General features: G+C 69.3%; 49 protein-coding genes, 2 pseudogenes and 1 riboswitch (1 of these 52 running past the window's edge). Of the genes and pseudogenes, 37 read left to right on the top strand and 14 right to left on the bottom strand.

The genetic code is table 11. From position 1 onward, the window contains the following. The 4 genes from ACFYO0_RS32255 to gcvT all read right to left on the bottom strand — a co-directional run. A partial coding sequence (locus ACFYO0_RS32255) for a serine dehydratase beta chain (RefSeq protein ID WP_388683183.1) occupies nucleotides 1-407 on the bottom strand: 407 nt, incomplete at its 3' end. 110 nt (nucleotides 408-517) lie between these two features. After that, nucleotides 518-1,780, bottom strand: coding sequence for a serine hydroxymethyltransferase (glyA, locus tag ACFYO0_RS32260; protein WP_388683186.1), 1,263 nt, complete (start codon nucleotides 1,778-1,780; stop codon nucleotides 518-520). Nucleotides 1,781-1,794: 14 nt separating this feature from the next. Beyond that, a complete protein-coding gene (gene gcvH, locus ACFYO0_RS32265) occupies nucleotides 1,795-2,184 on the bottom strand; it encodes a glycine cleavage system protein GcvH (protein ID WP_388683188.1) in 390 nt (129 codons plus the stop codon). 139 nt (nucleotides 2,185-2,323) lie between these two features. Next, entirely contained in the window at nucleotides 2,324-3,442 is a 1,119-nt protein-coding gene (gcvT, locus tag ACFYO0_RS32270) for a glycine cleavage system aminomethyltransferase GcvT (protein ID WP_388683191.1), read from the bottom strand. A 154-nt stretch (nucleotides 3,443-3,596) separates the two neighbouring features. After that, nucleotides 3,597-3,711: riboswitch (glycine riboswitch) on the bottom strand. A gap of 198 nt (nucleotides 3,712-3,909) precedes the next feature. On the opposite strand from gcvT, the gene ACFYO0_RS32275 reads away from it, so the two are divergent. From ACFYO0_RS32275 to ACFYO0_RS32315, 9 genes are all read left to right on the top strand, one after another. Further along, on the top strand, nucleotides 3,910-4,605 hold the full coding sequence (locus ACFYO0_RS32275; protein WP_388683194.1) for an AAA family ATPase: 696 nt from the start codon (nucleotides 3,910-3,912) through the stop codon (nucleotides 4,603-4,605). A 143-nt stretch (nucleotides 4,606-4,748) separates the two neighbouring features. Further along, nucleotides 4,749-5,525, top strand: a complete 777-nt coding sequence (locus ACFYO0_RS32280; protein ID WP_388683197.1) for an enhanced serine sensitivity protein SseB — start codon at nucleotides 4,749-4,751, stop codon at nucleotides 5,523-5,525. Between the two features lie 198 nt (nucleotides 5,526-5,723). Further along, entirely contained in the window at nucleotides 5,724-6,512 is a 789-nt protein-coding gene (locus ACFYO0_RS32285; RefSeq protein WP_388683200.1) for an enhanced serine sensitivity protein SseB C-terminal domain-containing protein, read from the top strand. Nucleotides 6,513-6,909: 397 nt separating this feature from the next. Next, the gene (locus tag ACFYO0_RS32290) at nucleotides 6,910-7,920 is read left to right on the top strand and encodes an ABC transporter permease (RefSeq protein WP_388683203.1); all 1,011 of its coding nucleotides are present in this window, start codon (nucleotides 6,910-6,912) and stop codon (nucleotides 7,918-7,920) included. A 61-nt stretch (nucleotides 7,921-7,981) separates the two neighbouring features. After that, nucleotides 7,982-9,766 carry an ABC transporter substrate-binding protein gene (locus tag ACFYO0_RS32295; RefSeq protein WP_388683205.1) on the top strand — a complete coding sequence of 595 codons (1,785 nt, stop codon included), beginning with the start codon at nucleotides 7,982-7,984 and terminating at the stop codon, nucleotides 9,764-9,766. A 116-nt stretch (nucleotides 9,767-9,882) separates the two neighbouring features. After that, complete coding sequence (locus tag ACFYO0_RS32300; RefSeq protein ID WP_388683207.1) at nucleotides 9,883-10,881, top strand: ABC transporter permease; 999 nt, start codon at nucleotides 9,883-9,885, stop codon at nucleotides 10,879-10,881. Further along, complete coding sequence (locus ACFYO0_RS32305) at nucleotides 10,878-11,975, top strand: ABC transporter ATP-binding protein (RefSeq protein WP_388683209.1); 1,098 nt, start codon at nucleotides 10,878-10,880, stop codon at nucleotides 11,973-11,975. The genes ACFYO0_RS32300 and ACFYO0_RS32305 overlap by 4 nt, the downstream gene beginning before the upstream one ends. A 23-nt stretch (nucleotides 11,976-11,998) precedes the next feature. After that, entirely contained in the window at nucleotides 11,999-13,198 is a 1,200-nt protein-coding gene (locus tag ACFYO0_RS32310; protein WP_388683211.1) for an ABC transporter ATP-binding protein, read from the top strand. A 126-nt stretch (nucleotides 13,199-13,324) separates the two neighbouring features. Beyond that, nucleotides 13,325-14,173: a thioesterase family protein gene (locus ACFYO0_RS32315; RefSeq protein ID WP_388683213.1), complete on the top strand. Its 849-nt coding sequence runs from the start codon at nucleotides 13,325-13,327 to the stop codon at nucleotides 14,171-14,173. A gap of 100 nt (nucleotides 14,174-14,273) precedes the next feature. Here ACFYO0_RS32315 and ACFYO0_RS32320 read toward each other — a convergent pair whose 3' ends face one another. After that, nucleotides 14,274-14,891: a TetR family transcriptional regulator gene (locus ACFYO0_RS32320; RefSeq protein ID WP_388683216.1), complete on the bottom strand. Its 618-nt coding sequence runs from the start codon at nucleotides 14,889-14,891 to the stop codon at nucleotides 14,274-14,276. A 133-nt stretch (nucleotides 14,892-15,024) separates the two neighbouring features. On the opposite strand from ACFYO0_RS32320, the gene ACFYO0_RS32325 reads away from it, so the two are divergent. The 3 genes from ACFYO0_RS32325 to ACFYO0_RS32335 are packed head-to-tail and all read left to right on the top strand — an operon-like array spanning nucleotide 15,025 to nucleotide 16,721. Next, complete coding sequence (locus ACFYO0_RS32325) at nucleotides 15,025-15,189, top strand: hypothetical protein (protein ID WP_388683219.1); 165 nt, start codon at nucleotides 15,025-15,027, stop codon at nucleotides 15,187-15,189. Nucleotides 15,190-15,220: 31 nt separating this feature from the next. Then, nucleotides 15,221-15,499, top strand: coding sequence for a DUF4190 domain-containing protein (locus ACFYO0_RS32330; protein ID WP_386357114.1), 279 nt, complete (start codon nucleotides 15,221-15,223; stop codon nucleotides 15,497-15,499). 52 nt (nucleotides 15,500-15,551) lie between these two features. Then, entirely contained in the window at nucleotides 15,552-16,721 is a 1,170-nt protein-coding gene (locus ACFYO0_RS32335; RefSeq protein ID WP_388683221.1) for a cysteine desulfurase family protein, read from the top strand. An 18-nt stretch (nucleotides 16,722-16,739) separates the two neighbouring features. Here ACFYO0_RS32335 and ACFYO0_RS32340 read toward each other — a convergent pair whose 3' ends face one another. Beyond that, nucleotides 16,740-17,426: an N-acetylmuramoyl-L-alanine amidase gene (locus ACFYO0_RS32340; RefSeq protein ID WP_388683224.1), complete on the bottom strand. Its 687-nt coding sequence runs from the start codon at nucleotides 17,424-17,426 to the stop codon at nucleotides 16,740-16,742. A gap of 60 nt (nucleotides 17,427-17,486) precedes the next feature. Here ACFYO0_RS32340 and mnmA point away from each other — a divergent pair, with 60 nt between their 5' ends. Then, complete coding sequence (gene mnmA, locus ACFYO0_RS32345; protein WP_388683227.1) at nucleotides 17,487-18,617, top strand: tRNA 2-thiouridine(34) synthase MnmA; 1,131 nt, start codon at nucleotides 17,487-17,489, stop codon at nucleotides 18,615-18,617. 15 nt (nucleotides 18,618-18,632) lie between these two features. Here mnmA and ACFYO0_RS32350 read toward each other — a convergent pair. From ACFYO0_RS32350 to ACFYO0_RS32360, 3 genes and pseudogenes are all read right to left on the bottom strand, one after another. Then, a pseudogene (locus ACFYO0_RS32350) lies at nucleotides 18,633-18,910 on the bottom strand (transposase); the annotation flags it as partial. A gap of 40 nt (nucleotides 18,911-18,950) precedes the next feature. Further along, nucleotides 18,951-19,007: pseudogene (locus tag ACFYO0_RS32355) on the bottom strand (hypothetical protein); the annotation flags it as partial. 60 nt (nucleotides 19,008-19,067) lie between these two features. Further along, nucleotides 19,068-19,391: a DUF427 domain-containing protein gene (locus tag ACFYO0_RS32360; RefSeq protein WP_388683229.1), complete on the bottom strand. Its 324-nt coding sequence runs from the start codon at nucleotides 19,389-19,391 to the stop codon at nucleotides 19,068-19,070. An 88-nt stretch (nucleotides 19,392-19,479) separates the two neighbouring features. Between ACFYO0_RS32360 and ACFYO0_RS32365 the strand changes: the two genes are divergently transcribed. From ACFYO0_RS32365 to gatB, 10 genes are all read left to right on the top strand, one after another. Beyond that, nucleotides 19,480-20,283: a class I SAM-dependent methyltransferase gene (locus ACFYO0_RS32365; protein WP_388683232.1), complete on the top strand. Its 804-nt coding sequence runs from the start codon at nucleotides 19,480-19,482 to the stop codon at nucleotides 20,281-20,283. Continuing rightward, on the top strand, nucleotides 20,280-20,819 hold the full coding sequence (locus tag ACFYO0_RS32370; RefSeq protein ID WP_388683234.1) for a TIGR00730 family Rossman fold protein: 540 nt from the start codon (nucleotides 20,280-20,282) through the stop codon (nucleotides 20,817-20,819). Before ACFYO0_RS32365 ends, ACFYO0_RS32370 begins: the two co-directional genes overlap by 4 nt. Nucleotides 20,820-20,826: 7 nt before the next feature. Next, complete coding sequence (locus ACFYO0_RS32375) at nucleotides 20,827-21,525, top strand: SDR family oxidoreductase (RefSeq protein ID WP_388683237.1); 699 nt, start codon at nucleotides 20,827-20,829, stop codon at nucleotides 21,523-21,525. Nucleotides 21,526-21,556: 31 nt separating this feature from the next. Further along, entirely contained in the window at nucleotides 21,557-22,576 is a 1,020-nt protein-coding gene (locus tag ACFYO0_RS32380) for a methionine synthase (protein ID WP_388683240.1), read from the top strand. 15 nt (nucleotides 22,577-22,591) lie between these two features. After that, entirely contained in the window at nucleotides 22,592-24,799 is a 2,208-nt protein-coding gene (gene ligA, locus ACFYO0_RS32385) for an NAD-dependent DNA ligase LigA (protein WP_388683243.1), read from the top strand. A 529-nt stretch (nucleotides 24,800-25,328) separates the two neighbouring features. Beyond that, on the top strand, nucleotides 25,329-27,509 hold the full coding sequence (locus tag ACFYO0_RS32390; RefSeq protein ID WP_388683572.1) for a putative bifunctional diguanylate cyclase/phosphodiesterase: 2,181 nt from the start codon (nucleotides 25,329-25,331) through the stop codon (nucleotides 27,507-27,509). A 111-nt stretch (nucleotides 27,510-27,620) separates the two neighbouring features. Further along, nucleotides 27,621-27,917: an Asp-tRNA(Asn)/Glu-tRNA(Gln) amidotransferase subunit GatC gene (gene gatC, locus ACFYO0_RS32395; protein WP_030258164.1), complete on the top strand. Its 297-nt coding sequence runs from the start codon at nucleotides 27,621-27,623 to the stop codon at nucleotides 27,915-27,917. A gap of 6 nt (nucleotides 27,918-27,923) precedes the next feature. Next, the gene (gatA, locus tag ACFYO0_RS32400) at nucleotides 27,924-29,429 is read left to right on the top strand and encodes an Asp-tRNA(Asn)/Glu-tRNA(Gln) amidotransferase subunit GatA (protein WP_388683244.1); all 1,506 of its coding nucleotides are present in this window, start codon (nucleotides 27,924-27,926) and stop codon (nucleotides 29,427-29,429) included. Beyond that, nucleotides 29,426-29,668 (top strand): hypothetical protein, encoded by a 243-nt coding sequence (locus ACFYO0_RS32405; RefSeq protein WP_165256369.1) that lies wholly within the window; start codon nucleotides 29,426-29,428, stop codon nucleotides 29,666-29,668. The genes gatA and ACFYO0_RS32405 overlap by 4 nt, the downstream gene beginning before the upstream one ends. Before the next feature lie 15 nt (nucleotides 29,669-29,683). Next, the gene (gene gatB, locus ACFYO0_RS32410; RefSeq protein ID WP_388683247.1) at nucleotides 29,684-31,195 is read left to right on the top strand and encodes an Asp-tRNA(Asn)/Glu-tRNA(Gln) amidotransferase subunit GatB; all 1,512 of its coding nucleotides are present in this window, start codon (nucleotides 29,684-29,686) and stop codon (nucleotides 31,193-31,195) included. Between the two features lie 86 nt (nucleotides 31,196-31,281). On the opposite strand, the gene ACFYO0_RS32415 is transcribed toward gatB, so the two are convergent. Beyond that, complete coding sequence (locus tag ACFYO0_RS32415) at nucleotides 31,282-32,667, bottom strand: DHA2 family efflux MFS transporter permease subunit (RefSeq protein WP_388683250.1); 1,386 nt, start codon at nucleotides 32,665-32,667, stop codon at nucleotides 31,282-31,284. Further along, nucleotides 32,664-33,266, bottom strand: coding sequence for an NADPH-dependent FMN reductase (locus ACFYO0_RS32420; protein ID WP_388683251.1), 603 nt, complete (start codon nucleotides 33,264-33,266; stop codon nucleotides 32,664-32,666). Before ACFYO0_RS32420 ends, ACFYO0_RS32415 begins: the two co-directional genes overlap by 4 nt. Before the next feature lie 97 nt (nucleotides 33,267-33,363). Between ACFYO0_RS32420 and ACFYO0_RS32425 the strand changes: the two genes are divergently transcribed. The 8 genes from ACFYO0_RS32425 (at nucleotide 33,364) to ACFYO0_RS32460 (ending at nucleotide 43,800) form a co-directional block, all read left to right on the top strand. Next, entirely contained in the window at nucleotides 33,364-34,008 is a 645-nt protein-coding gene (locus tag ACFYO0_RS32425) for a TetR/AcrR family transcriptional regulator (protein ID WP_388683253.1), read from the top strand. Between the two features lie 216 nt (nucleotides 34,009-34,224). Continuing rightward, nucleotides 34,225-36,276, top strand: a complete 2,052-nt coding sequence (locus ACFYO0_RS32430; RefSeq protein WP_388683574.1) for a phosphocholine-specific phospholipase C — start codon at nucleotides 34,225-34,227, stop codon at nucleotides 36,274-36,276. A 250-nt stretch (nucleotides 36,277-36,526) separates the two neighbouring features. Then, the gene (locus ACFYO0_RS32435) at nucleotides 36,527-38,785 is read left to right on the top strand and encodes an MMPL family transporter (RefSeq protein WP_388683255.1); all 2,259 of its coding nucleotides are present in this window, start codon (nucleotides 36,527-36,529) and stop codon (nucleotides 38,783-38,785) included. Next, nucleotides 38,763-39,338 (top strand): GNAT family N-acetyltransferase, encoded by a 576-nt coding sequence (locus ACFYO0_RS32440; RefSeq protein WP_388683257.1) that lies wholly within the window; start codon nucleotides 38,763-38,765, stop codon nucleotides 39,336-39,338. Before ACFYO0_RS32435 ends, ACFYO0_RS32440 begins: the two co-directional genes overlap by 23 nt. Nucleotides 39,339-39,373: 35 nt before the next feature. Next, complete coding sequence (locus tag ACFYO0_RS32445; RefSeq protein ID WP_388683261.1) at nucleotides 39,374-39,949, top strand: hypothetical protein; 576 nt, start codon at nucleotides 39,374-39,376, stop codon at nucleotides 39,947-39,949. 201 nt (nucleotides 39,950-40,150) lie between these two features. Beyond that, a complete protein-coding gene (locus tag ACFYO0_RS32450) occupies nucleotides 40,151-40,336 on the top strand; it encodes a hypothetical protein (RefSeq protein ID WP_388683262.1) in 186 nt (61 codons plus the stop codon). Between the two features lie 143 nt (nucleotides 40,337-40,479). Then, nucleotides 40,480-43,566, top strand: a complete 3,087-nt coding sequence (locus ACFYO0_RS32455) for an AAA family ATPase (RefSeq protein WP_388683264.1) — start codon at nucleotides 40,480-40,482, stop codon at nucleotides 43,564-43,566. 39 nt (nucleotides 43,567-43,605) lie between these two features. Then, nucleotides 43,606-43,800, top strand: a complete 195-nt coding sequence (locus ACFYO0_RS32460; protein WP_388683266.1) for a DUF6191 domain-containing protein — start codon at nucleotides 43,606-43,608, stop codon at nucleotides 43,798-43,800. A 19-nt stretch (nucleotides 43,801-43,819) separates the two neighbouring features. On the opposite strand, the gene ACFYO0_RS32465 is transcribed toward ACFYO0_RS32460, so the two are convergent. Together ACFYO0_RS32465 and ACFYO0_RS32470 are read right to left on the bottom strand one after the other, a co-directional pair. After that, complete coding sequence (locus ACFYO0_RS32465) at nucleotides 43,820-45,019, bottom strand: PQQ-dependent sugar dehydrogenase (protein ID WP_388683269.1); 1,200 nt, start codon at nucleotides 45,017-45,019, stop codon at nucleotides 43,820-43,822. Nucleotides 45,020-45,198: 179 nt separating this feature from the next. After that, entirely contained in the window at nucleotides 45,199-46,209 is a 1,011-nt protein-coding gene (locus ACFYO0_RS32470) for an aldo/keto reductase (RefSeq protein ID WP_388683271.1), read from the bottom strand. Nucleotides 46,210-46,283: 74 nt separating this feature from the next. Between ACFYO0_RS32470 and ACFYO0_RS32475 the strand changes: the two genes are divergently transcribed. The 6 genes from ACFYO0_RS32475 to serA all read left to right on the top strand — a co-directional run bounded on the left by ACFYO0_RS32475 (nucleotide 46,284) and on the right by serA (nucleotide 56,233). Further along, nucleotides 46,284-47,225: a 2-hydroxyacid dehydrogenase gene (locus ACFYO0_RS32475; protein WP_388683273.1), complete on the top strand. Its 942-nt coding sequence runs from the start codon at nucleotides 46,284-46,286 to the stop codon at nucleotides 47,223-47,225. Nucleotides 47,226-47,636: 411 nt separating this feature from the next. Then, a complete protein-coding gene (locus ACFYO0_RS32480; protein WP_388683275.1) occupies nucleotides 47,637-50,621 on the top strand; it encodes a putative bifunctional diguanylate cyclase/phosphodiesterase in 2,985 nt (994 codons plus the stop codon). A 228-nt stretch (nucleotides 50,622-50,849) separates the two neighbouring features. After that, nucleotides 50,850-52,706: an acetolactate synthase large subunit gene (locus ACFYO0_RS32485; RefSeq protein ID WP_388683279.1), complete on the top strand. Its 1,857-nt coding sequence runs from the start codon at nucleotides 50,850-50,852 to the stop codon at nucleotides 52,704-52,706. 20 nt (nucleotides 52,707-52,726) lie between these two features. Further along, nucleotides 52,727-53,251, top strand: coding sequence for an acetolactate synthase small subunit (gene ilvN, locus ACFYO0_RS32490; RefSeq protein WP_344392540.1), 525 nt, complete (start codon nucleotides 52,727-52,729; stop codon nucleotides 53,249-53,251). 130 nt (nucleotides 53,252-53,381) lie between these two features. Continuing rightward, nucleotides 53,382-54,383 (top strand): ketol-acid reductoisomerase, encoded by a 1,002-nt coding sequence (gene ilvC, locus ACFYO0_RS32495; RefSeq protein ID WP_388683281.1) that lies wholly within the window; start codon nucleotides 53,382-53,384, stop codon nucleotides 54,381-54,383. A 248-nt stretch (nucleotides 54,384-54,631) separates the two neighbouring features. Then, on the top strand, nucleotides 54,632-56,233 hold the full coding sequence (gene serA, locus ACFYO0_RS32500; RefSeq protein WP_388683283.1) for a phosphoglycerate dehydrogenase: 1,602 nt from the start codon (nucleotides 54,632-54,634) through the stop codon (nucleotides 56,231-56,233). A 75-nt stretch (nucleotides 56,234-56,308) separates the two neighbouring features. On the opposite strand, the gene ACFYO0_RS32505 is transcribed toward serA, so the two are convergent. Then, nucleotides 56,309-57,671, bottom strand: partial view of an MFS transporter gene (locus tag ACFYO0_RS32505; RefSeq protein ID WP_388683285.1) — the 3' portion only. The gene runs 191 nt beyond the window's last position; the window shows 1,363 of its 1,554 coding nt (coding positions 192-1,554); its start codon lies beyond the right edge, outside the window — the gene reads right to left on this strand; its stop codon occupies nucleotides 56,309-56,311.

A 57,671-nucleotide genomic window follows, 5' to 3' on the forward strand; every position in this document is an offset into this window, starting at 1 on the left:
GACGCGTCGTACGCCCAGAGCGTCATGCCGTTCGCGTGGTACGGCAGCGTCTTGCGGCGGTGCAGGATCAGGTCGTCGTCGAAGGAGAAAGGGATTCGGTGCTTGCCGAGCAGCTTCAGGGACTTTTCGGAGCGGATCGCGTCCACGCGCTCGTCCGCCGTCTCGACGTCCACGGTCCGCGGGGAGGCGCCCTCCAGGCCGAGCAGTACAGCCTTCGGGGTGCCGTGGCCGTGGCCGGTCGCGCCCAGGGAACCGTACAACTCGGCGCGAATCGAGGCCGTCGGGGCCAGCAGGCCCTCATTCTTCAGGCGGCGGGCGAACATGCGTGCCGCGCGCATCGGGCCGACCGTGTGGGAGCTGGACGGGCCGATGCCGATCGAGAAAAGGTCGAAGACCGAGATGGCCACGGTGACTCCTCAACAAGAGGTGGTACATGGGCGGGCACCGCGCACGTACGTCTCAGTGTGCGCGGTGCCCCGAAGAAAGCGTCCGAACAAGTCGTACGGAACGTACGGACCTACTTCAGGCCCGCGTACAGCGGGTGCTTGTCGGCCAGCGCGGACACCCTGGCCTTCAGCGACCCGGCGTCGTAGGCGGGCTTCAGCGCCTCGGCGATGATGTCCGCGACCTCGGCGAAGTCCTCGGCCGTGAAACCACGGGTGGCTAGGGCGGGCGTGCCGATCCTGAGCCCCGACGTCACCATCGGCGGGCGCGGGTCGTTCGGGACGGCGTTGCGGTTGACGGTGATGCCGACCTCGTGGAGGCGGTCCTCGGCCTGCTGTCCGTCGAGCTCGGAGTGGCGCAGGTCGACCAGGACGAGGTGTACGTCCGTCCCGCCGGACAGCACCGAGACGCCGGCCGAGGTGACGTCGTCCCGCATCAGGCGCTCGGCCAGGATCCGCGCGCCCTCCAGCGTGCGCCGCTGGCGCTCCTTGAACTCCTCCGAGGCCGCAACCTTGAAGGAGACGGCCTTCGCGGCGATCACATGCTCCAGGGGACCGCCCTGCTGACCGGGGAAGACAGCCGAGTTGATCTTCTTCGCGAGATCGGCCGTGGACAGGATCACGCCACCGCGCGGACCACCCAGCGTCTTGTGGGTGGTGGTCGTGACGACGTGCGCGTGCGGGACGGGGTTCGGGTGCAGTCCCGCCGCGACCAGGCCCGCGAAGTGCGCCATGTCGACCATCAAGTACGCGCCGACCTCGTCGGCGATGCGGCGGAAGGCGGCGAAGTCCAGCTGCCGCGGATACGCCGACCAGCCGGCCACGATCAGCTTCGGCCTGGACTCCTTGGCCAGCTTCTCGACCTCGGCCATGTCGACCTGTCCGGTCGCGTCGTCCACGTGGTAAGCGACGACGTTGTAGAGCTTGCCGGAGAAGTTGATCTTCATGCCGTGAGTCAGGTGCCCGCCGTGCGCGAGGTTCAGGCCCATGATCGTGTCGCCGGGCTTGAGCAGGGCGAACATCGCGGCGGCGTTGGCCTGGGCGCCCGAGTGCGGCTGGACGTTGGCGTGCTCGGCGCCGAAGAGTTCCTTGATCCGCTCGATGGCGATCCGCTCGACGACGTCGACGTGCTCACAGCCGCCGTAGTACCGGCGGCCCGGGTAGCCCTCGGCGTACTTGTTGGTGAGGACCGAGCCCTGGGCCTCCATGACCGCGACCGGAGCGAAGTTCTCCGAGGCGATCATCTCCAGGGTGGACTGCTGACGGTTCAGCTCGGCGTCGACCGCGGCGGCGACGTCCGGGTCGAGTTCGTGCAGGGGCTGGTTCAGAAGCGACATCAGTCAGGAGTCCTTCAGGAGGCGGAGTCGGAGCCGGAGAATTCGGCGTACTCGGTCGCGGAGAGCAGGTCCTTCGGCTCCTCGGCGATACGTACCTTGAACAGCCAACCGCCCTCGAACGGGGCGGTGTTCACCAGCGCCGGGTCGTCCACGACGTCCTGGTTGATCTCGGTGACCTCACCGGTGACCGGCGAGTACAGATCGCTGACCGACTTCGTCGACTCCAGCTCGCCGCAGGTCTCGCCCGCGGTCACCGCGTCGCCGACCTCGGGGAGCTGGACGTAGACGACGTCGCCGAGCGCGTTGGCCGCGTACTCGGTGATGCCGACCGTCGAGACGCCGTCCTCGGCGACCGACAGCCACTCGTGCTCCTTGCTGTAGCGCAACTGCTGGGGGTTACTCATGGCTTGGATTCTCCTGTACGCGGGGAGTGGTGATGAACGGGTTGTCGTGTGTGACAAGACCGCGGATGCCGGACGGCGGACACGAGACGGCACACGGGAACGTACGTCACGTCGGCGCGCTGCCGAACCGTCGGCGGGACTACTTCTGGCGCTTGTAGAACGGCAACGCCACGACCTCGTACGGCTCGTGGCTGCTCCGGATGTCCACTCCGACACCGGGCGTGCCGGGCGCGGAGTGCGCGGCGTCGACGTACGCCATCGCGATCGGCTTGCCGAGGGTCGGCGAGGGCGCGCCGGAGGTGACCTCGCCGATGACCTCGCCCTCGGTGACGACCGCGTACCCGGCGCGCGGGACTCGGCGGCCCTCGGCGATCAGTCCGACGAGGACGCGCGGCGGGTTCTCCTGAGCCCTGGAGGCGGCCTCGGCGAGCGCCTCGCGCCCCACGAAGTCGCCCTCCTTCTCGAACTTCACGACCCGCCCGAGCCCCGCGTCGAAGGGCGTGAGCGAGGTCGACAGTTCGTGCCCGTACAACGGCATGCCCGCCTCCAGGCGCAGCGTGTCCCGGCAGGACAGGCCGCAGGGGACGAGGCCCACCGAGGACCCCGCCTCGGTCAGCGCCTGCCACAGCTTCTCCGCGTCGGCCGGGGCGACGAACAGCTCGAAGCCGTCCTCGCCGGTGTAGCCGGTGCGCGCGATCAGGGCCGGGACGCCGGCGACCGTGCCGGGCAGGCCCGCGTAGTACTTCAGGCCGTCCAGGTCCGCGTCGGTGAGCGACTTCAGAATGCCGGGGGACTCGGGGCCCTGGACGGCGAGCAGCGCGTACGCGTCGCGGTCGTCGCGGACGTCGGCGTCAAAACCGGCGGCGCGCTCGGCCAGCGCCTCCAGGACGGTCTGTGCATTACTCGCATTCGCGACGACCATGTACTCCGTCTCTCCGAGCCGGTACACGATCAGGTCGTCGAGGATGCCGCCGTCCTCGCGGCAGATCATGGTGTAGCGGGCGCGGCCGACCTTGACGCTCCCGAGGTTCCCGACCAGCGCGTAGTCGAGCAGCGCCGCGGCCCTCGGTCCGGTGACCGTGATCTCGCCCATGTGGGAGAGGTCGAAGAGGCCCGCCTTCGTACGTACGGCGAGGTGCTCGTCGCGCTCGGATCCGTACCGCAGGGGCATGTCCCAGCCGGCGAAGTCGGTCATGGTGGCGCCGAGCGAGCGATGCAATGCATCGAGTGCGGTACGGCGTGGAATGGTACTGCTCATCGGACAGGGCTCCCAAGGCATGACGGCGAGGTCGTTCCTCCCCATCTGTCATCGGAACCTGAGAGGTTCGCCGTGACCTGTACGGTCACTGGCTTGCACCGTGGGTGGAGCCGACCCCCTGGCTGCCAGGAGACGGCCCGCTTTTCAGATGTGCCTCGCCCGCGCGGTAACGGGGCCTGAGAGATTCAAGGGAGGGACTTGCTCCTTCGGCGCCCGGACACTCGTACACGTTCGTGTACACGTGCCCGGAACTCTCCCGCGCGGATTCAAGCGGCCGGTATGCAGTTGGCGCGCACATCATCGCACGCATCGGTGCGGCACGGCAGGGGGGACTTCCACAGGGGCTCGGAGGCGTTCACGTCATTCACAGAGATCTGTGACGGGCCTGTGGCACGGCGAGAACGAAAACGACAGGGTGCACGCATTACCTTCTCTTTACACTCGACGGGGATGGGTCTCCCGACCCCATGGGGAGGACGAACAGCGTGAACAGGACCACGGCGTACGCGACGGGTGCCGCCGTCGCACTGCCCAAGCAGCCCGCTGTCCCGGCTGTCCCGGCCAGGGAGGCGTGCGGCCCGCTCCCGGCGCCCGTCGTCCGTGATCTGCGGGAGCGTGCGGGACACAGTCCGCACGGCCTGCGCTTCGGCGCGGCCGATCTCGTCGTGGTCACGGGCCTGCCGGGCAGCGGCAAGTCGACCCTGATGCGCCGCGCCGTGACGGGCGTGCGCATCGACTCACAGGACACCCGCGACCGCTGGGACCACCGCCTGTCCCGCTTTCTGCCGTACGCGGTCTACCGCCCCCTCGTACGGGCCGCGCACTACGCGGGCCTGCGCCGCGCCCTGCGCTCCGGCGAGGGCGTCGTCGTGCACGACTGCGGCACCCAGGCCTGGGTGCGCAACTGGATCGCGCGCGAAGCCAGGCGCCGCGGCGGCACTTTGCATCTGCTGCTGCTCGACGTCCCGCCGGACACGGCCCTGGACGGCCAGCGCGAGCGCGGCCGCGGGGTCTCGCGGTACGCCTTCGCCCGGCACCGCGCCGCGGTCGCCCGGCTGCTGCGCTCCGTCGAGAAGGGTGACCTGCCGGAAGGCTGCGGTTCGGCCGTCCTCATCGACCGGTCCGCGGCGGATGTGCTGCGGCGGATCGACTTCGGCGACTGAGCGGGATCGGCTGCGGCGACTGAAACGGCTCGCGCCAGGCGGGCGCTAGGGTTTTCAGTCGCAGCGGTCGCTGCCCCGGCGGTGGTATCCGGCCTATCCGGCACTGATTCCGGCAGTGGTTTTCGAGCAGGTGGTAGAGGCAGATGGACTTCCCGGCACAGGCGCACCCCCATCCACACGTCGGCTGGCCCGGCAACGAGTTGGAAGAGGTGCTCGCCGCGTCTCTCGGCGCTCCGGCGGGGCCCTCGGCGGCTGCCCGGATAGTGGAGGTCCTCGGGCGCAGCTTCCTCTGGGTGCCACTGCCGAACGGCGGCGGCCCGCACAGCGGCCCGCTGGACCTGCCCGCGATGGAGCTCGGCGGACAGGCGTACGTCCCGGTCTTCAGCTCGGTGCAGCAGTTCCGGCAGATCGCCGGCGACCACATGCCGTACACGATCGCGCCCGCCGTCGAGTTCGCGCGCGGACTGCCGCCACAGGTGGGCATCGCGGTGAACCCGGAGGGCACGGTAGGCATCCCGCTGCCCCCGCCCGCCGTCGCCGAGCTGTGCCGCGCCGGCCGCACCGAGCTGGACGGCCCCACGAGCGGCGGCCGGGTCCGCCTGTTCGAGCCCGACTGGCAGCAGGACCCGGTGGACTTCCTGACGGCCGCCTCGACCGAGTTCGAAGCCACCGGCGCCGTACGAACCGCCCGCCGCTGCCTGGCAGCCATCGAAACGGCAGACCCGGTCCTGTTCATAGGCGTAGAACTCACCTCCTGGGACCCCGACGCCAGAACCCTCCCCATGGACGCCCTGGGCCGAGCGCTCACCCGAGCCCCGGCCCCCTGGCCAGTCAACCTGGTCTTCGTGGAAGCAGCCGTGGACCCGGTGACCACGTGGCTACGAGAAAGGGTCCGCCCCTTCTACGCGGGCCCGCTGTAGAGAGTGCCCCCGTCAGGGGCGCCCCGAAGGGGCGCGGGGAACTGCGCGACAAGCGACAACGGACCGGCAGCCCGCGAATGACGTGGAGCCCCGAGCTCGAATCGGCACTTACAGCGGAGGTCAGCTCCAACCGGTTCAGCCAGCGCAGCGCATAAGCTGGTTTCATATCCGAGTCAACTTCTCGAAGGGGCGGTACAGGTGAGCGCCAGCGGCATCGCGGCCGGGCAGGTCGAGCACATGCTGCGCCAGGTCACGCCCGGGCGTTACGACGCCTACGAGGCGCTCCTGCGGGCGCTCGCGACCCCCTCGGCGGGCCAGATCTGGATGCTGCTCTGGCATGGCCAGGCCGGTTCACCGGACGCGCAGTACGGGAACATGGAGGTGGAGGGCTTCAGCTACGCGCCCTGCGTCACCTCCGCCCAGGAACTCTCGGCCAGCGGCTGGAACCGTTCGTACGAAGTCGTCGACGGCCTCGACGCGGCCCGCACCCTCTACCCCGACCACTACGGCCTGTGGCTGAACCCGCACGCGCCCGGCGGCGGCGTCGGCGTCCCCTGGCTCGACCTGCGGCGCATCGCCACCGGCCTGGAGCGGCAGCCCGCCGGCCCGCTCCGGATGGCCGAGCCGAGCATCGAACTCCCGCAGTTCTACGCCCTCCTGGCGCAGAACGCGCATCGCACCGCCGCCGTGCGCTCGCTGCGCCGCGCCTGGGTACAGCCCGCGCTGGGCGCTCCGTATCTGGCCATCGGGCTCGATGTGTACGACACGAGTCCGCCCGCCGTGGACTCGGTACGGGCGATGATGCAGCAGTCGATCGGTGCCGTGCCGGAGGGGCTGCCGGTGTCGACCGTCGCGATGTCCGACGAGTACGACCCGGTGGCCATGTGGATGCGGGCCATGACGCGCCCGTTCTACGACCGCGAGGCCCACGCGGCCCCCGCGCAGGCGCCGGTGGCGGGCGGATACGGCTACCCGGACTCGTACTGACACGCTCGTACTGACGCTCCGTCGGACTTTGCCCGACCCGGCTGACCCGGGCTCACCTCGCCTGATGCCCTCCGTTCGCCTTTCGTTCGACCTCGATTCGACTTCGGATCTGGTTCGGGTTTATTGTCCCGATCTACGCGGGTAAACGCGGCGTGTGGCTCTTGGGTATCAACTGTCCCGCGTCCGCACCTCGTTACGTACCGTTCGGATAACGGAACGTCCCAGACAGCATCACGTTTAGGCATCCATTCACCGCCAGGTCTGGCAACAGATCGCTGAACCGTTGAAGACTCCGGCTTCGGGGGTGTTCGCCCCTGTGTACGACGGACTGAATCAGGCCGCTTACAAGCGGCATGTGGGGGCCGGCTACAGCCGGTTGAGAGGGGTCGCTGCCACGATGACGGCACCATTGCACGAGCCGACCGCGGAAGCGGCCCCGAGCGCTGCCGAGGAGGCGGTGCTCGCCGGCTCCGCCGAGGGCAAGGCGGTACAGGGGCGTTCCCTCGGCCGGATCGCCTGGGAGCGCCTCAAGCGCGACAAGCTGGCCCTCACGGGCGGCGTCATCGTGCTCGTACTGATCGCGATCGCACTGCTCGCACCGGTGATCACCAACCTGGTCGGGCAGGATCCGGAGACGCACCACGAGGACCTGATCGACCCTCTCTTCTCGACCCCCAAAGGCTCCTGGGGCGGCATCAGCGCGGACCACCCCTTCGGCGTCGAACCGGTCAACGGGCGTGACGTGTTCGCCCGCATCGTCTACGGCGCCCGCATCTCGCTCCTGGTCGGTTTCATGTCCGCCATGGTCGCTGTCGTGCTCGGCACGGTTCTGGGTGTCCTCGCCGGCTACTTCGGCGGCTGGCTGGACGCGGTCATCAGCCGTGTGATGGACGGTCTGCTGGCCTTCCCGCAGCTGCTCTTCATCATCGCGCTGGTCTCGGTCATGCCGAACGAGATGCTGGGCCTCACCGGCACGGGTGTCCGCCTGTTCGTGATGATCCTGGTGATCGGCTTCTTCGGCTGGCCCTATGTCGGACGTGTGGTGCGCGGCCAGACGCTCTCGCTGCGTGAGCGCGAGTACGTCGAGGCCGCCCGCAGTCTCGGGGCCGGGCGGATGTACATCCTGTTCAAGGAGCTGCTGCCCAACCTCGTCGCGCCCATCATCGTGTACACGACGATGATGATCCCGACCAACATCCTCACCGAAGCGGCGCTCAGCTTCCTGGGCGTGGGCGTCAAGCCGCCCACGGCCTCCTGGGGGCAGATGCTCTCGAGCGCGATCGACTACTACGACTCGGATCCCATGTACATGGTGATCCCGGGTGTAGCGATCTTCATCACCGTGCTTGCCTTCAATCTCTTCGGCGACGGCGTGCGCGACGCGCTGGATCCGAAGGGTTCCCGCTGAACTGCCGTACCCCCAGGGCCCGTCATCTGTCGGCGGGCCGCTACACACACGGAGGATCCGAGTGACTACCCAACGCACCACAGGGCGGCGCAAGCAGGCCGTGGCCGCCGCCGGCGTGGTCGCCGCGCTGCTTGCCACGGCGGCGTGCGGCGGCGGCGGCACCGACGACGGCGGGGAAGGCGGCGCGGCCGGCTTCAACGCCGCCAACAACAAAGTCGCCCAGGCCTCCGAGGCCAAGAAGGGCGGCGAGCTGAAGTTCGCCGGTGTCCAGGACGCCGACTCGTGGGACACCACGCGTGGCTACTACGGCTTCGCCTGGAACTTCATGCGGTACTACAGCCGCACGCTGGTGACCGGTAAGGCGGAGCCCGGAGCGAAGGGCGCCGAGGTCACCCCGGACCTCGCCACGAGCACGGCGAAGATCACCGACGACGGCAAGACGTACACGTACACGCTGCGTGACGGGGTGACCTGGGAGGACGGCAAGCCGATCACCTCCAAGGACGTCAAGTACGGCATCGAGCGCCAGTGGGCGCAGGACGTGCTGTCCGGCGGTCCCGTCTACCTGAAGGACATCCTCGACCCCAAGGGCGAGTACCCGGGCCCCTACAAGGACACGTCCGCGGACAAGCTGGGTCTGAAGGCGATCGAGACCCCGGACGACAAGACCATCGTCTTCAAGCTGCCCGCGGCCAACTCGGACTTCGAGGACATGCTCGCCATGGCCTTCGCCTCGCCGGTCCGTCAGGACAAGGACACCAAGTCCAAGTACGGCCTGAAGCCGTTCTCGTCCGGCCCGTACAAGTTCCAGTCGTACACGCCGAACAAGAAGCTGGTCCTGGTCCGCAACGAGAACTGGAAGCAGTCCTCGGACCCGGTCCGCAAGGCGTACCCGGACAAGATCTCGCTGACGCTGTTCACCAACGCCAATGACATGGACCAGCGCCTGATCAACGGTGACTACGATCTGGACATCAACCAGACCGGCATGTCCCCGCAGGGCCGCACCACCGCCCTGAAGGAGCACAAGGGCAACCTGGACAACCCGGTCTCCGGCTACGTCCGCTACGCGGTCTTCCCGCAGAGCGTGAAGCCGTTCGACAACGTGGAATGCCGCAAGGCCGTGCTCTACGGCGCCGACCACGAGTCGCTGCAGACCGCGCGCGGCGGCCCGGTGGCCGGCGGTGACATCGGCACCAACATGCTGCCGCCGTCCGTCCCGGGTGCCGAGGGTCAGAAGTACGACCCGTACGACATGGCGGGCGCGGACAAGAAGGGCAACGTCGCCAAGGCCAAGGAGGCGCTGAAGGCCTGCGGCCAGCCGAACGGCTTCAAGACCACCATCGCGGTCCGCAACAACAAGCCGGTCGAGGTGGCCACCGCCGAGTCGCTGCAGGCGTCCCTGAAGAAGGTCGGCATCGACGTCGAGATCGACCAGTACGACGGTGCGCAGACCAGTGGCATCATCGGCAGCCCCGAGAACGTGAAGAAGAAGGGCTACGGCATCATCATCATGGGCTGGGGCCCGGACTTCCCGACCGTGCAGGGCTTCGGTCTGCCTCTGTGGAGCAGCAAGTACATCCTTGAGAGCGGCAACAACAACTTCGCCCTGATCAAGGACAAGGCGATCGACGGCCTCTTCGATGACTACGTCACGGAACTGGACGAAGCGAAGAAGGAGCAGATCTCCACGGAGATCAACCACAAGGTCATGGAGGGCGCTTACTACTTGCCCTTCGTCTTCGAGAAGTTCATCAACTGGCGCGGCAACAACCTGGCGAACGTCTACACGACCGACAACTACAGCGGTCAGTACGACTTCGTGAACCTGGGTCTGAAGAAGTAAATCCGACCGGCGCACCCGCCATACGGCACGAAAGGCAGGTGAAGGCCGGCGCGGCGTAACCCGTGGGCCACCGGAAGACCTCCGGTGGCCCACGGTCCGCCGCCGGGCCGAGAGCAGTGCTCGCTTACCTCATCAGGCGGCTCTTCGCCGCCGCAGTGATGCTGGTGGTCATCATCCTGGTGGTCTTCTGCATCTTCTTCCTCGTCCCCCGGTGGGCGGGCGTGGACCCGGCCACGATGTTCGTGGGCAAGCAGGCCGACCCCGGGGCCATCGAGGCGGTCCGCCAGAAGCTGGGTCTCGGCGACCCGATCCTCGCCCAGGTCTGGGAGTTCTTCAAAGGCCTCCTCGCTGGACGTACGTACGTCGGTGGCGGCGATGTGACCAACTGCGCGGCACCGTGCTTCGGTTACTCCTTCCGCAACGAGCAGGCCATCTGGCCGGTGCTCACCGACCGCTTCCCGGTGACACTGGCGCTCGCGCTCGGTGCCGCCGTGCTGTGGCTGCTGTTCGGGGTCGCGGCGGGTGTGCTCTCCGCGCTCAAGCGGGGCACCCTGTGGGACCGCAGCGCGATGGTCGTCGCCCTCGCCGGCGTCTCGCTCCCGATCTACTTCACCGGTCTGCTGTCGCTGGCGATCTTCAGCTACGGACTCGGCTGGCTCGACGCCCAGTACGTCCCGCTCGAGGAAAGCTTCACCGGCTGGCTCGGCGGCATGATCCTGCCCTGGATCACCCTCGCCTTCCTCTATGCGGCGATGTACGCCCGGATCACCAGAGCAACCATGCTGGAAGTCATGGGCGAGGACTACATCCGCACCGCCCGCGCCAAGGGCCTGCGCGAGCCGGTCGTCATAGGCAAGCACGCCATGCGCTCCACCATGACGCCGATCCTGACCATGCTCGGTATGGACCTCGGCGCCCTGATCGGCGGCGCGATCCTCACCGAGACCACCTTCAGTCTTCCCGGCCTCGGGCAGGCGGTCCTCAAGGCGATCAGCGACAAGGACCTCCCAGTGATCCTGGGCGTCACACTGATCACCTCGCTCGCGGTGATCGTCGCCAACCTCGTCGTGGACATCCTGTACGCCGTGATCGACCCCCGAGTGAGGCTCGCATGACCGAACTCAGCAAGAGCGGGGCGGCGCTGAGCGAGCCCGTGAAGGACTCGCCGGCCCCGACCGCCTTCCTCGAAGTCCGCGACCTGAAGGTGCACTTCCCGACGGACGACGGACTGGTCAAGTCCGTCGACGGGCTCAACTTCACGCTGGAGAAGGGCAAGACCCTCGGCATCGTGGGCGAGTCCGGCTCCGGCAAGTCGGTGACCTCGCTCGGCATCATGGGCCTGCACACCACCGGCCAGTACGGCAAGCGCAAGGCGCAGATCTCCGGCGAGATCTGGCTGGACGGCACGGAACTGCTCACCGCCGACCCGGACCACGTACGCAAACTGCGTGGCCGCGAGATGGCGATGATCTTCCAGGACCCGTTGTCGGCGCTGCACCCGTACTACACGATCGGCCACCAGATCGTGGAGGCGTACCGCATCCACCACGACGTCGACAAGAAGACCGCGCGGCGGCGCGCGATCGAGATGCTCGACCGCGTGGGCATTCCGCAGCCGGACAAGCGCGTCGACGGCTACCCGCACGAGTTCTCCGGCGGTATGCGCCAGCGCGCGATGATCGCGATGTCGCTGGTCAACAACCCGGAACTGCTCATCGCGGACGAGCCGACGACCGCCCTGGACGTGACCGTCCAGGCGCAGATCCTGGACCTGATCCGCGATCTGCAGAAGGAGTTCGGCTCCGCGGTCATCATCATCACCCACGACCTGGGCGTCGTCGCCGAGCTCTCCGACGACATCCTGGTGATGTACGGCGGCCGCTGCGTCGAGCGCGGCCCGGCCGAGAAGGTCTTCTACGAGCCCCGGCACCCCTACACCTGGGGCCTGCTGGGCTCGATGCCGCGCCTCGACCGCGACCAGCAGGAGCGGCTCATCCCGGTCAAGGGCTCCCCGCCCTCGCTGATCAACATCCCGTCGGGCTGCGCCTTCAACCCGCGCTGCCCGTACGCGGACGTCCCCAAGGACAACGTCACCCGCACGGTCCGCCCCGAGCTTGCCGAGGTCGGCAGCCAGCACTGGGCCGCCTGCCATATGACGCAGGAGCAGCGGGAGCGTATCTGGACCGAAGAGATTGCGCCCAAGCTGTGAGTGAGAAACCCGAGGACGCGGCAGTGACCAAACCCGCAGAGAGCGACGGCGCGGGCCCGAAGACGGCCCCGGGCGCGACCCTCACCAAGGACGCCGCCCCCGGCGAGACCCTGTTGAAGGTGACCGGGCTCCAGAAGCACTTCCCGATCCGCAAGGGCCTGCTCCAGCGGCAGGTCGGCGCGGTGCGGGCGGTCGACGGCATCGACTTCGAGGTCAAGTCCGGCGAAACGCTCGGCGTCGTCGGCGAATCGGGCTGCGGAAAGTCGACGATGGGCCGGCTGATCACCCGGCTGCTCGAACCGACCGCGGGCACCGTGGAGTTCGAGGGCAGGGACATCACGCACCTCGGGGTCGGCGATATGCGCCCGATGCGCCGTGACGTCCAGATGATCTTCCAGGACCCGTACTCGTCGCTGAACCCGCGCCACACGATCGGCACCATCATCGGGGCCCCCTTCAAGCTCCAGGGCGTCACGCCCGAGGGCGGCATCAAGAAGGAGGTCCAGCGGCTGCTGTCGGTGGTCGGCCTCAACCCCGAGCACTACAACCGCTATCCGCACGAGTTCTCCGGCGGCCAGCGCCAGCGCATCGGCATCGCCCGCGCGCTCGCGCTCAACCCGAAGCTGGTCGTGGCGGACGAGCCGGTCTCCGCCCTTGACGTGTCCATCCAGGCGCAGGTCGTGAACCTGCTGGACGACCTCCAGCAGGAGCTGGGCCTGACGTACGTGATCATCGCGCACGACCTGTCCGTCGTACGCCATGTCTCGGACCGTATCGCGGTGATGTACCTCGGCAAGATCGTCGAACTCGCGGACCGCGACTCGCTCTACAAGGCGCCGATGCACCCGTACACCAAGGCGCTGATGTCGGCCGTGCCCATCCCGGACCCCCGGCGCCGGGCCGCCAAGAGCGAGCGCATCCTGCTCAAGGGCGATGTGCCCTCGCCGATCTCCCCGCCGAGCGGCTGCCGCTTCCACACCCGGTGCTGGAAGGCCACGGAGATCTGCACCACCAAGGAGCCGCCGCTCCTCGAGCTGAAGCCCGGTCAGCAGGTGGCCTGCCACCACCCGGAGAACGCGGAGGACCAGGCGCCGCAGGACACGGTGCTGCTGTCAGCGGCGAAGGAGGCGGTGGAGCTGGTGCCGGACGCGGTCGTGTCGGCGGACGCGGCTCAGAAGGCTCGGGTGGAGGAATCGGGCGAGGGGCCCAAGGCCGCCAAGTAGCAGCCCACGCACACGGAAACGGGAGAGCGCACACGCGCTCTCCCGTTTCCGTGTCAGCGGGGAGATGTCACGTGGCTGAAATCTCAAAAGCTACTGCTTAGTAGTTACTTGTTGTACCGTTCAGGCATGTCAGAAGCAGCTCTCGTACAGGCAACGATCGGCGACAGCGAGTTCGACCGCGACACCGCGGTCACGCGCCGCGCACCCGGCGTCTACGACATCGACCTGTCCGCCGGATGGACGATCATCAACGCCGTCAACGGCGGTTATCTGCTGGCGGTTCTGGGCCGCGCGCTCGCGGACACCCTGCCGCACGGCGACCCGTTCACCATCTCCGCGCACTACCTGACCGCGTCCGAGCCGGGTCCGGCGGTCGTCCGCACGGACCTCGTACGCACCGGCCGCACCCTGTCGACGGGCCAGGCTTCCCTCTTCCAGTACGACGACCAAGGCCGGGAGGTCGAGCGCATCCGCGTTCTCGCCTCCTACGGCGACTTGGACGAACTCCCCGACGACGTACGGACGTCGGCGAAGCCGCCGGTGATTCCGCCGCCGGCCCAGTGCTTCGGCCCCGCAGACTCGCCCGCTCCCGTCCCCGGCAGCTCCGCCATCACCGACCGTCTGATGCTCAAGCTCGACCCCTCCACCCTGGGCTGGGCCCTCGGCTCGCCGTCCGGCAAGGGGGAGATGCGGGCCTGGTTCGGGCTCGCCGACGGCCGGGACGCCGACCCATTCTCGCTGCTCCTCGCGGTCGACGCGCTGCCGCCGACCGCCTTCGAACTGGGCCTGTCCGGCTGGGTCCCGACCGTCGAGCTGACCGTGCACATACGCTGCCGTCCGGCGCCGGGTCCGCTGCGGATCTCGATCACCACACGCAACCTCGCCGGCGGTTTCCTGGAAGAGGACGCCGAGGTCTGGGACAGCGCGGACAGGCTGGTGGCGCAGTCGCGACAGCTCGCGCGGGTCAGGCTCTGACCCCGTTCACCGCAGGGCGACCAGGCGACTGAAGGGCGCGTACGACAGTTTCGTACGCGCCCTTCGTATGCACTCTTCGTGAGCGTCCCCGCGTGGGAGCTCACCCCAGCCAGTGGCGGCGGCCGACGGCGATCAGGCGCATGCGGCGGGTCGCCACCCGGATGACCCGGTCCTGCTCCTCGGGGGACGCGTCCAGAAGGTTGGAGGCGGTCATCAGCATCTGGTCGACGTACAGACCCGCGAGCATCAGGAGGTCGTCGTCGTTCCAGCCGGCCGACTCCGGGTGCTCGGCCAGTGCGGTCCTCACCTCGTCGGTGAACCGGGCGAGTTGCTCCGCTATCGCGGCCCGGACCTTCTGGACTCCGCCGTTCCGTTCGCGGGCGATAAAGCGGATGTGTGCTGGGTACTCGCGTACGTGACGGGCGATCAGCTCGACGGCGCGCTCGATACGTTCGTCGCCGTCGCCGGCTGCGGACACCGTGCCGGCGATCACGGCGTGCAGGCTGCCCAGCGCCTCCTCGACCAGGGCCACCCCGAGATCCGCCGTCGAGGGGAAGTGCCGGTAGAAGGCGGTCGGGGCGACGCCCACGGCCCTGGTGACCTCCCGCAGGCCCAGACTGCTGAGGCTCTGCTCCTCCAGCAGGCCCAGTGCGGCGTCCAGGAACGCCTGCCTCGTCCTCTGTTTCTGGGCCTGCCGGACGCCGAGGGTGTGACTCATGCCATGCAGTTAACAACTGTTCTCTGTGATTTGAAAAGTCATGAACGAGCTAGACTGACAAGTCAGTGAACAAGTGTTGCTACAAGCGTTCACTGATCAACGATTACGACCCACGACACCACGAGAGGCATCCATGCTGTTCCTCGTCGCGGCACTCCTGCTGCTGGGCGTCGTTCTGGGCACCGTGGCCCACGCGCCGCTCTCCTTCACCCTCGTCGTCGCCGTGGTCATCGGCGTCTGGCTGGCCGTGTTCGCGGCCCGCGAGCGTCACTCACGTCGTCGCGAGAACGCCAACTGACCACGTCCCTACGTCTGTTGGGAGCAGACTCATGCAACTGACCACCGCCGCGCCCCAGCGCCGTAACGCCGTCCGTCGTGACGCCGACGGCATGGCCGTGGCGTCCTTCATCCTCGGCCTCGTGGGCCTCCTGGTCTTCAACATCTTCCTGGGCCCCATCGCCATAGCCCTGGCCTCGGTGGCCCTTTACCGCAACACCACCCGCCCCGGCCGCGCCTATCTGGGACTGGGCCTCGGCATCGCCGACCTCCTGGTCCTGGCGGCCTTCATGTCGGCGGACAACACGTTGTCGTGGAGCCTCGGCAGCTGACGGACCGGCCCAACGGAGCCACACCACAGCGGGCTCTAGAATTGGGCCCACCATGGCATACCTCGACCACGCCGCGACCACCCCCATGCTCCCGGAGGCGGTCGAGGCAATGACCGCCCAGCTGAGCGCAACGGGCAACGCCTCCTCCCTGCACGCAGCCGGCCGCCGTGCGCGGCGAACCGTCGAGGAAGCCCGCGAAACCCTGGCGGCCGCCCTCGGCGCACGCCCCAGCGAGGTGGTCTTCACCTCCGGCGGCACCGAGGCCGACAACCTCGCCGTGAAGGGCCTGTACTGGTCCCGCCGCGACGCCGACCCGTCCCGCACCCGGGTTCTCGCCAGCCCTGTCGAGCACCACGCCGTCCTCGACGCCGTGCACTGGCTCGGTGAACACGAGGGCGCCACGGTCGAGTACCTCCCGGTCGACCCGTACGGCCGCGTTCACCCCGAAGCCCTGCGTGAGGCCATCGCCCGGAACCCCGACGACGTGGCCCTCGCCACGATCATGTGGGCGAACAACGAGATCGGCACGGTGCTGCCGGTCCGCGAACTGGCCGAGGTCGCCGCCGAGTTCGACATCCCCCTGCATGCCGACGCCGTCCAGGCCTTCGGCCAGCTCCCCGTCGACTTCGGCGCCTCCGGGCTCGCCGCGATGTCCGTCTCCGGCCACAAGATCGGCGGCCCGTACGGCATCGGCGCTCTGCTCCTCGGCCGCGAGTACAGCCCCGTACCCGTCCTGCACGGCGGCGGTCAGGAGCGCCACGTCCGCTCCGGGACCCTGGACGTGCCCGCCGTCGCCGCGTTCGCCGTCGCCGGCCGGACCGCCGCCGAGCAGCGCGAGTGGTTCGCCCGCGAGATCGGCGCGCTGCGGGACGACCTGATCGACGCCGTACGAAAGGCCGTCCCCGAGGCCGTCCTCGGCGGCGACCCGGCCGGTGAGGGGCGGCTGCCAGCGAACGCCCACTTCACGTTCCCCGGCTGCGAGGGCGACTCGCTGCTGCTGCTCCTGGACGCCCAGGGCATCGAGTGCTCCACGGGTTCGGCGTGCACGGCGGGTGTGGCCCAGCCCAGCCATGTCCTCCTCGCCACGGGCACCGACCCGGACCTGGCCCGCGGCACCCTCCGCTTCTCCCTCGGCCACACCTCCACGGATGCGGACGTCGAAGCGGTGGCCAAGGCGATCGGCCCGGCGGTGGAGAGGGCACGGACGGCTGGGCTCAGCTGAGGCCCAGCAGCGCCGTGGCTACGCCTGCGCCTTGGCCGTACGAGCCCGGCGTACGAGCGGTATGTACCGGTCCCAGTCCCAGCCCGGACCTGGATCCGTGTGGTCCGTGCCCGGCACTTCGACGTGGCCGATGATGTGCTTGCGGTCGATCGGGATCTTGTAGCGCGCGCAGACTCGTGCCGTGACGCGGGCCGAGGCCTCGTACATCGCGTCCGTGAAGTCCTCCGGCTTGTCCACGAAACCTTCGTGCTCTATGCCGATGCTGCGTTCGTTGTAGTCGCGGTTGCCGGCGTGGAAGGCCACGTCCAGCTCGCGGATCATCTGGGCGACGTAGCCGTCCTTGCGGACGATGTAGTGGGTCGCGGCGCCGTGCCCGGGGTCCTGGAAGACCTTCACCGCGCTGTTGAAGCTGCCCTGGGTGACGTGGATGATCACCCGGTCTATGCCGTAGTCCTCGGGACGGTCCGCCGTCCGCAGGTTCGCCGACGAGGCCGCCACCCAGCCGGCGCCCGCGAAGTCGACCTCGCCCAGCTTGCGCGGCTTCTGCATGCCGGGCATGCGCCACCACATGCGGGACATGTCGTCCCACGCGAGCGCGGCGGTGCCCGCTGCGGCTGCCGTGCCGCCGATCAGCAGCGCCCGGCGCCCGATGCGCCGGTCCGCGTCCCCCGCCCTGTGGGTCCTATGGCTGTTCGTCTCGCCCATGTGATCTCCAACGGATACTCGCGGGCTCCGGTTCCCGCGGCCCCTTACCCTTGAAGGGTTATGACTCAGATCTCGCAGCGCCCCCGCCCCCTCCGCGTACTGGCCGCCATGTCCGGCGGTGTGGACTCCGCCGTCGCCGCCGCCCGCGCCGCGGAAGCCGGGCACGACGTGACCGGTGTCCACCTCGCCCTCTCGGCGAACCCGCAGTCGTTCCGTACGGGCGCGCGCGGCTGTTGCACCATCGAGGACTCGCGCGACGCCCGCCGCGCCGCGGATGTGATCGGCATCCCCTTCTACGTATGGGACCTCGCCGAGCGTTTCCGCGAGGACGTGGTCGAGGACTTCGTCGCCGAGTATGAGGCCGGACGCACCCCGAACCCCTGCCTGCGCTGCAACGAGAAGATCAAGTTCGCGGCCCTGCTCGACAAGGCCCTCGCCCTCGGCTTCGACGCCGTCTGCACCGGCCACTACGCCAAGGTGATCGTCAACGACGACGGCACGCGCGAGCTGCACCGCGCCTCCGACATGGCCAAGGACCAGTCGTACGTCCTCGGAGTCCTCGACGACCGACAGCTGGCGCACGCCCTCTTCCCGCTCGGCGACACGGTCACGACGAAGGACGAGATCCGCGCGGAGGCCGAGCGTCGGGGGCTGGCCGTCGCCAAGAAGCCTGACTCGCACGACATCTGCTTCATCGCCGACGGCGACACCCAGGGCTTCCTGGCGAACCGGCTGGGCAAGTCGGAGGGCGACATCGTCGACGAGTCGGGTGACAAGGTGGGCACCCACGAGGGCGCGTACGGCTTCACGATCGGCCAGCGCAAGGGGCTCCGCATCGGCACCCCCGCCCCCGACGGCAAGCCGCGCTACGTCCTCGACATCTCACCGGTGAACAACACGGTGACGGTCGGCCCCGCGGCCTCCCTGGACGTCCGTGCCCTGACGGCCATCAAGCCCCGCTGGTGCGGCGCGGCCCCCACCGGCCCGGGTACGTACACGGCACAGTTGCGCGCCCACGGTGGCGAGACGACCGTCACCGCCGAGCTCGTCGACGGCTCCCTGGAAGTCACCTTCACCGAGCCCGTCCGCGGCGTCGCCCCCGGCCAGGCGATCGTCCTGTACGACGGGACGCGGGTGGTGGGCTCGGCGACGATCGCGACTACGGTGCGGGCGACGACTGCGGTGGCCTAGTCGGTTTCGTTTGGATCAGCGGGCGGACCAGCGGAAGATGCCCGCGATGTGGAGTCCGGCCAGGTAGATGATCGCGGTCCTCCAACGGGTGGCGATGCCGCGCCACTGATTGAGGCGGTTGATGCACCGCTCGACGGTGTTGCGCTGCTTGTACGCCTCGCGGTCGAAGGCCGGTGACCTGCCTCTCCTGCTGCCTCGTCGCAGGCGTGGCCCCGCTGATCTGCCGGGACGGGGATCACCGCCCGGATACCGCGCTTGCGCAGGTGCTCGCGGATCGCGCGTGAGGAGTACGAAGGCGATCGCGTCGATCACTTCCCGGTGGTCCCGCCACCGGCCACCCCGCTTCGGAGTGCGGTCCGGGAGTAACGGCTCAATCCGCGCCCACTGCACGTCGGTCAACGGCAGACACGGACCAACGACCCACTGATCCAAACGAAACTGCCTGGTCGGTCAGATGACTTCTACTTCGTAGAAGCACACGTGGTCCTTGATCTCCGCGACCTCCGGCTTCGGGTCCGGGTAGGTCCAGACGAGGTCGGGGGCGCCGGGCATTGACCAGTAGGACGCGTCACCCTTGAACGGGCAGTGGGTGTGAGTGGCCGAAGGTGTCAGCAATTCGGTGCGTACGTCCTCAATGGGCAGGTAGTAGCGTACGGGCAAGCCTGTTTCGCGCAGCAGCAGCGGGCGTGTGCTCTCCGCGAGTACCTGCCCGTCGTGCACTACGCGTACGTGCTCGGTGCCCTTTTCGATGGTGATGCGGTGGCCTGCGGTCACGTCCGGCTCCTCGGGTAGCGGTCTCACCGGGTGCAAGCACACGCTGCGGGCGGATTCTTCCCTGACATCGTCCCGATCGGGAGTCCCTATGGGAGCCACACGACTGACCCGCTACCGCAAGAGCCTTGCCCATCAGGTGACCTACGCGCTGCGGCACCCCGAGAAGGTGCCCGCTCACGTCCGCCGGGCGGCGCGTGACGGCTGGCTGCGCCTCAAGTACCGCGACCACATCGCGTACTACCGGGCTGTGATGGCCTCCGACGCCGCGCGCAGTACGGAGGCGGCGGTGGGCCACAATCCGTCGCGCGACCGGTGGGCGCAGATCGGCCGGATGCAGTTCGACTACCTGGTGCGGCACGGGCTGAAGCCGCAGCACAGGATGCTGGAGATCGGCTGCGGGAACCTGCGCGCAGGGCGGCTGTTCATCGACTACCTGGAGAGCGGCAACTACTACGGGATCGACATCTCGCCGGACATCCTGATCGCGGCCCAGGACACCCTCGTAAGGGAAGGCCTTCAGACCAAGCTGCCCCATCTGACGCTCACGGATGATCTGACCTTCGCCTTCCTGCCCGACGCGTACTTCGACGTAGTGCACGCGCACAGTGTGTTCTCGCATTCGCCGCAGGACGTCATCGAGCAGTGTCTCGCGCACGTGGGCCGCGTACTCGCGCCCGGCGGGTTCTTCGACTTCACCTTCGACCGGACCGAGGGCAGAGAACACCAGGTGCTGCACGAGGACTTCTACTACCGCACGGAAACGCTGGTCCAACTGGCCGCGAAACACGGCCTCTCGGCCCAGTTCATGGACGACTGGGAGAAGCTGCCGCACCGTCAGTCGAAGCTCCGCGTGAGCGTGATGTCAGAGGCGGCCCGTACGGTGAGTCCATGAACATCTGCGTCTTCCTCTCGGCCGCCGACCTCGACGCGCGCTATACGCGACCCGCCCGTGAGTTCGCCGAACTGCTCGGCAAGGGTGGGCACACGCTGGTGTGGGGCGGTTCCGATGTCGGGCTCATGAAGGTCGTCGCCGACGGGGTGCAGGAGGCGGGTGGGCGGCTGCTCGGGGTCTCCGTGGGGTTCCTGGCGGCCAAGGCGCGGCCGGACGCGGACGAGATGGTCGTCGCGCGGGACCTGGCCGAGCGGAAGGCGCTGCTTCTGGAGAAGGCCGACGCGGTGGTGATCATGGTCGGCGGGACCGGCACGCTGGACGAGGCGACGGACATCCTGGAGCTGAAGAAGCACGGCCACACCACCAAGCCGGTGGTGCTGCTCAACACGGTGGGCTTCTACGACGGCCTCAAGGAGCAGTTCCAGCGCATGGAGGACGAGGGCTTTCTGCCGGTGCCGCTGACCGACCTGGTGTTCTTCGCTGAGGAGCCGGTGGGAGCGCTGGCGTACCTGGAGGAGTCGCTCGGCAAGCAGTGATGCGAGCATGGCGGGCATGGCTACACATGTGATCACCGGGGCCGGTTCCGGCATCGGCGCGGCCGTCGCCCGCCGTCTTCACGCGCGCGGGGACGAACTCGTGCTGTTCGCGCGCGACGCGGGTCGCGCCAAGGAGCTTGCCGCCGAGTTCCCGGGGGCGAAGACCCTGGTCGGCGACCTCGCGGATCCGGACCGGCTGTCCTGGGCGTTCTCGCACCAGACGTTGCCCGACCGGATCGACTCGCTCATGCACATCGCGGGCGTCATCGACCTCGGCCCGGTCGGCGAGCTGACCCCCAAGACCTGGCGCCACCAGCTGAACGTCAACCTGATCGCGCCCGCCGAGCTGACCCGGCACTTCCTGCCCCAACTCCGCGTCGCCCAGGGACATGTGATCTTCGTCAACTCCGGCTCCGGCCTCAACGCCGGCCGCGAATGGTCCGCGTACGCCGCCTCCAAGCACGGCCTGAAGGCCCTCGCCGACTCCCTGCGCCACGAGGAGCACGCGAACGGCGTCCGCGTCACCTCGGTCTACCCGGGCCGTACCGCCGGCCCCATGCAGGCCAAGGTCCACCAGCAGGAGGGCAAGGAGTACGACCCCTCGAAGTGGATCGACCCCGAGTCGGTGGCGACGACGATCCTGATGGCCCTGGACCTGCCCCGGGACGCGGAGGTCAACGACCTGACGGTGCGGCCGGGGCGCTGACCTCGCCATCACGATTCCGTACGCTGCGGGTGTGAGCGAAGACAGCAAGTTGAGGCCTGGTCCTGCGACCGGGGTCGGGTCGATGCCGGGAGAGGACGCCCGGGAGGCCGCCAAGACCGTGACCGGCACTTTTGAGGGGCCGGAGACGGGGATGCCGTATCTGGCGGAGCTGCCTGCCCGGGGGCCCGGGGCCGACATGATCGGGCGGACGGCGGGGATGCTGGTCGAGCTGTACGCGCGCGTGGAGCCCAGCGGGTGGCGGATCGGGGACCGGCCGGGGCGGGACACCCGGCGGGCCAGGGCCTGGCTCCGTCAGGACCTCGACGCGCTGGAGGAATTCACGCAGGGGTACGAGGGGCCGCTGAAGGTGCAGGCGGTGGGGCCCTGGACGCTCGCGTCGGCGCTGGAGCTGAAGAACGGCCAGGCGGCGTTGTCCGACGCCGGTGCGTGCCGGGATCTCGCCGGATCGCTCGCCGAGGGACTGCGCGCCCACCTCGACGACGTACGGCGGCGGGTGCCCGGCGCCGAGATCGTGCTGCAACTCGACGAGCCCTCGCTCGTCGCCGTCCTGCGCGGCCAGGTGCAGACCGCGAGCGGCTACCGCACCCACCGGGCCGTGGACCGCCAGGTCGCCGAGGGCACGCTGCGGGACGTCGCCGGCGTGCACGACGGCGGGCCCGTCGTCGTGCACACCTGCGCCCCCGACGTCCCGTTCGCCCTGCTGCGGCGGGCGGGAGCCACCGCGATCTCCTTCGACTTCGGGCTCCTCACCGAGCGTGACGACGATGCGATCGGGGAAGCAGTGGAAGGGGGCACGAAGCTGTTCGCCGGCATCGTGCCGGGCACGGACGGCCCATTGTCAGACCCTGCCGGTAGCGTCATGGGTGTCAGGACGCTGTGGCGCAGGCTGGGGCTGAATCCGGGGCTTCTCGCGGAGTCGGTCACGGTCACTCCGACGTGCGGACTCGCGGGTGCTTCGCCCGAGTACGCACGCCGGGCGCTCGCCCACTGCGTCCAGGCGGCGAGATCCCTCGCGGACAACCCAGAGTAACGGGAGGACGACACGGTGGCCGGCGACAAGGACGCACAGACTGGCTCGACTGCGGGGCCCGTGCCCGCTGAGGCACGGGAGAAGCACGCGCAATTCGCGGAGCAGATCGAGGAGCACCGCTTCCGGTACTACGTGAAGGACGCGCCGGTCATCAGCGACGCGGAATTCGACCGGCTTCTGCGCACCCTGGAGGCCCTCGAGGACGAGTATCCCGAGCTGCGCACCCCCGACTCCCCGACCCAGAAGGTCGCGGGGGCGTACGAGACGGACTTCACGGCGGTTCAGCACCGCGAGCGCATGCTGTCGCTGGACAACGCCTTCGACGACGCGGAGCTGGCGGCCTGGGCGGACCGTGTCGCGAAGGAGGTCGGCACCTCCGACCATCACTTCCTGTGCGAGCTGAAGGTCGACGGCCTCGCGGTCAACCTCACCTATGAGCACGGCCGCCTCACACGCGCGGCGACCCGCGGCGACGGCCGCACGGGGGAGGACATCACACCGAATGTGCGGACCATCGCAGAGATCCCCGACCGCCTGAGGGGCGACCGCATCCCCGACCTCGTGGAGATCCGCGGCGAGGTCTACTTCCCGATGGAGAAGTTCCAGGAGCTCAACGCCCGCCTGGTGGAGGCCGGAGACAAGCCTTTCGCCAACCCGCGCAATGCCGCGGCGGGTTCACTGCGCCAGAAGGACCCCCGAGTCACCGCCACCCGCCCGCTGCACATGGTGGTGCACGGCATCGGCGCGAGAGAGGGCTTCGACGGACTCGACCGGCTCTCGGGGGCCTACGACCTGCTGCGCGAATGGGGCCTGCCGACGACCCCGTACAGCAAGGTGGTCGACGACCTCGACGGCGTACGGGAGTTCATCGCGTACTACGGAGAAAACCGCCACTCTGTGCAGCACGAGATCGACGGCGTCGTCGTGAAGCTCGACGAGATCCCCCTCCAGGGCCGCCTCGGCTCGACCTCGCGCGCACCGCGCTGGGCGATCGCGTGGAAGTACGCGCCGGAGGAGGTCAACACCAAGCTGGTCAACATCCGTGTGGGCGTGGGCCGCACGGGTCGCGTCACGCCGTATGCGCAGGTTGAGCCGGTCACCGTGGCGGGCTCCGAGGTCGAGTTCGCGACACTGCACAACCAGGACGTGGTCAAGGCCAAGGGCGTCCTCATCGGCGACACGGTGGTGCTGCGCAAGGCCGGTGACGTCATCCCGGAGATCCTCGGCCCGGTCGCCGATCTGCGCGACGGCAGCGAGCGGGAGTTCGTGATGCCCGCCGAGTGCCCCGAATGCGGTACGCCGCTGCGGCCGATGAAGGAGGGCGACGTCGACCTGCGCTGCCCCAACGCACGTACGTGCCCCGCCCAGTTGCGCGAGCGCCTCTTCTACCTGGCGGGACGCAAGGCGCTGGACATCGAGAACTTCGGCTACGTCGCCGCGGCCGCGCTGACCAAGCCTCTGGAGCCGGCCGAGCCGCCTCTCAAGGACGAGGGTGAACTCTTCGATCTCACCATCGAGCAGTTGCTGCCCATCAAGGCGTACGTCCTCGACCAGGACAGTGGCTTGCCGAAGCGGGACCCGAAGACCGGCGAGGAAAAGATCGCCACGGTCTTCGCCAACCAGCAGGGCGAGCCCAAGAAAAACGCGCTGGCCATGCTGGAGAACATCGCCGCCGCCAAGAGCCGCCCGCTCGCCCGGGTGCTCACGGGGCTGTCGATCCGTCATGTCGGTCCGGTCGCGGCCGAGGCACTGGCGCGCGAGCTCCGCTCGATCGACAGAATCGAGCAGGCCACAGAGGAGGAGCTGGCCGCCACCGAGGGAGTCGGCCCGATCATCGCGGCCTCCCTGAAAGAGTGGTTCGCGGTGGACTGGCACCAGGAAATCCTGCGCAAGTGGCGGGCGGCCGGAGTTCGGATGGCGGAAGAGAGTTCGGGCGAGGACGAAGGACCGCGCCCGCTCGAAGGACTCACCGTCGTCGTCACCGGAACGCTCGAACACCACACACGGGACGGCGCGAAAGAGGAACTCCAGAGCCGCGGCGCGAAAGTGACCGGATCGGTTTCGAAGAAGACGTCTTTCGTGGTCGTAGGTGACAATCCTGGATCGAAGTACGACAAGGCGATGCAGCTCAAAGTGCCTGTTCTGAACGAGGACGGCTTTGCCGTTCTGCTCGAACAAGGGCCGGAAGTAGCCGCTGAAGTCGCGCTTCCGATCGAGGAGTAGGGATTGAAGGCCACTCGTTCGGCGCATACCAGATGCATGCGGGTGGCCTGGTCGCATTCGGGCAACCGTAGACGACCGGTGCCCGTAGAAGCCTTCTGCGGCCTACTGTTGAGATGTGCGCCTGCCGTGCCCAGCTGCGGTTGGGGCATCTCCCGCTCGTCAAGAGCGGGGGAAGAGTTTTCAGACGCGGTGCCGTTGAGTGAGTGTCGGGCATCGGGCCGCGTGGCGTGGGCACCGCCGGCTGTGAGAGGGACGGGTAATGGAACCGACCGAGAGCGCCGCCCCGGACTCACGGCTGCGCCCGCGCTGGGTGACCGGCATACGGAGATGGGGGGCGTCCCTGGGTGCCGCCGGACAGCGAGCCGTGGGCGGGCAGCGCAATGTGGTGGACGGGCACGCTCCGGGCACGGAGACGCACGGACAGGGGCACGGGCAGCGCCAGATGAGCGCCGGCTCCGGGCTCGGGATCCTCAGCACCCGCCCCGGGCTTGGGATGCCGGGCCGGGAGAGCACCGGTTCCGGGCTCGGAATGCCCAGCCATGGAAGCACCGGCGCCGGGCTGGGAATGCCCAGCCATGGAAGCACCGGCGCCGGGCTGGGAATGCCCAGCCATGGAAGCACCGGCGCCGGGCACGGGCTGCCCGGCCACGAACCCGAGAGGCAGACGTACTGGCCCACACTGCCCACGGCGGTCATCGCGGCTGCCGGGGTCGTGCTGGGCGCGGGCTTCTTCCGGGGATTCACCGGGAGCCAGGCGCTCTTTCCGTCCGGTTCCGTCGGCTGGTCCCTTGCCGTGCTGGTCGGCATCATCGTCGGCCATCTGGTGGCGCTCGGCCGCGCCCGCTGGTGGGGCGGCACGGGCTCCGGCGCGGCCCTGACGCTCGCCGTCCTGCTGCTGTACGGCTGGGTGCCCGCGGGAATGGTCAGCCTCACCGTCGTCGTGCTCGTCGGCATAGCGCGCCGGCACCGCTGGCGGCAGGGCGTGCTGCAAGGAGCGGTGGACATTCTCGGTATCGGCGGCGGCGCGCTGGTGCTGGCCGTGTTCGGCCGGGTCCCGTCCGTGGAGGAGCCCTGGAACCCGCAGAGTTGGACCGTCTACACCGCGCCCGAGGTGGTGTTGGTGGCAGTCGCGTATCTCGCTGTGACGCGCGCGCTCCTGTGGTACCTCCATGCGCCCCGTGCCGGAGTGCCGACCGTCGCCCGTACGGCCTTGGTCAGACACGGGCTCGTGGCCGTGGCGCTGCTCGGCATCGCCCCGCTGATCTGCGTCGTCGCGATGTCCCTTCCCGTACTGCTGCCGCTCTTCTCGATCCCGCTCATCGCGCTCGACTTCAGTCTGTGGATAGCGCGCGCCCGGGCCGAGGAACAACTGCGCGACCCGCTCACCGGGCTGCCCAACCGTCAGTGGCTCCTCGAACGCACCTGGACGGCGCTTGAGGACGCCGAGCGGATCGGTGCGCGTTCCGCACTGATGCTGATCGACCTGGATCGTTTCCGGTCCGTGAATGACACGCTGGGACATCTTGCGGGGGACCGGCTGCTGTTGCAGATCGCGGATCGGTTGCGGCTGGCGTTGCCGCGCGGGGCGGAGGCCGCGCGGCTCGGTGGTGACGAGTTCGCCGTACTGCTGCCAGTAGCCGACTCGACGACGTCCGCGACACGGGTGGCTCGTAACCTCGTCGCCGCGCTCGGTTCGCCGCTGGATCTCGACGGGCTGACGCTCGTGCTGGAGGCCAGTGCCGGGCTCGCCGTCTTCCCCGACCACGCGCTGGACGCGGAGGGGCTGCTGCGGCGGGCGGATGTCGCGATGTACCAGGCGAAGCGGGACCGTACGGGAGTGGAGGTGTACGAGTCCAAGCGGGACTCCAACACGCCTGACCGCCTGGGGCTGCTGGGGGATCTGCGCCGGGCTCTGGATTCCGGGGACGTCGAGTTGCACTACCAGCCGAAGGTCCGCTTCGACGGACAAGTGGCCGGGCTTGAGGCGCTCGTACGGTGGGTGCATCCCGAGCGGGGGAAGGTGCCGCCGGACGAGTTCATAGCGATCGCCGAATCGTCCGGGCTGATGCCGCATCTCACGGAGTATGTGCTGGAGACGGCGCTCGGGCAGGTGGCCCGGTGGCGGGCCCAGGGGCTTTATGTGCCGGTGGCCGTGAACGTGTCGCCGCGGGATGTGCATACGCCGGGGTTCGCGGGGTCGGTCGCCGCGCGGCTCGCGCGGCATGGAGTCCCGGCGGGGGCCTTGCAGTTGGAGATCACCGAGCATGTGCTGCTCGAGGACCCGCACCGGGCCGCGGCCACGCTGGCCGCGCTGACCGGACACGGCGTGAAGATGTCGCTCGACGACTTCGGGACCGGGTACTCCTCGTTGGTGCACCTGCGTCGGCTGCCCGTGAGCGAACTGAAGATCGACCGGTCCTTCGTGGCTCGGCTGGCCGTCGACACGGAGGACGCCGAGATCGTCCGCTGCACCGTCGATCTCGCTCATTCGCTGGGGCTTCTCGTCGTTGCCGAAGGGGTGGAGGACGACGAGACGTGGGAGCGGCTCCGGGATCTCGGATGCGACGCGGTTCAGGGTTGGCTGGTCGCCGCGGCGATGCCCCCGGAGGAGACCACCGCGTGGCTTCGGGCCCGCGGGTCCCGGGGGTGGCAGCGGCCTCGGGCCGCGCTGCCCGCGGCTGCGGCGGATGATCCGGGGCGGGTCGTTTAGGGGCACAGCACCCCGGAGGGCGGGAGCAGAAAGGAAACCCGGGCGCAGCCACCCGCACCGGCGCCATAGGATTGGCGCAAAGCACACACACTCACCCCTGAGGATCGCTGCATGCCTGGCATCACGCGCGAGGAGGTCGCCCACCTCGCACGGCTGGCGCGTCTGGAGCTGAAGGACGAAGAGCTCGATCACTTCGCCGGTCAGCTCGACGACATCATCGGCGCGGTCGCCCGCGTCAGCGAGGTCGCCGACCAAGACGTACCGCCGACCTCCCACCCGCTGCCGCTGACGAACGTCATGCGCGCGGACGAGGTCCGTCCGTCGCTCACCCCCGAGCAGGCGCTGTCCGGCGCCCCGGCCCAGGAGCAGCAGCGTTTCAAGGTGCCGCAGATCCTGGGGGAGGAGTAACCCGACATGACGGACAGCAACGTCACCATCATCAAGCTCACCGCCGCCGAGATCGCCCAGAAGATCGCCGCCGGCGAACTGACGGCCGTGCAGGTCACCGAGGCCCACCTCGCTCGTATCGAGGCCGTCGACGAGAAGGTGCACGCCTTCCTGCACATCGACCGGGAGGGCGCGCTCGCCCAGGCCCGTGCCGTCGACGAAAAGCGGGAGCGAGGGGAGAAGCTCGGGCCCCTCGCCGGTGTGCCCCTCGCGCTCAAGGACATCTTCACCACCGAGGGGATCCCGACCACGGTCGGTTCGAAGATCCTCGAGGGCTGGATCCCGCCGTACGACGCGACCGTCACCCAGCGGCTGAAGGCTGCCGACGTCGTCATCCTCGGCAAGACCAACATGGACGAGTTCGCCATGGGGTCCAGCACCGAGAACAGCGCGTTCGGGCCGACCGGCAACCCGTGGGACCTGACGCGTATCCCCGGCGGCTCCGGCGGTGGGTCCTCCGCCGCCCTCGCCTCCTTCCAGGCCCCTCTCGCCATCGGCACCGACACCGGCGGCTCCATCCGCCAGCCCGCCGCCGTCACCGGCACGGTCGGGGTGAAGCCGACGTACGGCGGCGTGTCCCGGTACGGCATGGTGGCGTTCTCGTCCTCCCTCGACCAGGGCGGCCCCTGCGCCCGTACGGTCCTGGACGCGGCTCTCCTCCACGAGGTCATCGCCGGTCACGACCCCCTCGACTCGACCTCCATCGACGCACCCGTACCGCCTGTCGTCGAGGCCGCCCGCAACGGCAGCGTCGCCGGCATGCGCGTCGGCGTCGTCAGGCAGTTCAGCGGCGAGGGCTACCAGGCCGGTGTCGTCCAGCGCTTCGAAGAGTCGGTCGCGCTCCTCAAGGAGCTGGGCGCCGAGATCGTCGAGCTGGACTGCCCGTCCTTCGACCTGGCGCTGTCCGCGTACTACCTGATCGCGCCGTCCGAGTGCTCCTCCAACCTCGCCCGCTTCGACGGTCTGCGCTACGGCCTTCGCACCGGCGACGACGGCGACCGCTCCGCCGAGGACGTCACCTCCCTCACCCGTGAAGCGGGCTTCGGAGACGAGGTCAAGCGCCGCATCATGCTCGGCACGTACGCCCTGTCGAGCGGCTACTACGACGCGTACTACGGCAGTGCCCAGAAGGTACGCACGCTCATCACCCGCGACTTCGAGAAGGCCTTCGAGCAGGTCGACGTGATCGTCTCCCCGACAACACCGACCACCGCCTTCCCGATCGGCGAGCGCGCCGACGACCCGATGGCGATGTACCTCGCGGACCTGTGCACCATCCCGACCAACCTGGCGGGCAACGCCGCCATGTCGCTGCCCTGCGGTCTTGCGCCGGAGGACAACCTCCCGGTCGGTCTGCAGATCATCGCCCCCGCGATGCAGGACGACCGCCTCTACAAGGTGGGCGCCGCGGTCGAGGCCGCCTTCGTGGAAAGGTGGGGACACCCGTTGATCGAGGAGGCTCCGTCGCTGTGAGCAAGGCACTGTCGAAGGCCAAGGGCTTCAAGAAGTCGAAGTCCGGCACGTACCTGTCCATCGCCACGACCGCGTTCGGCGCGATCGGTGTCGCCAAGCAGATCAAGAAGGCCCGCGTCGAGAACGACACGCTGCGGCTCGTCGACGCCGTGGTGACCGCCGCCGGCGTCGTCACCGGTCTCGCACTGCTCTACCGCGAGCTGAAGCGGCTGGGCGACGACGACGTCCTGCTGGGCTGAGAGGGAAGTTTCACCGTGACCACCACGACCGACCTGGTGTCGTACGAGGACGCGCTGGCGTCGTACGACCCCGTCATGGGCCTAGAGGTCCATGTCGAACTCGGCACCAAGACCAAGATGTTCTGCGGCTGTTCGACCGAGCTGGGCGCCGAGCCGAACTCGCAGACCTGCCCCGTCTGCCTCGGCCTGCCCGGCTCCCTCCCGGTCATGAACGCGACCGGTGTCGAATCCGCGATCAAGATCGGTCTCGCGCTGAACTGCGAGATCGCCGAATGGTGCCGCTTCGCCCGGAAGAACTACTTCTATCCGGACATGCCGAAGAACTTCCAGACCTCCCAGTACGACGAGCCGATCGCCTTCAACGGCTATCTGGACGTCCAGTTGGAGGACGGCGAGGTCTTCCGTGTGGAGATCGAGCGCGCCCACATGGAGGAGGACACCGGCAAGTCCACCCACGTGGGCGGCGCCACGGGCCGTATCCACGGCGCCTCGCACTCCCTCCTCGACTACAACCGCGCCGGCATCCCGCTCATCGAGATCGTCACCAAGCCGATCGAGGGAGCGGGAGAGCGCGCCCCCGAGGTCGCCAAGGCGTACGTGGCCGAACTGCGCGAGCTCATCAAGGCGCTCGGTGTCTCCGAAGCCCGCATGGAGATGGGCCAGATGCGCTGCGACGTGAACCTCTCGCTGCGCCCCAACGGCACCGAGAAGTTCGGTACGCGCTCCGAGACGAAGAACGTCAACTCGCTGCGGTCGGTGGAGCGGGCCTGCCGGTACGAGATCCAGCGGCACGCCGCCGTCCTGGGCAGCGGTGGCACGATCGTCCAGGAGACCCGCCACTTCCACGAGGACACGGGCTCCACGACCTCCGGGCGCGTGAAGGAAGAGGCGGAGGACTACCGCTACTTCCCCGAGCCGGACCTCGTCCCCGTCGCTCCGACCCGCGAGTGGGTCGAGGAGCTGCGGGCGGGCCTGCCCGAACTGCCGCGGGTACGCCGCAACCGGCTGCGTGAGGAGTGGGGGATCTCCGAGCACGACATGCAGTCGATCCTGAACGCGGGCGCGGTCGATCTGATCGCCGCCACGATCGAGGCGGGTGCCGACTCGGTCTCGGCGCGCAAGTGGTGGATGGGCGAACTGGCCCGGAACGCCAACGAGTCGGGGCGTCCGATCGACGAACTGCCGATCACGCCCGAGCAGGTGGCCCGGGTGACCTCGCTGGTCAAGGAGGGCTCCCTCAACGACAAGCTGGCCCGTCAGGTCATCGAAGGCGTTCTCGCGGGCGAAGGCACCCCGGACGAGGTCGTCGACAAGCGCGGCCTGAAGGTCGTCTCGGACGAGGGCGCCCTCACGGTTGCCGTCGACGAGGCCATCGCGGGCAACGCGGCCATCGCGGACAAGATCCGAGGTGGCAAGGTGGCCGCGGCGGGCGCCCTCGTGGGCGCGGTCATGAAGGCCACGCGGGGGCAGGCCGACGCGGCCCGCGTCAAGGAACTGATCCTTGAGAAGCTGGGCGTGGAGGGCTAGCGCTCGGGAGCGTGTCTGAACGCCGGTCGGGCTGGAGCACTCCAGCCCGACCGGCGTTTTCGGTGTTCAGGATTCAGGGATTGGCTTCAGGGCCGGCGGTTCGGCAACCGCACCGCCACCGGCAATGCCAGCGCCATCAGCCCCACCCCGCAGAGCAATGTCGTACGGAACCCGTCCGTTGCCGTCAGCAGCAGAGCCGTCAGTGCCGTACCGACGGACGCGGCGATCTGCAGGATGATGCTCAACGCCGTGCTGCCTGCGGCGACTTCACTGTCCGCGAGGCCGCGCGTGGCCGAGGCCATGACCGGCATGTTGGTCATGCCGACACCCGTGCCCATGACGGCGAGCGAGGCGACCAGGCGCCAGTACGGAGTGTCGGCCCCGGCCTGGACGGCGAAGGAGCAGAAGCCCGCGGCGGCGACCAGGATCCCGGGCACGACGATGGCGCGGGGAGCGACGCGGTCCGAGATCCGACTGGAGAACTGCATCACCGTGCCGCTGAAAAGGAACTGAGGCGCCATCAGCAGCCCTGCCTCGGTGGCGGTCAGGTCGCGCCCCTGCTGCCAGTACAGCGGTACGAGGATCATGGAACCGAAGTAGGCGGCCGAGAACGGCACCATCGTCGCCACCGCCCGCCCGAACGACACCCTGCGCAGCAGCCGCAGGTCGAGCAGGGGATGGGCGGTCCGCAGCGCCCGTATAGCGAAGGCCGCCACCAGCGCTGTACCGGCGATGAGCGGGACCACGACGTCGGCGTCGGTGAAGCTGCCGCGCTCGCCGCCCAGAGTCAGGCCGTAGAGGAGGGCCGCGAGGCCGGGGGAGAGGGTGAGCAGGCCGGCCAGGTCCAGTGGGCGGTGGATCCGTTCGTCGTCGCCGCGCAGGACGCGCGCGCCCAGCAGCAGGGTCAGGGCGCCGACCGGGACGTTGACGAAGAAGATCCAGCGCCAGGAGAGCGCGTCGGTGAAGACGCCGCCGAGGATCGGACCCGCCATCGGACCGATGAGGACGGGGATGCCAAGGATGCCCATCATCGTGCCTTTGCGCTCCGGCGGCGCCGCTCGCAGGACCACGGTCATCGCGACCGGCACGATCATGCCGCCGCCGAGCCCCTGGAGCACCCGGAAAGCGATCAGCGAACCGGCGTTCCAGGCAAGGCCCGTGAGCGCCGAGCCGAGCGTGAAGAGCGCGACGGCGGTGAGGAAGACCCGCTTCGCGCCGTACCGGCCCACCGCCCACGCGGTGACCGGGATGACGGTGGCCAGCGCGAGCGAGTAGCCGGTCACCGTCCACTGGACCACGGAAAGCGGTGCGTCAAAGGCCCGCGACAGCTGGTCCAGGGCGACGTTGACGATGGTCATGTCGAGGACCGTCATGAACGAGCCGAGGACCACGACGCCCGCTACGGCCAGGACATGCCGAGGGATGGCGGGGACCGGCGTGCTCCCGGTCCCCTTCGGCAGCGTGGTGCTCATGCGGCCGCGTACGTCGAAGCGGCGCGGCCCGCGCGCAACGTCTGCCCCCACCAGGTCAGCTGGTCCAGCATGCCCTTGGCGGCGCCCTCGGGGAGTTCGGGCCGCAGCAGCGTGCCGTCGTCTGCGAAGTCCTCCCAGGCCATGTGGAAGCTGACCGTGTCCCGCATCGTCACGGCGTGCAACTCGGCGAAGACCAGCCGCAGGTGCTCGACCGCGCGCAGACCGCCGCCCATGCCGCCGTACGAGACGAAGCCGACGGGCTTGGTCTGCCACTGGGTGTAGTGCAGATCGATGGCGTTCTTCAAGGGTGCCGGGAAGCTGTGGTTGTACTCGGGCGTGATCACCACGAAGGCGTCGGCCGCCTCCAGGCGTGCCGTGACCAGTGCGGCCTCGGGGTGCGGCTCCGGGGAGACGACATCGGGCAGCGGGTGTTCGGCCAGGTCGACGGGGTCGATTTCGAGACCGTCGCGCTCGGCTGCGAACTTCAGGAACCAGTCGGCGACCACGGGCCCGAAGCGGCCCTCGCGGGTGGAGCCGGTCAGGACGGCGACACGGAGGGGGGCCTTGGACAGGGTCGGTGAAGTGAATGAGTTCGTCATGCCCAAGAAGGTACAACCATCATGGCAATAAGTGCAACGATCGTTGTATTCTTCCAGGTCCGGCTACGGTGACAGGCGACAGGAAGGGGCAGGACGCGTGCGACAGGGGCTCAGTGAGAAGCGGCAGGCGATCGTGCGGGGTGCTCGCCGGGTCTTCGGGCGCGACGGCTACACCCGCGCCGGAATCGACTCCATCGCCAAGGAGGCGGGGGTCTCCACCCGCACGATCTACAACCACTTCCCCGAGGGCAAGGCGCAGCTCTTCCGCGTCGTCGTCGTGGAGGGTTCCGAGGAGGTCGTACGGGCCCACGTCGACGCCATCGACCGGCGGTTGTACAAGATCACGGACCTGGAGGCGGACCTCGTCGACTTCGCGCACGCCTGGATGAGACCGATGTACCAGTTCGGCGACCACTTCGCGCTCGTACGGCAGCTGCGGGCCGAAATCGGCCATATTCCACAGGAGTTCGTGGACGCCTGGCGGGCGTCCGGGCCGGACCGCGCTCTCAAGGAGGTGGCCGCCCGGTTCCGGGAGCTGGCCGAGGAGGGACTCCTCGACGCTCCGGACCCGGAGCGGGCCGCGACCCACTTCCTCTGGCTGACCGGAGCCGAGATCAGCGATCGCACGTACCAGGGAGCGATCCCGATGCCTGAGGAGGAGCGGCACGAGCTGATCGTCTCGGGGGTGCGGGCCTTCCTGCACGGCTATCTGCCCCGACGGGAGCCCGCCGGAGAGGCGTGAGCCGCCTCGTCGTCCGGGGTCTGAGCCGAGGGAATGCCGGACTCCGAACTCCGGACCTTTTGCCTCTCGGCCCGTTCCGGTACTTCCGTCCGTCATCTGCCGTCACTACGGTCCCAGCCGGACTGTCAATGGGTCACTCGCGAACCATTGGTCTCGACTGGGAGGTCGGCCTTGTCATCCTCGTCATCGTCACCGGAGCTCACCCGCAGACGGCTCATGGCCCTCGGCGGCGGCGCGCTGGGCGCCGCAGCCATCGGCTCGTTCCTGCCGTCCTCCCTCCAGGAGGCGCTCGCCCAGGAACCCCCGAGCGGTGGTCTCGAAGCCGTCGAGCATGTGGTGATCCTGATGCAGGAGAACCGATCCTTCGACCACTACTTCGGCGCCCTGCGCGGAGTCCGCGGCTTCTCCGACCGCAACGCGATCCGCCTGCCTGAGGGGACGTCGGTCTTCGAGCAGCCGGATGCCTCGCGCACCGTGCTGCCGTTCTCGGTGCGCGAGGCCGCCGAGGCGCAGCAGAAGGACCTCCAGTACATCGGGGCGCTCGACCATTCCTGGACCGGTGGCGGGACGGCCTGGAACGACGGCTGGATGAACGGCTGGATCAAGGCCAAGACGCCCGCGACCATGGCGTACTACACCCGCGAGGACCTCCCGCTGCACTACGAGCTCGCCGACACCTTTACCGTCTGCGACGCCTACCACTCCTCGATCCACACCTCCACCAGCCCCAACCGCAACCACCTGTGGAGCGGCAGGACGGGTTACGAGGCGAACGGCGACCGGGCCGTCGACAACGACGCGTACGACGAGGGCACCCACCCGGGCTACGACTGGGGCACGTACCCCGAGCGCCTGGAGCAGGCGGGCGTGAGCTGGCAGACGTACACCGAGTGGGAGAACTTCACCGACAACCAGGTCGAGTTCTTCACCACCTTCAAGGCGATCGCCCGCAAGGTCCTGGCCAAGACCGAGTTCACGTATCTGGAGGCCTTCTACGCGAAGGTCCGGGACACCGCCGACGAGGCCGAGCGCGGGCGGCTGCTGGCCGTCCTGGAGGAGGGCGTCTCCGCGCTCGACACCCACGAGCGCTCGCTGTTCGAGCGCGGGCTGCGGCGCCTGCCCACCGGCAAGCTGGCCGAGGCATTCGCGAAGGACGTGGCGGACGGGAAGCTCGCCAAGGTCACCTACCTGGTGCCCTCGGCCGTCGACTCCGAGCACCCCTCCGTGTCCTCGCCCGTCCACAGCGCGACCATCGTCTACAAGGTGCTCGACGCGCTCGCCTCGAAACCCGAGGTCTGGCGGCGCACCGCCGTGTTCATCAACTACGACGAGAACGACGGCTTCTTCGATCACGTTCCCCCGCCCGTACCGGCCGCCGGGAACGAGGAGGAGTACTTCAAGGGCCTGCCCACCGGACTCGGGCCGCGCGTCCCGATGCTGGTCGTCTCGCCCTGGACCGTCGGCGGCTTCGTCTGCTCCGAGGTCTTCGACCACACCTCCGTGATCCGCTTCCTGGAGAAGCTGATCGGTGTGAGCGAGCCCAACATCGGCGCGTGGCGGCGCCAGGTCACCGGCGATCTCACCGGCGCCTTCGACTTCAGCCGCGGCCACCCGCAGCCGGAGGCCGAGCAGCCCGGCGCCATCCCGCCGTTCACCGGCCGCTGGAACCCCCAGCCGCCGGCGCGACAGTCGATGCCCCAGCAGGAGCCGGGCACCCGCCCGGCGCGCCCGCTGCCGTACCAGCCCGACGCGCACGCGCGCGTGGAGGACGAAAAGGTACGCGTACGGCTCGTCAACGCCGGCAGCTCCAGCGCGCACTTCGCGCTCTATCCGTACGCCGGCGAGTTCAAGAACCCGCAGCACCAGGACGTCGATCGGGATGGCGCCTGGGACGTGCCGGTGCGGGGGTCGTCGTACGACTTCACGGTGACCGGTCCGAACGGCTTCCGGCGCGAGTTCGTGGGAGACACACGCGCGCGTGCCGAACTCGCCTCCACCATCGACGCAGGCGCGCGTGCCCTGCGCCTCACACTCCGCAACACCGGAAGCAGGCCGCTGACCTTCACCGTCCGGCTCCTCGGCTACGCCGACGCCGCCGCCGGCGACCGAAGGTTCACCGTGCAGCCGGGCCGCTCGGTCGCCTTCGCGCACGCCACACGGGACGCCCACGGCTGGTACGACGTGGAGGTGACCGCCGCCGGGGGCGCCGCCTTCCGCAGGCGTCTGACGGGGCACATCGAGAACGGGCGCGCGAGCGTGTCCGGCTGAGACCGACTGCCTCCGGCTGAAACGCGCGAGCGTATCCGGCGGCGTTTTGCCGGGTGGGCCGGATTCCGGAAAATGCGAGGGGGTTCACATAAGCGTGCTGTGAACTCCCTCGCATTTCTGTGAGTAAGTCCACGAAAACGGCTAACGATCTCTACGGCCTGCAAGAGTTGTCCACGTATTGCTCATGTGTTCTTTGCTCGGCGGTTCCCGGTAAAGATCCACAATCCCCACCCCCACTGGGAGCTCGTTCGTGGCAGCACTCGCGCGCTGGTGTGTCAGGCACCGCCTTCTGGTCGTTCTGCTCTGGGTCCTCGCGCTCGGCGGTACGACCGTCGTCGCAGCGGTCGCCGGATCCGCGTACTCGAACGACTACAAGGTGCCAGGCACGGAATCCGGCCGCGCCGCCCAGCTGCTGCAGAAGAACTTCCCGGACCTCGGCGGGGACAGCGACACGATCGTCTGGCACACCGGCTCCGACACGGGTTTCGTACGGGCCGCCGATGTCGAGCAGACGATGTCGGTCACGCTCGACAAGGTCGAGGGCCTGCCCGGCGTGGCCTCGGTGACCGACCCGTACGACAGCCAGGGCGCCGGTCGGATCAGCGCCGACGGGCGTACCGCCTACGCCACGGTCACCTTCGACGAGCAGTCCAAGGACGTCGACCAAGCCGAGGTCCAAGCCGTCGTGGACACTGCCAAGGACGCGGAGACGGACGGCCTCCAGGTCGAGCTGGGCGGTAACGCCATCGGGCTCACCGAGTCGTCGGGCGGTCATGCCGCCGAGGTCGTCGGCGTGATCGTCGCCGCCGTGGTTCTCTTCCTCGCCTTCGGATCGCTCGCCGCCTCCATGCTGCCGATCGCCACGGCCCTGGTGAGCGTCGGCACGGCGTACGCCGGGATCGTGCTGCTCGGCCACTTCATGACCGTCGCCGATTTCGCGCCGATGCTCGGCATGCTGATCGGCCTCGGCGTCGGCATCGACTACGCGCTGTTCATCGTCACCAGACACCGACGCGGACTGAAGCGCGGGCTGCCGGTCGAGGAGGCCGCGCGGAACGCCGTGGCCACCACCGGACGCGCCGTCGTCTTCGCGGGCGCAACGGTGTGCATAGCCCTGCTCGGCATGCTCATCCTGCGGCTCAGCTTCCTCAACGGCGTCGCGATCGCCGCCTCTCTGACCGTGATCCTCACCGTCGCGGCCTCCGTGACCCTGCTGCCCTCGCTGCTCTCCTTCATCGGCATGCGCGCCCTCAGCCGCCGCGAGCGCCGCCACCTGGACGAGCACGGTCCCGCGCCGGAGATTCCCACCGGGCTCGCCGCCCGCTGGTCCGCCTTCGTCGAGCGGCACCCCAAGCTCCTCGGAGTTGTCGCCCTCGCCGTCATGACCGTGCTGGCGCTGCCCACGCTCGGCCTTCACCTCGGCACCTCGGACCAGGGCAACAACCCGGAGACCGCCACCACCCGCCAGGCGTACGACCTCCTGGCCGACGGCTTCGGCCCCGGCGTCAACGGCCCGCTGACCCTCGTCACCGAGGTCGAGACCGCCCAGGACCGGCTCGCTCTCGACAACCTCGACACCACGCTCCGGTCCACCGAGGGTGTCGCCTCGGTGACCCCGGTGACGTACGACAAGGGCGGCGACACCGCTTACCTCACCGTCATCCCGGAGTCCTCGCCGCAGTCCCAGAAGACCAGCGACCTCGTCGACCGGCTGCGCACCGACGTGCTGTCCCGGGCCGAGACGGACACCTCTCTGGACCTGCACGTCGGTGGTGTCACGGCCGGCTACGACGACTTCGCCGAGGTCATCATCGGCAAGCTGCCCCTGTTCGTGGGCGTCGTGATCGGGCTCGGCTGCCTCCTGCTGCTGCTCGCCTTCCGCTCCATCGGCATACCCCTGAAGGCCGCCGCGATGAATGTCGCGGCTGTCGCCGCCGCCTTCGGCGTCGTCGTCGCGATCTTCCAGTGGGGCTGGGGGAGTGAGCTGCTGGGCCTCGGCAGCGCGGGCCCGATCGAACCATTCCTACCCGTGATCATGGTGTCCGTGCTCTTCGGACTCTCCATGGACTACCAGGTCTTCCTGGTCAGCAGGATGTACGAGGAATGGCTGGAGACCGGCGACAACCGGCGGGCCGTCCGCGTCGGGCTCGCCGAAACCAGCCGGGTGATCAACTCCGCTGCCGTGATCATGATCTCGGTCTTCCTCGCCTTCGTGCTCAGCGGCGACCGCGTCATCGCGATGTTCGGGATCGCGCTCGCCGCCGCGGTCGCGCTCGACGCCTTCGTACTGCGTACGCTCCTGGTGCCCGCCCTGATGCACATGCTCGGCGGCGCCAACTGGTGGCTGCCCCGCTGGCTCGACCGCCGTCTGCCACGCATCAGCATCGAACCGCCCGACTCCAGCCCTGCCGACCCCTCCCATGCGACGATTCCGGCTGCGCGCGACGGCGCGCTGATGGACGTACTCGTGAAGGAGCGGCAGCAGGATGTACGCGATATCCCTGGGTGAGGACGGCGCCGAACTGCGACCCCTGGAGCCCTGGCACGCCGAGGAGTTCCTGGCGCACCTGGACCGGGGACGTGAGTTCATCGGACAGCACATCCCCTTCGGGGCGAACGCCACGGATGCCGACTCCGCGCGCGAACTCCTCCAGTCGTACGCCGACAAGCGCGCCGCCGACACCGGCAGCCTGCACGGGCTGTGGCTGGACGGGAAGCTCGTCGGCGGTGTGCTGTTCCTGCACTTCGACGCCGAGCGGGGCACCTGCGAGGTCGGGTGCTGGCTGGAGCCGGCCGGCGCGGGACGCGGGCTCGTCACCCGCGCCATGCGGACCCTCATCGACTGGGCCGTCGACGAGCGCGGCATCCACCGTGTGGAGTGGCAGGCGTCGACCGCCAACGAACCGAGCATCAATGTGGCGCGGCGGCTGGGCATGAGCCGCGACGGCGTGCTCCGGGAGAGCTACCCGTACCGGGGCGTGCGCCAGGACCTCGAAGTGTGGTCCGTGCTCGCGCCGGAGTGGCGTGACGCACGCGCGCGTGGAGCTCGCGACGATCATTAAGACGCTTCTCAGACAGCGTCCGTACGGTGCGGTGCATGGGATCCAAGACAGTTGACGAGGCCGGCACCGACACCGGCACCGAGGCAAAGCGCGACGAGGAGGACGTGCAGCTCACGAAGGACGGCGACACGGCCGCGGACCAGGCCGACGCCGAGGCGTACGAGGACGACGAGCAGTACCCGGACTCGGGTGACGGCTCCGATGCGAGCGTCGGCGGCTCCGGTGTGGGCCAGGGTGCCGCCGCCGTCGTGTCCGCCGGACTCGGCATCGTTTCGCTGACGGGCAGCTGGGTCGGCACCGTGGCACAGGCCCGCGACTCGCTGTACGGGCAGCTGGAGACGGCGCAGCAATCGAGCGTGGGCACCCAGCTCAAGGAGTTGTACGGCGACTCCTGGAACGCCAACGCGCTGGTCGCCGGATTCTTCGCGCTGGCCGCACTGATCGTCGGCGTCGTGGTGCTCGTGCGGCCCGCGTTCGGGAACCCCGACCGCGTACAGGCCCCGTGGACCAAGTCGGTCGCGTGGGCGGGCGTCTCGCTCGGCGTCATCGGTCTGCTGCTTGCCGCCCTCAAGTACTCCGACATCCTGCTCTCCGTGCCCGCCGGCGGCTGAACCACCTACTGGGAAGCAGTCTGGAAAACCGCACGTCCTGAGGGGCCTTAGGTCCGCCGCGAGCTTCTTACGGCAGACCTAAGGCCCCTCCCGTGCGCAAGATGCGGAACTCTCCCGATGTGACGCACCCCCCTTGGAGACGAAGGTTGAGGCATCGCACAAAGCGAAGCCCGAAACCGACTTCTTCACGAGGAGTACGAGATGTTCGCGAACGAGCTCCAGCAGATCCGTTCCGCCGAGATGATCCGCGAGGCCGACAACTACCGGCTGGCGCGCGAGGCCATCCGCGCCCGCCGTGCCGCCCGCCGCTCAGCGAAGGACGACACCGAAGGGCAGGTGAACCGCCGCCCGCACCCACGCCGCCACCGTTTCGCACGCGCGGCGTGATGCCGGCCGGGGAAGGCGCCAAGAGCGCCGGAATCGCCAGCAGTGCCGGGGGTCCGGGGGGACTCCCGGCACTGCGCCGTGCGGGGCGCCCGGGGACGGGCGGGACGCCGATAATCGCTGCCGCACTGTCAGACCCCTGTGCGATGCTCGGCGTTGTGGAGACCAGGTCCGTCAGTCCGGTCTTCGTCGGTCGCGCCGACGAGCTGGACGTGCTGAACAACGCGCTCGCCCGCGCTGCCGCGGGCGAGCCACAGGCGTTGCTGGTCGGCGGTGAGGCGGGCGTCGGAAAGACACGGCTCATCGAGGAGTTCGCCGGCGCGGCCGACCGTGTGGGCGCCGTCGTGGCGCTCGGCGGCTGTGTCGAGATCGGCGCCGACGGGCTGCCCTTCGCCCCGTTCTCCACCGCCCTGCGCGCCCTGCGCCGCCGGCTTCCCGCCGAGCTGTCCGCCGCGGCTGCCGGGCAGGAGGAGGAGCTGGCCCGGCTGCTGCCCGAGCTGGGCGACACCTCGCGTGGGCGGCACGACGAGGAGGGCATGGCCCGTCTCTTCGAGCTCACCGTCCGCCTCCTGGAGCGCGTCGCCGCCGAGCGCACGGTGGTCGTCCTCCTGGAGGACCTGCACTGGGCCGACGCCTCGACCCGCCACCTCCTCGCCTACCTCTTCCGTACGCTGCGCAGCGGCCGGCTCGTCGTCGTCGCCACCTATCGTGCCGACGACGTCCACCGCCGCCATCCGCTGCGCCCACTACTGGCCGAGCTGGACCGGCTGCGCACGGTCCGCCGTATCGAACTCGGTCGCTTCAGCCGCGCCGAAGTCGGCCGCCAGATCGCCGGAATCCTCGCCTCCGAGCCCGCCCCGACCCTCGTCGACGAGATCTTCGAGCGCTCCGACGGGAACGCGTTCTTCGTCGAGGAGCTCGCCGTGGCAGCGCACGAGGGCTGCCGCACCGGCCTCACCGACTCCCTCCGGGACCTGCTCCTGGTCCGGGTCGAGAGCCTGCCCGAGAGTTCCCAGCGGGTCGCCCGGATCGTCGCTGAGGGCGGCTCCACCGTCGAGTACGCGCTGCTCGCCGCCGTGGCGCAGCTCTCCGAGGACGATCTCATCGAGGCGCTGCGGGCCGCGGTGGGGGCGAACCTCCTGCTCGCGACACCGGACGGGGACGGCTACCGCTTCCGCCACTCCCTGGTGCGCGAGGCCGTGGCCGACGACCTCCTGCCCGGCGAGCGCTCCCGCCTCAACCGGCGGTACGCCGAGGCGCTGGAGGCCGACCCGACGCTCGTACCGGCCGATGAGCGCGCCGCGCGCCTGGCCAGCTACTGGTATCACGCGCACGACGCGGCCAAGGCCCTGCCGGCCGTTCTCGACGCCTCCGTGGCGGCCCGCCGCCGGCACGCCTACTCGGAGCAACTGCGGCTCCTGGAGCGGGCGATGGAGCTGTGGGACTCCGCCCCCGACGGCGTACGCGCCGAGCTGCGCCCGGTCGACTACACCGAGGCCTATCCTCCCTGCGGCTGCGCCCCGGCTCCTCCATGCGGCTGCGACCCGGCCGCCAAGCCGCTGACCTATCTCGACCTGATGGCCGAGGCGGCCGTCGCGGGCCGGTACTGCGGGGAGCGCGAGCGCGCTCTGAAGATCACAAAGCGGGCTCTGCATCTCCTGGAGGGCGACGACGAGCCCCTGCGCGCCGCCTGGTTCTGGGTCCAGCGTTCCCGACTGGTGCAGGCACTGGCCCGCGGCGACGGCTGGAAGGAACTCGCCACCGCCCAGGAGCTGGTACGAGGCCTGCCGCCCTCGGAGGTGCACGCCGAGGTCCTGGCGACGGTCGCCAACTGGTCCATGCTCCATACACCGGGACCCGACGCCCTGACGGATGCCGAGCGCGCCGTGGAGTACGCGCAGATGGTGGGCGCCCGCGACATCGAGCTGAACGCGCGCCTCACCCTGGGCGGTCTCATGGTCGAGGCGGGCGACATCGAGGTTGGACTCACCGAGGTGTACGCGGTCAGGGACCGGGTCGTCGAACTCGGCATTGCCGCCGTCGTGGGCCGCAGCCATGTGAACCTGCCGTCCCACCTGGAGGGCATCGGCCGCTCGCGGGAGGCCATCGAGATCCTCAGGGAGGGCATTGAACTCACCCGGAAAATGGGTCTGTTGGAGTCGGAGTCCTGGGTGTGGGAGAACCTCTCCCATTCGCTGTGCTCCCTGGGCCGCTGGGACGAAGCCGTCGAGGCCGCGACGAACGCGCAGCAAGTCCGCCCGAGCGCCAAGCCGCACGGCGGTGCCTGTCTGCTCCTCGCCGTCATCGCGCTTGCCCGGGGAGACGTGGCCGAGGCCTCCCGTCGGCTGACCGAGGCCCACGGCCACTACGGCACGCACGACGCCATGCCCCAGCGCACCCTGCCACTGGCCGGTGTTGCCCTCGGCGTCGCCGCCGCCGAAGGCCGCCTCCTCGACGCCCGCGCCGAGCTGGCACGGGTCCTGGACGCGGGATTCCGGCCCGGCACGCACCGCTACGCATGGCCCGTGCTGCTCGCCGCCGCGACCGCCGAGGCCGACGCGCGCGGGTTGCCGGCTGCCGAACCGGGCCGCGCCGAGGTGCTCGAACGCATCTTCGAGGCCGTCAAGAACCTCACCACGGGAGCTCCTGTCTGGCTCGCCCACGAGAAGTGGGTGCGCGCCGAGCTCCTGCGCGCCGAGGGCCGGGACACCCCGCAGCACTGGTCGGAGGCGGTCACTGAATTCGAACCCCTGGAGCGTCCCTACGAGTTGGCCTGTGTCCGCCACCGCCTAGCCGAGTCCCTGCTGGCCTCGGGCCCGGGCGACGACGATGCCCGCGACCGCGCCACCGAGCTCCTGCGCCTGGCCGGAGCCGCCGCCGGACACCTCCGCGCCCGCCCGCTCACCGAGTCCATCGCCCTGCTCGCCCAACGCGCCCGCCTCACCCTGAGGCGGACCGCTCGGGCCCCGGAGCGGCCCGCCCTCACCCCCGCCGACCCGGCCGAGGCGCTCGGCCTCACCAGCCGCGAGCGCGACGTCCTGCGCCTGGTCGCCGCCGGCCGCAGCAACCGCCGGATAGCCGAGGAACTCTTCATCTCCCCCAAGACGGCCAGCGTCCACGTCTCCAACATCCTCGCCAAGCTGAACGTCTCCGGCCGCGGCGAGGCAGCGGCACTGGCCCACCGGCTACGGCTGTTCCCGTCCGAGATACCCGCTGCTGAAGCGGCAGGGTGAGGCTTACGCTGTAGAGGACCCCGGGCCCAGGGAGGCGCCGTGTTCAACATGCTCGAGCAACTGTTCGCACCCGGCCGCAAGCACACCCAGGACGAGCGGAACCGTCTGGAGATGACCCGCGAGGACGCCGGGGACAGCGACCCGGGGCGTGGGCCGATAGACCTCACGTCCGGCAAGGTCGTCGTACGCCTGCCTGCCCAGACGCCCGCGGAACCGGACCCCGACGCGGACTGAAAACCCGTCCGGTGCCGCCCTACGTCACCTCCAGCTCAAGGATCTTGTCGTCCCCGTCGTCCGGGGACCCCCGGCCGTCCGTTTCGCTGGTGACCAGCCACAGCTTGTTCTCGCCCGCCGAGACCACCGTGCGCAGGCGGCCGTGTTCGCCCTCCAGGAAGGCCTGGGGGTCGGCTGCCCTCTCCGTGCCGTTCAGGGGGATGCGCCACAGGCGCTGGCCGCGCAGGCCCGCCATCCAGATGGAGCCCTCCGCGTAGGCGATGCCACTGGGGGAGGCCTCGGCCACGTCCCACTGGGCGATCGGGTCGTGGTACTGGGAGTCGCCGGACTCGCCCTCGGCGTCCGGCCAGCCGTAGTTGTCGCCCGGCTCGATGTGGTTCAGCTCGTCCCAGGTGTTCTGGCCGAACTCGGAGGCCCACAGGCGCCGTTCGGAGTCCCAGGCCAGACCCTGCACATTGCGGTGACCATAGGAGTACACGGGGGAGTCGAAGGGGTTGCCCGGCGCGGGCTCGCCGTCCGGGGTCAGGCGCAGGATCTTGCCGCCCGTGGAGTTCTTGTCCTGGGCCAGCTCGGCTTCGTACCGCTCGCCCGTGCCGGCGTAGAGCATCTTGTCGGGGCCGAAGGCGATCCGCCCGCCGTTGTGATTCGTGCCCTTCGGGATGCCCCTGAACACCGTGTCCGGTGCGCCCAGCTGCTCACCGGCCGGCTTCTTCTCGTCGTACAGCATGCGCACGATGCGGTTGTCCGACGCCGAGGTGAAGTATGCGTAGACCATGCGGTCCGAGGCGTACTCCGGTGAGAGCGCGAGGCCCATCAGGCCGCCCTCGCCGGCGGCAGCGACGCCCGGTACCGAGCCCACCTCGGTCTTCTCGCCGCTCTCCGTGTCGACCCGGGTGATCGTCCCCTCGTCCCGCGAGGACACCAGCAGGTCGCCTTCGGGCAGTGGCGCGAGGCCCCACGGTGTGTTCAGACCCTCGGCGACGGTCCGCACGACCTTCACGGAGCCCTTCGCGGATGGCGCCCCCTCGGTCGCCTGCCCGCCGGGGGAGGACCCCGATTCCGTACGACTCGGGGAGGCGTTCGCCCCGCTGTCCGACCCCTCCCTGTCGCCGGAAGAACAGCCGGCCGTCAGCAGGAGGGCGGCAGTGGCCAACACGGCCGTCACAGCTCGACGTTGCACGATCTGGATCCCTTCGACGCGGCAGGTTCTACTGTTCATACACCGCAACCGCCTCACAGGTTCCCGATCTCCGGACGCGAAGTGCGACGAGATCCGGACGCGCATTACGGCGAGACCTTTACGCAGTCCCCCAACCACTCTCGCTCATCACACTGTGAGCCGTCGTGCTGCGAACCCGTCGCGCTTGTGAACCCGTCGTGCCCTCTCGTGCGTCCCGCTCAGTCCCACGACCCCTGGGCCGCAGGCAGCTCCGCCACCTCCGCCAGATCCCGCGCCGACAGGCGCAGCCCGGCCGCCCCCGCGTTCTCGGCCGCCCAGCGCTCCCGCTTGGCCCCCGGCACCGGCACCACGTGCCGCCCCTGCGCGAGCACCCATGCGAGTGCCACCTGCGCAGGAGTGACCTCCTCACCGATCTCCTCCCCGTGCCGCCGCGCGATACGGCGCAGACCGGCCACGATCGGCTGGTTCGCGGCCATCATCTCGGCCGTGAAGCGGGGATGCCGGGCGCGTACGTCATCGGGTTCGAAGCCCCCGCCGGGCGTGAGCGTGCCGGTCAGAAAGCCGTTGCCGAGGGGCATCGCGGCCAGGAAACCGATGCCGCGCGCCTCGCACCACGGCAGCAGCCCGTCCAGTGCCTCCGGCGACCACACCGACAGCTCGGCCTCCACCGCGCTCACGGGGAAGACCTGCTGCACCCGCTCCAGCTGCCGGATCGTTCCGTCGTGCAGGTGTGCCCCCAAGCGGCGGCTTGAGCGGGCGCCCACCGCGCACAGCCCGAGCGCCCGTACCTTTCCCGCCGTCACGAGCTCCGCCATCGCGCCCCAGGTCTCTTCGACCGGCACCTCGGGGTCGGCGCGATGCAGCTGGTAGAGGTCGATGACGTCCGTCTGCAGCCGCCGCAGCGAGGCGTCGCAGGCCCGTTTCACATACCCGGGACGACCGTTGGCGACGATGTGCTGCTCACCGACCAGCAACCCGCACTTGGTGGAGACGAACGCCTCCGGTCGCCGCTCCTTGAGCACCCGGCCCACCAGCAGCTCATTGGTGAACGGCCCGTACATGTCGGCGGTGTCCAGGAGACTCGAGCCCTGGTCGAGGGCCGTGTGGAGGGTCCGCAGCGACTCATCGCCCCGCTGTCGCGAAGCCGAGTACGCCCAGCTCATCGGCATGCACCCGAGCCCGACAGCCCCCACATCGAGCGCCGCAGCCCCGATCGTCCTGCGCTCCACCTGGCTGTGCCCTCCCTTTCGCGACCCCCAAACTAACCTCTGGGTCTGACAATGCTTCGCCTAGCCTCCTGAGCATGACTTCCGAAGTGTGGCTTCCTTTCGACCCAGCCGAGATCGATGGCCTCCCCGAAGGCCTCGACTACCGTTTCTGGGACGGTGAGCAGGACTTTCCCGCCGATCCCGCGAACTGCGCGCTCTATGTCGTGCCCTACATGAAGAGCAGCGAGGTCTCGGTACGGCCGATGGCCGAAATGAGGTCCGTACGGGTCGTGCAGACGATGTCGGCCGGCATCGACCACGTCCAGCCGGGTCTCGGACTGCTCCCCGAGGGCGTGCAGTTGTGCAATGCGCGCGGGGTGCACGACGCCAGTACGGCCGAGCTCACGCTGACGCTGATCCTCTCCTCGCTGCGGGGGATCCCCGACTTCGTACGCGGGCAGGAGCGCGAGGAGTGGCGATCGGGGTTCCGGCCTGCGCTCGCCGACAAGTCCGTTCTGATCGTCGGCTACGGCTCGGTCGGCGCCGCGATCGAGAACCGGCTCGCGCCCTTCGAGGTCGCGCGGGTGGCGCGCGTCGCGCGCTCCGCCCGTGAGACGGAGCGCGGCCCTGTGCACCCGATCACCGCATTGCCCGAACTCCTCCCGGACGCCGATGTCGTGGTGCTCATCACACCGCTCACCGAGCAGACCAAGGGCCTGGCGGGCGCCGACTTCCTGGCGCGGATGAAGGACGGCGCACTGCTGGTGAACGTCGCCCGCGGCGGTGTCGTCGACACGAAGGCGCTGCTCGCCGAGCTGGAAAGTGGCCGGATCCGAGCGGCTCTCGACGTCACCGACCCCGAACCGCTGCCCAAGGGGCACCCGTTGTGGCATGCGCCGGGAGTCCTGATCAGTCCGCATGTGGGGGGCCCGACATCCGCGTTCTATCCGCGTGCCAAGCGGCTCCTGGTGGACCAGTTCCATCGTTTTGTGAACCGGGAGCCGATGCGGAACGTGGTCCTTACGACGGGCGCGTAGCCTCTGCGACCACCCTGCGCAGTCCCCTGACTGCGTTCGGTTCACGTATCACCGCTGGTCGTCACGCAGAGTAGAGGGACTATGTCCCTGAGTGACGAGACTGGTGTATCGTCCGGACAGGGGATGCGGCGCGCACCCAACGGCGCCGGGGACGAGACAGTGGATTGTGAGGGGGGCGACGGCGATGTACGGCCTATGGACCAACGATCCGACGCGGCGGGGCCGCCGCCGACGAACCTCGCACGCACCACACAGAAGCGGCCACGGCCACCCTCACCACCGCATGCCCAGCAGCCGCAGGCGGCACGCACCCCTACCCTCGAACCGGCCTCGCTCGGCTCGGGCGGGGGGACCCCCTTCGGCAAGCCGGGACCAGAGGGACTCGGGGGCGGCGCGGACCGGAGGGACGCAGTGAGCTCCCAGGGGGCGCTGCTGGCCCGCCGCCCGCTCACCGACGGCGGCACGAGCCTGGCCCCGCAAGTGGTGCTGGCCCTGGTGTGCGCGGGATACACCATCGGCTGCGCCTTCAGCTGGGGCTCGCAGACGCTCGCGTTGATCATGGGTGACTTCGGGCTGAGCGCGGCAGCGGCCACCGCGGCCGTCTCCTGCTTCCTCGGCGCCCGGCCCGGCCGCAGCCGCTTTCGACCCGCCTGGCTGTTGTTCGCCCTCTCCTCCGCGATGACAGCGGCGGGCAACTTCGTCTGGGGTTGGTACGAGGTCGTCCTGTCCCGCCCGATACCCAGCCCCAGCTACGCCGACCTGTTCTTCCTGTGCTTCGCACCACCGGCCATCGTGGGACTGCTGGTCTTCGCCAAACGGCCCGTGACCAAGTCCGGCTGGATCTGCCTCGCCCTGGACGCCTGGCTGATAGGCGGCTCGCTGCTCACCCTCTCCTGGAGTCTCGCGCTCGCCCAGGCGGCCAAGGCCGGGGGGCCGAGTGTCGCGCACACCGCGCTGTCGCTGGCGTACCCCCTGCTGGACATCGCCCTGATCAGCATGGTCCTGGCGCTGCACTTCAGGCGATCGCCCGTCCACAGGTCCGCGGTGAACACCGCCATAGGGGCCCTCGCCCTGACGGTGATGTGCGACGCGCTGTTCACCTCACCATTGCTGCACAACGACTACCGCTCGGGCCAGTTGCTCGACGCCGGCTGGTTCGCCGGTTCGCTGCTGCTCGCCTACGCCCCGTGGGTGGGGCACCGACAAGGACAGACGGAAACGGAAGAAGAGGGGCACACGCGCGTGGTGTTCGGCTACGTGCCACGGCCCCGACCGGGACAAGCGGCACCCCTGTCGGCACAACCGGCCCAGGTGCCCCTCCAGGGAGGAGGTCCCAGTCGGCATCCGGCAGGCCGGCCCATCGCCGGTTCGCTCGCGGCACTCACGCCCTATCTGGCCGCGGCCGTCTGCACGTTGGGCATTCTCTACAACGTGCTCAACGGCAGAAGCGTCGACCGCGTGGTGCTCATCACCGGCGGCACGGTCGTACTCGCCCTTGTCGTGCGCCAGGGCATCATGCTGCTCGACAACATCACCCTCACCCAGGAACTGGCCCAGAAGGAGAACCACTTCCGCTCCCTGGTGCAGGGCTCCAGCGACGTCATCATGATCGCCACGGCGAACGGCATCCTCCATTACGTCAGCCCGGCCGCCGCCGGAGTCTACGGACGGCCCGCGGAGGAACTCGAAGGGACCGAACTCGCCTCCTTCATCCACCCAGAGGACCTGGGCTGCGTGGTGCACGAGGTGCGCCGCTTCCTCGCTGCCAGCCCACTTGAGGAACCCACTACGCGCATCGAATGCCGCTTCCGGTCCGGCGACGGCGGCTGGCTCAACGTCGAGTCGACCGTCAACCGGCACCGCGGCGGCCTCATCTTCAACAGCCGTGACGTGACAGAACGGGTGCGCCTCCAGGCCCAGTTGCAGCACAACGCCGAGCACGACCCGCTCACCGACCTGCCCAACCGCGCCCTGTTCACCCGGCGCGTCCAGCAGGCGCTCTCCGGCCGCCGCTCCTCCGACCGCGGTACCGCCGTGCTCTTCATCGACCTCGACGGATTCAAAGCCGTCAACGACACGATCGGGCACCAGGCCGGCGACGAGCTGCTCGTCCAGGCCGCGCGCAGACTCCAGGACGCCGTACGGCAGGGGGACACCGCGGCCCGGCTCGGCGGTGACGAGTTCGCGGCCCTCATCGTCGGCGACGGCACCCGCGACCGCACCGCGCGCGAGCGCCACATTTTCGAGCTCGCCGACCGGCTCCGCGTCACTCTCTCGCAGCCGTACTCCATCGACGGCAACGATGTCCGGGTGGCCGCCTCCATCGGCGTCGCCTTCGCCGAACCAGGCCTGGGTGCGGGCGAGTTGCTGCGTAACGCCGACCTGGCGATGTACCGCGCCAAGGCCGCGGGCAAGGGCCGCGTCGAGCTGTACGCGCCACAGATGCAGCAGGACGTCGTACGGAAGGCGGAGCTCGCGACCCGGTTGCGGGCCGCTCTGCACGACGGCGAGTTCGCGCTGCTGCACCAGCCCGTGGTCTGTCTCGACACCGGCCGGATCGAGACGGTCGTCGCGCAGGCGCGCTGGCGCTCGGCGCAGGGCGCGCTGCTCACGCCCGCCGACTTCCTGCGCGTCTCCGAGGACAGCGACCGCACCGCCGAGCTCGGCCGCTGGATGCTGGAGGAGGCCATCGAGCAGGCCGCCGAGCGCGGTGCCACCGGGCTCGCCGTGCCCGTCGCCGTCCGGATGGGCGCCCGCCGGCTCCTCGACCGTTCGATGCCCCTGAGTTCCATCGAGGCCCTGTTGACCCGGCACGGCGTGGCCTCCGGTGCCTTGGTCATCGAACTGGCCGAAACGGATCCCCAGGTCTCCCTGGACGAGTTGGAGCGTCGTCTGAGCGCGCTCAGGCGTCTTGGCGTCCGGATCGCCCTGGACGGCTTCGGCAGCGGCTACGCGACGATCACCGCGCTACGGCGCCTCCCCGTCGACGTACTGAAGCTCGACCGCTCTCTGGTCGAGGGCGTCGTCGAGTCGGCCCGGCTGCACAAGATCACCAGTGGGTTGCTCCGTATCGCCGCTGATCTCGGGCTGCAGTCGGTGGCCGATGGTGTGGACCGGCCCGAGCAGGTCGCCGCCCTGCGCGACATGGGCTGCACCCACGGCCAGGGCATGGCCTTCTCCGAACCGCTCGACGAGGTCCGGCTGCGCCGCGCGCTGGCCTCCGGCCGCTACCCCCTGCCCGGCCGCCCGGCCGAGCCGGTCCTCGTCAGCGGCTCGGTGGCCGGTGTTTACGCAGGTGGAGGCTCCGGTGCGTATGCGGTGGGCGGCTCTTCGGGGGTGTACGCCACAGGGACGGCTCTACGCTCACATAATGAGACTCCCGTCCCACCCACTTGACAGGCACAGTGTGCCGGGGAGAGGGTCTGTGCCATGCGCACCCGAATTCTCGTACTTGGAAAGCGCGTCGGCTGAGCTGGGAACGACCGGATCGATGAGCCGGAACTCCCAGCGACCGCACCCGACGCGCTCCCCTCGCTTGCCTCACGGCACGAGGGGTTTTTTGTTGCACCAGCACCAGTCGAACTTTGCACAAACCTCGCAAAAACCCTCAGCATCGAGAAGAGAATGCCGATGACCGAGCAGGCCACCGGGGCCCATCACCCGCAGCCGCGGCCCCGTTCCGGAGGACAGCAGTCCGCCCCCGAGCAGGTGACGGGAGCGCAGTCCCTCATCCGTTCTCTTGAGGAGGTCGGGGCCGAGACGGTATTCGGCATTCCCGGCGGCACCATCCTTCCGGCGTACGACCCGATGATGGATTCCAAGCTGGTGCGTCACGTGCTGGTCCGCCACGAGCAGGGCGCTGGCCACGCGGCCACCGGTTACGCGCAGGCCACCGGCAAGGTCGGGGTGTGCATGGCGACGTCCGGGCCGGGCGCCACCAACCTGGTCACTCCGATCGCGGACGCGCACATGGACTCCGTGCCGCTGGTCGCGATCACCGGGCAGGTCGTGTCCAAGGCGATCGGTACGGACGCCTTCCAAGAGGCGGACATCGTCGGCATCACCATGCCGATCACCAAGCACAGCTTCCTTGTCACCAAGGCGGAGGACATCCCCCAGGCGATCGCGCAGGCGTTCCACATCGCCTCCACCGGCCGCCCAGGGCCGGTCCTGGTCGACATCCCCAAGGACATCCTCCAGGCGAAGACCACCTTCACCTGGCCGCCGACCATGGACCTGCCCGGCTACCGCCCGGTGACCAAGCCGCACGCCAAGCAGATCCGCGAGGCCGCCAAGCTGATCACCGCCGCCAAGCGGCCCGTCCTGTACGTCGGCGGCGGTGTCGTCAAGGCCGGCGCGACCGCCGAGCTGAAGGTCCTCGCAGAACTCACCGAAGCGCCCGTCACCACCACCCTGATGGCGCTCGGCGCATTCCCCGACAGCCACCCGCTGCACGTGGGAATGCCGGGCATGCACGGTTCGGTCACCGCCGTCACCGCGCTGCAGAAGGCCGACCTGATCGTCGCCCTCGGAGCCCGCTTCGACGACCGCGTCACCGGCAAGCTGGACAGCTTCGCCCCGTACGCCAAGATCGTCCACGCCGACATCGACCCGGCCGAGATCGGCAAGAACCGCGCCGCCGACGTGCCGATCGTCGGTGATGCCCGCGAGGTCATCGCCGACCTGGTCCAGGCCGTGCAGAAGGAGCACAGCGAGGGCAACACCGGCGACTACAGCGCCTGGTGGAAGGACCTGAGCCGCTGGCGCGACAATTACCCGCTCGGCTACGACCAGCCCGAAGACGGCTCGCTCTCGCCGCAGCAGGTCATCGAGCGCATCGGGCAGCTCGCCCCGGACGGCACGATCTTCGCGGCGGGCGTCGGCCAGCACCAGATGTGGGCCGCGCACTTCATCCAGTACGAGAAGCCCGCGACCTGGCTCAACTCCGGCGGCGCCGGAACCATGGGCTACGCGGTCCCGGCCGCCATGGGAGCCAAGGCGGGGCAGCCGGACCGTACGGTCTGGGCGGTCGACGGCGACGGCTGCTTCCAGATGACCAACCAGGAACTCACCACCTGCGCCCTGAACAACATCCCGATCAAGGTGGCCATCATCAACAACGGCGCCCTCGGGATGGTCCGCCAGTGGCAGACCCTCTTCTACAACCAGCGCTACTCCAACACCGTGCTGCACAGCGGCCCGGAGGCGGACGGCAGGCAGCCGAGCGCCGGCACCCGGGTCCCCGACTTCGTGAAGCTGTCGGAGGCCATGGGCTGCCACGCCATCCGCTGCGAGTCCCCGGACGACCTGGACAAGGTCATCGAAGAGGCGAACTCCATCAACGACCGCCCCGTCGTCGTCGACTTCATCGTCCACGAGGACGCGATGGTCTGGCCGATGGTCGCCGCCGGCACCTCGAACGACACGATCATGGCCGCCCGGGACGTCCGCCCCGACTTCGGCGACAACGAAGACGACTGAGCGAGAGAGACCACCGAGAAATGTCCAAGCACACGCTCTCCGTCCTGGTCGAGAACAAGCCCGGTGTCCTCGCCCGGATCACCGCCCTGTTCTCCCGCCGCGGCTTCAACATCGACTCGCTCGCCGTCGGTGTCACCGAGCACCCCGACATCTCCCGCATCACCATCGTGGTGAATGTCGAGGACCTGCCGCTCGAACAGGTCACCAAGCAGCTCAACAAGCTCGTCAACGTCCTGAAGATCGTCGAACTCGAGGCGGGCTCGGCCGTTCAGCGGGAACTCGTTCTGGTGAAGGTCCGCGCCGACAACGAGACCCGCTCACAGATCGTCGAGATCGTCCAGCTGTTCCGCGCCAAGACGGTCGACGTCTCCCCGGAGGCCGTCACGATCGAGGCCACCGGCTCCAGCGACAAGCTGTCCGCCATGCTCAAGATGCTGGAACCCTTCGGCATCAAGGAACTCGTCCAGTCCGGCACGATCGCGATCGGCCGCGGCGCGCGTTCGATCACGGACCGGTCGCTGCGCGCGCTGGACCGTTCTGCGTAAGTCTTGATACGGGCGGTCGAGCTCCGAAAGGGGGAGCGGACCGCCCGTATTCCGAGACCGCGAAACTTCCCTTCCCCTCACCGTCATACGGTGGGACGCAACACCTGCACTCCCGAGGAGAGAACCCAAAGTGGCCGAGCTGTTCTACGACGCTGACGCCGACCTGTCCATCATCCAGGGCCGCAAGGTCGCGGTCATCGGCTACGGCAGCCAGGGCCACGCCCACGCGCTGTCGCTGCGCGACTCGGGTGTCGACGTCCGCGTCGGTCTGCACGAGGGCTCCAAGTCCAAGGCGAAGGCCGAGGAGCAGGGGCTGCGCGTGGTGACGCCGGCGGAGGCCGCCGCCGAGGCCGACGTCATCATGATCCTGGTTCCGGACCCGCTCCAGGCGCAGGTCTACGAGGAGTCCATCAAGGACAACCTCAAGGACGGCGACGCGCTGTTCTTCGGTCACGGCCTGAACATCCGCTTCGACTTCATCAAGCCCCCGGCGAACGTCGACGTCTGCATGGTCGCTCCCAAGGGCCCGGGTCACCTCGTGCGCCGTCAGTACGAGGAGGGCCGCGGCGTTCCGTGTATCGCGGCCGTCGAGCAGGACGCGACCGGCAACGCCTTCGCGCTGGCTCTCTCGTACGCCAAGGGCATCGGCGGCACCCGCGCCGGCGTCATCAAGACGACGTTCACCGAGGAGACCGAGACCGACCTGTTCGGTGAGCAGGCCGTTCTCTGCGGTGGTACGGCCGCGCTGGTCAAGGCGGGCTTCGAGACGCTGACCGAGGCCGGCTACCAGCCGGAGATCGCGTACTTCGAGTGCCTGCACGAGCTGAAGCTGATCGTGGACCTCATGTACGAGGGCGGCCTGGAGAAGATGCGCTGGTCGATCTCCGAGACCGCCGAGTGGGGCGACTACGTCACCGGCCCGCGGATCATCACGGACGCCACCAAGGCCGAGATGAAGAAGGTCCTCGCCGAGATCCAGGACGGTTCCTTCGCCCGCGAGTGGATGGCCGAGTACCACGGCGGCCTGAAGAAGTACAACGAGTACAAGACCCGGGACGAGAACCACCTCCTGGAGACCACGGGCAAGGAGCTGCGTAAGCTCATGAGCTGGGTCAATGACGAAGAGGCGTAAGCCGTAGGCACGGGGCCGCAGCGATCCGCTGCGGCCCCTTTGCCGAACCCCCGGTAACCACTCGTCCACGGCCTGCAGCCACGGATGAGTGATCCTTCCGCGGAGGCGCAGGACGACCTCCCACGCGGCACTAGACTGCTGCATTACATACGCGTCGGGCCACAGCGTCGTGCGTCTTCCACGCGGCAACCCCTCCACCGCCTGCGGCCGTCGGGACGGCCGTCCGCATTGGACTTGTGAGGACTCACGTGAGCACTGCTGCCAACGGCAAACCGGTCGTACTCATCGCTGAAGAGCTGTCGCCCGCGACTGTCGACGCCCTGGGCCCGGACTTCGAGATCCGGCACTGCAACGGAGCGGACCGAGCCGAACTGCTCCCGGCCATCGCCGAGGTCGACGCGATCCTGATCCGCTCCGCCACCAAGGTCGACGCCGAGGCCATCGCGGCCGCCGGCAAGCTCAAGGTCGTCGCACGAGCCGGCGTCGGCCTGGACAACGTCGACGTCTCGTCCGCCACCAAGGCCGGCGTGATGGTCGTCAACGCACCGACCTCCAACATCGTCACCGCCGCCGAGCTCGCCTGCGGCCTGCTCCTGGCCACGGCGCGCAACATCCCGCAGGCCAACTCCGCGCTCAAGAACGGTGAATGGAAGCGCTCCAAGTACACGGGCGTCGAGCTCGCCGAGAAGACCCTCGGTGTCGTCGGCCTCGGCCGCATCGGCGCGCTCGTCGCACAGCGCATGTCGGCCTTCGGCATGAAGGTCGTGGCGTACGACCCGTATGTGCAGCCCGCGCGGGCCGCGCAGATGGGCGTGAAGGTCCTGTCCCTCGACGAGCTGCTCGAGGTCTCGGACTTCATCACCGTGCACCTGCCGAAGACCCCCGAGACCCTCGGCCTCATCGGCCACGACGCGCTGCACAAGGTCAAGCCGTCGGTGCGGATCGTGAACGCCGCGCGTGGCGGGATCGTCGACGAGGAGGCGCTGTACTCGGCGCTCAAGGAGGGCCGCGTCGCGGGCGCGGGCCTCGACGTGTACGCGAAGGAGCCCTGCACGGACTCCCCGCTCTTCGAGCTGGACCAGGTCGTCTGTACCCCCCACCTCGGTGCCTCCACGGACGAGGCGCAGGAGAAGGCCGGTATCGCCGTCGCCAGGTCGGTGCGCCTCGCACTCGCCGGTGAGCTCGTCCCGGACGCCGTGAACGTCCAGGGAGGCGTCATCGCCGAGGACGTCAAGCCGGGTCTGCCGCTCGCCGAGAACCTCGGCCGCATCTTCACCGCGCTCGCGGGCGAGGTCGCGGCCCGCCTCGACGTCGAGGTGTACGGCGAGATCACCCAGCACGACGTCAAGGTGCTGGAGCTCTCCGCTCTCAAGGGCGTGTTCGAGGACGTCGTCGACGAGACGGTGTCGTACGTCAACGCTCCGCTGTTCGCGCAGGAGCGGGGCGTCGAGGTACGGCTGACCACCAGCTCGGAGTCGCCGGACCACCGCAATGTGGTGACCGTGCGCGGCACGCTCGGCAACGGCGAGGAGGTGTCGGTCTCCGGCACGCTGGCCGGACCGAAGCACCACCAGAAGATCGTCGCGGTGGGTGAGTACGACGTGGATCTCGCCCTCGCCGACCACATGGTCGTCTTCAAGTACGTCGACCGCCCGGGCGTCGTCGGCACCCTCGGCCGCATCCTCGGCGAGGCCGGCATCAACATCGCGGGGATGCAGGTCGCTCGTACGGACCTGGGTGGCGAAGCGCTGGCCATCCTGACGGTGGACGACACGGTTCCGCAGAACGTGCTCAACGAGCTGGCGGAGGAGATCGGGGCGACGTCGGCCCGGTCGGTCAACCTGGTCTGACCTCTCTGAGGATCTACGGAAAGGGTCCGAGCCACCGTGCTGGTGGCTCGGACCCTTTCCGTATGGGGAAGGCCCCTACACGAGGGCCTTCTCGCACTCGCACTCCGCGGCCTGCGTCTCCCGGACCCGTACCCGCCGCAGTGTCACCGACGCCAGCACCGCCGCTCCCAGCAGAAGCACCGCCCCGGCGATCGCCGCCGCCTGCATTCCGCTGGTGAAGGCCTCGCGCGCCGCGGTCACCAGGCTTTCGCCCGCCCGGCCCGGCAGTTGCTGGGCCACGGCGAGCGCGCCGCCGAGGGTTTCGTGGGCCGGGGCGGGGGCCGAAGACGGGATCTCGTGGCGGTACACCGCGGTGCCGATGGAGCCGAGGACCGCCATGCCCAGCGCGCCGCCGAACTCCGCGCCGGTCTCCAGGACGGACGAGGCGGTGCCGGCCTTCTCGACCGGTACGGTGCCCAGCGCCAGGTCCATCATCTGGGACGAGACGGTGACGATCCCGGAGGCGATGACACCGGCGCCGGCCAGCACCAGCCACATCGAGTCCGTACCGGAAACGGTCAGCATCCCGTAACCGCAGGCGGCGAGCACGAAGCCGCCGGCGACGACGTACGCCCGGTTCGCGCCCCGCTGTACCAACTGCGCGGAGACCGGCGCGGCGACGCCGACCAGGACGCTGGGCAGCAGCCCCCACAGTGCGGCCTCCATCGAGCTCTTGCCGAGCACCGACTGGAGGTACTGCGTGGTGAAGTACGCCGAGCCCATCATCGCGAACATGGAGAGAAGGTTCAGCGACACCGCGGGGGAGAAGCCGTGGCCGCGGAACAGCGAGGGCGGGATCATCGGCGACTCGACGGTGCGCTGCCGGTGGACGAAGAGCGCGGCGAAGAAGAGGCCGATCATCACCGACATCACGTACCGCACGTTCCAGCCCTCGGACGGGATCTCCTTGACGCCGTAGATCACCGGCAGTACGGCGGCCATGGACAGTGGAACGCTCAGCAGGTCGAAGCGGCCGGGCGCGGGGTTCTTCGACTCGGGCAGCAGGATCGGGCCGAGGACCAGTAGCAGCGCCATCGCGGGCAGGTTGACCAGGAAGACCGAGCCCCACCAGAAGTGCTCGACGAGGACGCCGCTCATCACCGAGCCGAGCGCCACACCGGCCGTCATCACGCCCGACCACATGCCGACCGCCTTCGCGCGCTGGGCCGGATCCGTGAACAGTGTGCGGATGATCGCCAGCGTGCTCGGCATCAGCGTCGCACCGCCGATGCCGAGCACCGCGCGGGCCGCGATCAGCGTCTCGGCGCTGTTCGCGTACGCGGCCACCAGCGAGGCGGCGCCGAACGCCGCGGCGCCGATCAGGAGCAGCCTGCGGCGGCCGATGCGGTCGCCGAGCGAGCCCATCGTCATCAGCAGACCGGCGAGTACGAACGCGTAG

This window comes from Streptomyces sp. NPDC006365, assembly GCF_042870755.1.
GTDB classification, from domain to species: domain Bacteria; phylum Actinomycetota; class Actinomycetes; order Streptomycetales; family Streptomycetaceae; genus Streptomyces; species Streptomyces xiangluensis.

Excerpts from the sequence above, each read along its gene's own strand:
- glyA (WP_388683186.1), bottom strand. The coding sequence starts at position 1,780 with ATGTCGCTTCTGAACCAGCCCCTGCACGAACTCGACCCGGACGTCGCC.
- gatA (WP_388683244.1), top strand. The coding sequence starts at position 27,924 with ATGACGGACAGCAACGTCACCATCATCAAGCTCACCGCCGCCGAGATC.
- ilvN (WP_344392540.1), top strand. The coding sequence starts at position 52,727 with ATGTCCAAGCACACGCTCTCCGTCCTGGTCGAGAACAAGCCCGGTGTC.
- ACFYO0_RS32450 (WP_388683262.1), top strand. The coding sequence starts at position 40,151 with ATGTTCGCGAACGAGCTCCAGCAGATCCGTTCCGCCGAGATGATCCGC.
- ACFYO0_RS32475 (WP_388683273.1), top strand. The coding sequence starts at position 46,284 with ATGACTTCCGAAGTGTGGCTTCCTTTCGACCCAGCCGAGATCGATGGC.
- ACFYO0_RS32275 (WP_388683194.1), top strand. The coding sequence starts at position 3,910 with ATGGGGAGGACGAACAGCGTGAACAGGACCACGGCGTACGCGACGGGT.
- ACFYO0_RS32440 (WP_388683257.1), top strand. The coding sequence starts at position 38,763 with ATGTACGCGATATCCCTGGGTGAGGACGGCGCCGAACTGCGACCCCTG.
- gcvH (WP_388683188.1), bottom strand. The coding sequence starts at position 2,184 with ATGAGTAACCCCCAGCAGTTGCGCTACAGCAAGGAGCACGAGTGGCTG.
- ACFYO0_RS32375 (WP_388683237.1), top strand. The coding sequence starts at position 20,827 with ATGGCGGGCATGGCTACACATGTGATCACCGGGGCCGGTTCCGGCATC.
- ACFYO0_RS32365 (WP_388683232.1), top strand. The coding sequence starts at position 19,480 with ATGGGAGCCACACGACTGACCCGCTACCGCAAGAGCCTTGCCCATCAG.
- ACFYO0_RS32445 (WP_388683261.1), top strand. The coding sequence starts at position 39,374 with ATGGGATCCAAGACAGTTGACGAGGCCGGCACCGACACCGGCACCGAG.
- ACFYO0_RS32320 (WP_388683216.1), bottom strand. The coding sequence starts at position 14,891 with ATGAGTCACACCCTCGGCGTCCGGCAGGCCCAGAAACAGAGGACGAGG.
- ACFYO0_RS32485 (WP_388683279.1), top strand. The coding sequence starts at position 50,850 with ATGCCGATGACCGAGCAGGCCACCGGGGCCCATCACCCGCAGCCGCGG.
- ACFYO0_RS32305 (WP_388683209.1), top strand. The coding sequence starts at position 10,878 with ATGACCGAACTCAGCAAGAGCGGGGCGGCGCTGAGCGAGCCCGTGAAG.
- mnmA (WP_388683227.1), top strand. The coding sequence starts at position 17,487 with ATGACTCAGATCTCGCAGCGCCCCCGCCCCCTCCGCGTACTGGCCGCC.
- ACFYO0_RS32340 (WP_388683224.1), bottom strand. The coding sequence starts at position 17,426 with ATGGGCGAGACGAACAGCCATAGGACCCACAGGGCGGGGGACGCGGAC.
- gatC (WP_030258164.1), top strand. The coding sequence starts at position 27,621 with ATGCCTGGCATCACGCGCGAGGAGGTCGCCCACCTCGCACGGCTGGCG.
- ACFYO0_RS32430 (WP_388683574.1), top strand. The coding sequence starts at position 34,225 with ATGGCCCTCGGCGGCGGCGCGCTGGGCGCCGCAGCCATCGGCTCGTTC.
- ACFYO0_RS32420 (WP_388683251.1), bottom strand. The coding sequence starts at position 33,266 with ATGACGAACTCATTCACTTCACCGACCCTGTCCAAGGCCCCCCTCCGT.
- ACFYO0_RS32465 (WP_388683269.1), bottom strand. The coding sequence starts at position 45,019 with ATGAACAGTAGAACCTGCCGCGTCGAAGGGATCCAGATCGTGCAACGT.
- ACFYO0_RS32280 (WP_388683197.1), top strand. The coding sequence starts at position 4,749 with ATGGACTTCCCGGCACAGGCGCACCCCCATCCACACGTCGGCTGGCCC.
- ACFYO0_RS32390 (WP_388683572.1), top strand. The coding sequence starts at position 25,329 with ATGCCCAGCCATGGAAGCACCGGCGCCGGGCTGGGAATGCCCAGCCAT.
- ACFYO0_RS32330 (WP_386357114.1), top strand. The coding sequence starts at position 15,221 with ATGCAACTGACCACCGCCGCGCCCCAGCGCCGTAACGCCGTCCGTCGT.
- ACFYO0_RS32325 (WP_388683219.1), top strand. The coding sequence starts at position 15,025 with ATGCTGTTCCTCGTCGCGGCACTCCTGCTGCTGGGCGTCGTTCTGGGC.
- ACFYO0_RS32290 (WP_388683203.1), top strand. The coding sequence starts at position 6,910 with ATGACGGCACCATTGCACGAGCCGACCGCGGAAGCGGCCCCGAGCGCT.
- ACFYO0_RS32315 (WP_388683213.1), top strand. The coding sequence starts at position 13,325 with ATGTCAGAAGCAGCTCTCGTACAGGCAACGATCGGCGACAGCGAGTTC.
- ACFYO0_RS32415 (WP_388683250.1), bottom strand. The coding sequence starts at position 32,667 with ATGAGCACCACGCTGCCGAAGGGGACCGGGAGCACGCCGGTCCCCGCC.
- gcvT (WP_388683191.1), bottom strand. The coding sequence starts at position 3,442 with ATGAGCAGTACCATTCCACGCCGTACCGCACTCGATGCATTGCATCGC.
- ACFYO0_RS32370 (WP_388683234.1), top strand. The coding sequence starts at position 20,280 with ATGAACATCTGCGTCTTCCTCTCGGCCGCCGACCTCGACGCGCGCTAT.
- ACFYO0_RS32335 (WP_388683221.1), top strand. The coding sequence starts at position 15,552 with ATGGCATACCTCGACCACGCCGCGACCACCCCCATGCTCCCGGAGGCG.
- ACFYO0_RS32455 (WP_388683264.1), top strand. The coding sequence starts at position 40,480 with ATGCTCGGCGTTGTGGAGACCAGGTCCGTCAGTCCGGTCTTCGTCGGT.